A 57,241-nucleotide genomic window follows, 5' to 3' on the forward strand; every position below is an offset into this window, starting at 1 on the left:
CCGGCCCACCGCATCCGCCCGTTCGTCCACGCCCGCAGGGAGCTCTCATGTCCACGCACGCCATCGCCGCGCCCCGACGCGCGAGCGGCCACATCCGCCGCCAACGGGTCGGCTGGCTCTTCATCGCCCCGTTCCTCGTCGTCTTCGCCGCTTTCCTCGTGTTCCCGCTCATCTACGCGTTCGGGATGAGTCTGTTCAGCTCGACGCTGGCCACGGGCACGAAGTTCGTCGGCATCGACAACTACCTGAAGGCCTTCACCGATCCGCTCTTCCTCGGGGGGCTCGGACGGGTCGCGCTGTATGCGATCGTCATGATCCCGGCGCAGCTGCTGGTGGCCTTGGTGGCGGCCCTCGTTCTCGACAACCTCGCGACCTGGCTCTCCAAGCTCTCGCGACTGCTGATCTTCGCTCCGTACGCGATCCCCGTGGTCATCGGCGCGCTGATGTGGAGCTTTCTCTACAGCCCCCGCTTCGGACCGACAGGGACCATCTTCGGACTGTTCGGACTGGATGCGCCCAACTTCCTTGCGAGCGACACGATCTTCGGCAGCCTCGTGAACGTCGTCACCTGGCAGTGGTCCGGGTACTACATGATCGTCATCTACGCCGCCCTGCGCTCGATCGACCCGGCCATCTACGAGGCGGCGCGCATCGACGGCGCGAGCGGCTGGCAGATCGCGACACGCATCAAGGTGCCGATGATCTCGTCGTCGATGGTCATGGTGATCACGTTCGCGCTGATCGGCACCCTGCAGTTCTTCACCGAACCGACGGTGCTGAGATCGATCGCGTCGGGGGCGCTCCCCGCGGAGTACACCCCCAACATGTACGCCTACGCGCTGGCCTTCAGCTACAGCCAGTTCAACTACGCCTCGACCATCGCGTTCTCCCTCGCGATCGTCGTCTTCATCGGATCGTTCGGGTTCCTGTTCCTGACGCGCAAGCAGAGCGGACTGAAGTGATGGCCATTCCCACCGCCGTGACAGACCACACCCGCGCCGTCGTGACCGCAGGCGCTCCGCGACTCGATCGTGCCGCGCGCCGCGATGCCCGGCGCCACCGCATCCGGATGCAAGGTGGACGCCGCATCGGCTCGCACGTCCTGCTGCTGATCCTCGCCCTGTACTTCGTGATCCCGATCTGGTGGCTGTTCGTCGCCTCGACCAAGAGCACCGGCGGCCTCTTCTCCAGCCCCGCCTTCTGGTTCGACGACCCCGCGCAGTTCTTCACGAACCTGGCGGGCCTGTTCGAGCACCAGGGCGGCATCTACTGGAGATGGCTCGCAAACTCGTTCCTCTACGCGTTCGTGTCGGGTCTGGGAGCGACGGTGGTCGCGGTGCTCGCAGGCTACGGCTTCGCCAAATACCACTTCCGCGGGCGCGGGTTCGTCTTCGGCATGATCCTCGGCTCGGTCATGGTGCCGCTCACCGCGCTGGTCATCCCACAGTTCATGCTGCTCAGCCAGTACGGGCTCGTGAACACCGGCTGGGCCGTCATCCTGCCCTCCCTGCTGAACCCCTTCGGCGTCTACCTGATGCGTGTGTACACGCAGGACACCGTGCCAGACGAGCTGCTGGAGGCTGCGCGCATCGATGGTGCGGGGGAGTGGCGCACCTTCACGCGCATCGTGCTCCCCCTTCTGCGTCCCGCGATCGTGACGGTGCTCCTGCTGTCGATCGTCGGCACGTGGAACAACTTCTTCCTGCCGCTCGCGATGCTCACCAACCCCGACACCCTGCCGGTCACGGTGGGTCTCAACCGTTGGCTCGCCCTCTCGAACGCGGGCGCGGGCGGCGAGCAGGTGTGGAACCTCATCACCTCCGGCGCCTTCATCTCGGTGCTGCCGCTGCTGCTGTCGTTCCTGCTGCTGCAGCGCTACTGGCAAGGCGGCCTGACGCTCGGCAGCGTCAAGTGACCGCGTCCGACCGCGTACCGATCCCGACCTCCTCGACAGAAAGCACATCCATGCCCGCTGCACGCCTCACCCTCGACCCCGCGTTCGCGATCGGGCCGATCCGCCGCAAGATCTTCGGCGGGTTCGTCGAGCACCTCGGTCGGCACGTCTACGACGGCATCTACGAGCCGGGGCACCCCGCGGCCGACGCGGAGGGATTCCGCCAGGACGTCATCGAACTGGTCAAGGAGCTCGGTGTCGACACCATCCGCTACCCCGGAGGCAACTTCGTCTCGGGGTTCCGCTGGGAGGACTCGGTGGGACCCCGCGAACACCGCCCCCGGCGACTCGACCTGGCCTGGCATTCCACGGAGACCAACGAAGTGGGTCTGCACGAGTTCTCCTCCTGGCTCGAGAAGGTCGGCAGCGACCTCATGATGGCGGTCAACCTCGGCACCCGCGGCACGCTCGAAGCGCTCGATCTGCTCGAGTACTCCAACATCCGCTCCGGAACCGCGCTCAGCGAGCGGCGTATCGCCAACGGTCGCGCCGAGCCCTTCGACGTGCGGATGTGGTGCCTGGGCAACGAGATGGACGGACCCTGGCAGCTCGGCCACCGCTCGGCCGACGACTACGGCAAGATCGCGTCGCGGACCGCGAAGGGGATGCGCCAGCTCGACCCCGAGATCCAGCTCGTGGTGTGCGGTTCGTCCAGCGCGCACATGCCGACCTTCGGCGAGTGGGAGCGCGTCGTGCTGACGCACACCTATGACGACGTCGACCTCATCTCGTGCCACGCGTACTACGAGGAGCGTGGCGGCGACCTCGGCAGCTTCCTCGCCTCCGCGGTCGACATGGACGGTTTCATCGAGACGGTGGTCGCCACGGCGGACCACGTCGGCGCGGTGCGGGGATCGAGCAAGCGCATCGACATCTCGTTCGACGAATGGAACGTCTGGTACATCGACCGCTTCCACGGCGTCGACAAGATCACCGGCATCGACAACTGGCCGATCGCCCCACGCCTGCTCGAGGACATCTACTCGGTGGCGGATGCGGTCGTCTTCGGCAACCTGATGATCTCGCTCCTCAAGCACGCCGACCGGGTCGCGAGCGCTTCGCTCGCACAGCTGGTCAACGTCATCGCCCCGATCATGACGGAGCCGGGCGGCATCGCCTGGCGTCAGAGCACGTTCTACCCCTTCTCGATCACGTCCCGGCTCGCGCGGGGTGAGGCGCTGCGACTGAAGCTCGACGCCCCGACGTACGTGACGGAGGCGTACGGCGAGGTCCCGCTCGTCGACGCTGTCGCCACCCACGATGCGGAAACCGGGCGCAGTGCCGTGTTCCTCGTGAACCGCTCCACGACCGAGGCGATCGAGGTCACCGTGGACGTCTCCGCTCTCGGAGAGGTGGGGGTGCTCGAGGCGCACACGCTGTCGGACGAGGACGTGTACGCGAAGAACACGCTCGAGGACCCCGAGCGCGTCGCGCCCCGCGCGAACGACTCGGCTGTGCTCGCGGGCGGTGTGCTCACGATCTCGCTGCCGCCGGTCTCGTGGAGTGCGATCGCCCTCGGCTGATGCTTCCCGCCCGGGGGGGCGGAGAAGAGGCGGCGAGGGGAGCGACAACGTGCGCGGGCACCTCCTCCGCTCGCCGCGCTCCTCCCCTCGCCGCCGGGTGGTCAGGCGTCGATGCCCACGGCGTAGGACAACCGCTCGATCTCGTCCGCGGACAGCTCCAGATCGGCCGCCTTCGCGCTGTCGGTGATGGATGCGGCGCGCCGCGCGCCCGGGATCGGGATCACGGTGTCGGCGAGGGCGAGCTCCCAGGCGAGAACCACCTGCTGCGGGCTGACGTCGTGCGTCTCGCCGACCTCGGAGAACACGCGGAAGCGCTCGCCGACCGAACGTCCGCCGCCGCCGGTGCCGCCGAGCGGGCTCCAGGGGAGGAACGCCAGTCCCGCATCCGCGCAGTAGGTCAGCTCCTTGTAGCTGCCGGGGTGACGCGGCGAGAACTCGTTCTGCACGCTGACGAGGGCGTCGCCGAGCACATCCTGGGCGATCTGGATCTCCTCGATGCTCGCGTTCGAGATCCCGAGCGCCCGCACCTTGCCCTCGTCGTGCAGGGACTTGAGGTTCTGCATGATCTCGCCGTAGACGATCCAGCGATCGGGGCGGTGGTACTGGTAGAGGTCGATGACGTCGGTGCCGAGGCGCCGCAGCGACGACTCGACGGCGCCGCGCAGGTACGGCAGCGACCCGTCGCGGCCGAAGTCCTTCTCCTCGCTGCGCGTGATGCCGCCCTTCGTCGTGACCACGATCGACGAGCGGTCGCCGCCCCAGGAGGCGAGAGCCTCGGCGACGAGCTCCTCGTTGTGCCCCATCGCATCCCAGCTCGGGGCGTAGATGTCGGCGGTGTCGATCAGCGTCACGCCCGCATCCAGGGCGGCGTGCACGGTCGCGATCGCGCTCTGCCGGTCCGGGAGCTCGTTGTCGTTGTTCATCGAGAGAGGCATGGCTCCGAGGCCGATGGCCGAGACGGAGAAGGGTCCGAGGGTGCGCTGCTTCATGGGTCTCCTTCGACAGGGGGTGTGTGCTCCAGCCTGGCACGGCCGCACCCGCGTACGTGCTTCCGGTCCTGACTCGCCTCGTCGTGCGAGAATGTCATCCGGCGTGCCCGTGTCGCCGGCTCTCTGACAGCTCCGCCGGGCCCGAGGACAGCGTCCGCCGTGTGTCGAAGGAGCTGAATGTCCACCGCATCCGTGCCCGCATCCCGTATCGCCCAGCGCCGCAGCTACCTGATGTGCCGTCCCGAGCACTTCACGGTCAGCTACTCCATCAATCCGTGGATGCGGCCCGCCGACCCGACCGACACGGCCAAGGCCGTCGCGCAGTGGCAGACGCTGTACGACGCCTACGTCGCGCTCGGTCACGAGGTGCGCCTCATCGACGGCGTGCCCGGCCTTCCCGACATGGTCTACACGGCCAACGGCGGCTTCGTCATCGACGGCACCGCCTACGGCCCGAAGTTCCGCTTCGCCGAGCGCGCGGACGAGGCGGAGCCTTTCATGGACTGGTTCGCCGCCAACGGGTTCCGCGTCGCCCGCCCCGAGGAGGTCAACGAGGGCGAGGGCGACTTCCTGCTGGTCGGGAACACGATCCTCGCCGGCACCGGCTTCCGCTCCACCGGCGACAGCCACCGCGAGGTCGGAGAAGTGTTCGACCGTGAGGTCGTCTCGCTGACGCTCGTGGACCCGCGGTTCTACCACCTCGACACCGCGATCGCGGTGCTCGACCCTGTCGAGGGCCCCGGCGGCGTCGAGAAGGCCAACATCGCCTACCTCCCCGGCGCGTTCGACGAGCAGAGCCAGAAGGTGCTCGCCGATCGCTACCCCGACGCCATCCGGGTCTCGGATGCGGACGGCGACGTCTTCGGGCTCAACTCCGCCAGCGACGGCTACAACGTGTTCATCTCGCCCCGCGCGAAGGGGTTCGAGGCGCAGCTGCGCGAGCGCGGCTACAACCCCGTGCTGATCGACCTGTCCGAGCTGCTTCTGGGCGGCGGCGGCATCAAATGCTGCACGCTCGAACTGCGCCGGTGACGTCGATGAAGGAGACCGACATGTCTGTGCTGGACACCACCACGAGCGACATCATCACGGCAGAGGACGCGCACCTCGCCCACAACTACCACCCGCTGCCGGTCGTCATCTCCCGCGGCGAGGGATCGTGGGTCACCGACGTCGAGGGCAAGCGCTACCTCGACCTGCTGTCGGCGTACTCCGCCCTCAACTTCGGGCACCTGCATCCGGCGATCGTGGCGGTCGCGCGGGAGCAGCTCGCGCGCCTCACCCTGACGAGCCGGGCGTACCACAACGACCAGTTGGGCGTCTTCGCGGCGGCGCTCGCCGAGCTCTGCGGCAAGGACCTCGTCCTCCCCATGAACACGGGAGCCGAGGCGGTCGAGACCGCGATCAAGGTCGCCCGCGCATGGGCGTACCGCGTGAAGAAGGTGCCTGCCGGTGCGGCCGAGATCGTCGTGGCGGGCGGTAACTTCCACGGGCGGACGACGACCATCGTGGGCTTCAGCGACGATCCGGAGGCGCGCGGGGATTTCGGTCCGTTCACGCCCGGGTTCGTGGCGGCCCCGTTCGGCGACGCGGACGCGCTCGAGGCGGCCATCACCGACCACACCGCGGCCGTGCTGATCGAGCCCATCCAGGGCGAGGGCGGCGTCATCGTGCCGCCCGCGGGGTACCTCGCTGCCGTGCGGGAGATCTGCACCCGCCACAACGTGCTGTTCATCGCCGATGAGATCCAATCGGGCCTCGGGCGCACCGGCTACACGTTCGCGTGCGAGCGCGAGGGCGTCGTGCCCGACATGTACGTGCTCGGCAAGGCGCTCGGGGGCGGCATCCTTCCCGTGTCCGCCGTCGCGGCCGACGCAGCGGTGCTGGGCGTCATCCGTCCCGGCGAGCACGGCTCGACGTTCGGCGGCAACCCGCTGGCCGCAGCCGTGGGCCACCGCGTGGTCGAGATGCTCGCCACGGGCGAGTTCCAGCAGCGCGCGAAGGCCCTCGGCGAGCACCTCGAGCAGCGGCTGAACGACCTCGTCGGCCACGGCGTCACGGCAGTGCGCGTGGCGGGACTGTGGGCCGGCGTCGACATCGACCCCGCGCAGGGGACCGCGCGCGAGGTCGCCGAGCGGCTGCTCGGGCGCGGGGTGCTCGTGAAGGACACCCACGGCCAGACCATCCGCATCGCGCCGCCGCTCGTCGTGCGCGCGACGGAACTGGACTGGGCGATCGAGCAGCTGAAGCTCGTCCTCACCGCCTGACGCGCGTCGACATCGTTCACGCGCGGGTGGCCCGCCCGTCCGGTGTGCCGCCCGTGTGGCCGGTGGCCCGCCCGTGTGGCCGGTGGCCCGCATCCTCCTCCGTGTCTCACTCATGCACGTTTGGGGTGCGCTGCGCGTGCATAAGTGGGACACGGATGTGGAGGGTGGCGTGCGCTGGGGCTGCGTGTCTCACTTGTGCAGGTTTGGAGTGCGTTGGGCGTGCATAAGTGGGACACGGATGCGGGTGTAGCACCGGCACCGGCACCGGCACCGGCACCGGCACCGGAACCGGCACCAGTACCGGCGGCACCAGCGCCGGCCGGGGCGCGAGGGGCCGCGGGGCGCGGGCGGGTTCCACGCAGTGGAAGCCGGGCATAGCCAGGGCGGGACGCATCCGCGATGATGGGGGCATGGCGATGGCGCTGGAGGGTACGTCCGACGACGGTGCGCGCTCTCTCATCGACCGGGCCTTCGCCATCCTCGGCACCTTCCAGGGCGGCCGCGTGCGGCAGTCCCTTTCGGACATCTCCCGCCGCACCGGGTTGCCGATCGCGACCTGTCACCGCATCGTGAAGCGTCTCACCGAGTGGGGTGCGCTGGAGCGGGACGGCGACGGACGCTACAACATCGGCCTGCGTCTGTGGGAGACCGCGTCGCTCGCGCCGCGCTCGGTGGGGCTGCAGCGCCTCGCCCGCCCGTACCTGCTCGACCTGTATGAGACGACGGGATACGCCGCGCACCTCGCGATCCGCGAGGGGCTCGAGCTCGTCTCGATCGAACTGCTGCAGAGCCCGCGTCGGCCGGCGGCGAGACCACGCGTCGGGAACAGGTATCCGTTGCACGCGACGGCGATCGGCCTCGTGCTCCTCGCCCACGCACCCGAGGAGGTGCGGGCGGAGGTCCTCGCACGCCCGCTCACCGCCTTCACCTCGCGCACCTACACCGACCCCGTGCTGCTCGAGCGCCTGCTGGCCGACATCCGCCGCAGCGGCTACGCGGTGAGCGACCGGCAGGTGGACAACGTGCACATCAGCGTCGCCGCACCCGTCTACGCGGCCGACGGCTCCGTGGTCGCCGCATGCTCGCTCGCTCTGACCGAGCAGGACGTGGACGGCAAGAACATGATCCACCTCGTGCGGCTGACGGCGACCTCCATCTCCCGGCAGCTCGCCGCGGCGGGGTACGCGCGCCCCGAGGCCTGATCCTCAGCGGGTGAAGGCGCTCAGTCCCGTGACGGCGCGTCCCACGATCAGTGCGTTCATCTCCCGCGTGCCCTCGAACGTGTAGAGCGCCTCCGCGTCGGCGAAGAAGCGGGCGACGTCGTTGTCGACGCGGATGCCCTCGGCGCCGCAGATCTCCCGGGCGAGGGCGACCGTCTCACGGGCGCGGTCGGCGGCCCAGCCTTTCACGAGCGCCGCCTGCATCTCGTCCGCGCCGCCGATCTGGCGCGCATCGGTGATGGCGACGGCCAGCGCGAGCGTCGCGGTGGCGTTGCCCAGCATCCGCGACAGCTTCTCCTGCACGAGCTGGAAGCCGGCGATCGGCCGCCCGAACTGCCGCCGGCGCGACGCGTAGGCGAGCGCCGCCTCGTACGCCCCGATCTGAAGCCCTGCCGCGTTCCAGGCGACGACGAACCGCAGGTCGGCGAGGATCGCGGCGAGGTCGGCGAAGGAGTCGATGCGCTGCAGCCGATCGCTCTCGGGCACACGAACGTCGCGCAGCTCGATGTCGCCGTTGCGCACCATCCGCAGCGCGATCTTCCCCGTCACGTCGCGCACCGTCACGCCCTCGGCCGCACGCGGCACGAGAAACGCCTTCACACGATCGTCGGAGGTATCGCGGGCGACCACGACGATCACCTCGGACAGCGCCGCGTTGCCGATCCACCGCTTGTGACCGCGGATGCGCCACGCGTCGCCCTCACGGGTCGCGGTGGTCTCGAGGCCGCCGGCGACATCGGAGCCGTGGTCGGGCTCGGTGAGCGCAAAGCATCCGGTCAGATCGAAGGATCGGATGCGGGGATCCCACCGTTCGACCTGCTCGGGGGAACCGCCCCGGCGCACGAGCGTGCGGAACATGCCCACCTGCCCGCCGTACAGAGTGCCGATCGACATGTCGAAGCGGGCGAGCTCGAGGTGGCGGAAGCCGACGTAGAGCGAGCGAGGCTCGCCGTCCTCGCCGACGATCGCCGGATCGTCCTCGAGGTGCAGCGCCGCGATCTCCTTGCGCAGGTGCGCGGGGCAGTGTGCGTCCTCCCACCAGGTGGCCAGATGCGGTCGGGCGCGGTGCTCCAGCAGCTCCCGCAACGCGGTGAGCTTGGCCGCCTCGGCGTCCGTGAGCCGCGCGGCGTAGCCGAAGACGTCGGTGGGGGCCTCCGTCACGACAGCCCCAGCAGCCGGGCGGCGTTCTGCTTGACGATCATCTCGTGCACGTCGGCCGGCAACTCGAGCGTCTGCACGTCGTTGAGCCATCGGTCGGGGGTGAGGGCGGGCATGTCGGAGCCGAAGAGCATCTTGTGCTTCAGGTACGTGCGCGCGGCGCGCACGAGAGCGGGCGAGAAGTACTTCGGCGACCAGCCGGACAGATCGATCCACGTGTTGAGCTTGTGCGTGGCGATAGAGAGCGCCTCGTCCTGCCACGGCACACTCGGGTGCGCCATGATCACCTGAAGGTCCGGATGCCGCGCCGCGACGTCGTCGAGCAGCATCGGGTTCGACAGCGACAGCCGGAACCCCCACCCGCCCGGGGTGCCGGCGCCGGCACCCGTCTGACCCGTGTGGACGATGATCGGCACGCCGAGCTCCTCGATCGTCGACCAGAGCGGATCGAACTCGTCGGCGGACGGGTCGAAGCCCTGCACCGAGGGGTGGAACTTGAAACCTCGCACGCCCAGCTCACCGACCTGGCGGCGTGCCTCCTCGACGGCGGCCTCGCCCTGCAGTGGATCGACGCTGCCGAACGGGATGAGTACGTCGGCGTTGCGGTGGGCGCCCGCGGCGAGATCGTCGATGCTGTTGGGGGCGTGGCCCAGGTTGGTGGTCGCGTCCACGGTGAACACCACCGCGGCCATCTTGCGTTCGCGGTAGTAGTGCGCGGTCGCATCGACCGTACGCGGCGGCTCGCTGCTGCCGAAGTACGCCGCCATCGCGGCGGTCAGGGCGGGCGGCGACGCGGTGCGTCCGCTGTCGTCGATCTGCACGTGGACGTGCACGTCGATCGCGGTGACGGCGTTCAGATCGATGGTCATCGTGCTCCCTGCATCCGTTCTGCCTGTTCGGCGGCGGCGTCGGCCTTGACGCGCGCGAGTTCGATCTTGCCGGTCTGGCTGCGCGCGAGTGTCGAGCGCACGAAGACCTGGCGGGGCTTCTTGTATCCGGCGAGGCGCTCGTCGAGGTACGCCGCGAGGGCGTCGAGGTCGATGTCGGCACCGGCGACGGGAACGATCATGGCCGAGACAACCTCGCCGAAACGCGGATGCGGCAGGCCGAACACCACCGCGTCGTCGATGTCGGGGTGCGACAGCAGCTGCTCCTCGACCTCGGCCGGGAAGACCTTCTCGCCGCCCGTGTTGACCACGGCGCTGAGCCGGCCGAGGAGCTCGACCGAGCCGTCGCCGCGCGCCAGGGCCCAGTCGCCGGGCATGACGTAACGGTGCGCGCCGATCGTCGGGAAGGTGCGCGCGGTCTTCTCGGGGTCGCCGTAGTAGCCCCGGGGCAGGACCCCGCGAAAGGCGAGGATGCCGCGGGCGCCGGCGACCGGGGGGATCTCGGCGAGATCTTCGTCCAGCAGCACGGTGCCCGGGGTCAGCATGAGCTTGGCGGGCAGATCCTCGGCCGTGCGCGTGATGCCGAACGCGAACGGACCGCCTTCGCTGGAGGCGAGCAGGTCGACGATCATCACATCGCCCTGCTCGTGCAGGCGGCGCTTGATCTCGTCGCTGAAACGCATGCCGGAGCTCATGATCGAATCGACGCGTCCGAGGCCCCGGCCGTCCGCTTCGACGGCTTCGACGAAGGGCAGCGCGACGGCGTCTCCGGCGACCACGAGGCGGGTCACCCCGTGCTCGTGCACGAGGGCGAGGGCATCTGCGACGTCGAGGTGGGCGTTCTCGAGCAGCACGATCGTGCCGCCCAGAGCGAGGGTTCCCATGGTCGTGGACTGCGCGGTGCCGTGCAGCATCGGCGGCAGCGGCAGGGTCACCACACGCGGTGTCTCCGGGGCGGTCGCGATGCCCGCCGCCTCGTCGAGGTCGTCCGGGGGGTCGATCCCGATGACGCCCCATGTCGACTGGCGACGCGCCTGCAGCAGGGTGTCCATCTCCCAGACGACGGCCTTCGGCGCGCCGGTCGTGCCGCCCGTGTAGAGCCGCAGGTCCGCGCCGCGGGGCGCGGCCGGGGGCATCTCGCCCCCGCCTGCGACGATCGCGTCGTAGTCATCGGCGCCGGCGATGGATGCTGCGCCCTCCTCGTCGTCGACGGCGATCAGCCGGACGGCGGGCTCGATCCCCGTCACGGCCTCGGCGGCGACGCTCGCGAGCGAGGTCGGTGCGATCAGCACCTTCGCGTCGCAGTCCTCGAGAAGCGCCCGCACCTCGCCCGCCCGGTAGCGGTAGTTGATCGCCACAGGGGAGGCGCCGACGGCCAGGCACGCCCAGAAGAAGGTGAGGTACTCGACTCGGTTGTACAGCAGCAGTGCCGCGGCGTCGCCGAGACCCACGCCGTTCTCGCGCAGGTACCGCGCGAGCGCACCCGCCTCCGCGGCGAACCGCGCGTAGCTGAGGCGCCGCGTCGGTGTGACGATGGCGGTGCGGTCGGGAGCGGCTTGCGCGATGCGCGCCCACAGATCGCTGTAGTGGATGCCGATCACGCGTCCTCCCTCCGCGAGGGCGGTCCTGAGGGCTGAGCCTGCGCGGCGAAGCGGTCGGCCCAGGCGGCGTCGATCTCCTCCGCGCTCCACCCGCCGTCCCGGTGGTCGGTGTCGAGCACCTGCGGGTGGGCGTAGAGGGTGAGCCGGTCGCCACCGATCCCGATGGCCTGCCCCGTCACGCCCGCGGCGCGCTCCGAGGCCAGCCACACCACCAGTGGTGCCACATCGTCGGGGGTGCCCAGCGCCTTCTCGCGGCGGAGCTCCGGCGGAACCGGGAGGCCCGCGAGGTGGTCCTCCCAGGCCTGCGCGTATGCGGGGATCGTCGCCGTCATGGGCGAGAGCGCCGTCGGGACGACGGCGTTCACCGTGATGCCGGCGCGGGCGAGCTCGAGCGACCACGTGCGCGCCATCGCGACGATCCCCGCCTTCACGGCCGCGTAGTTCGTCTGGCCGAAGCTGCCGAACTGGCCCGCGGGCGAGCCGATCAGGACGATGCGGCCGCCCTCACCCTGCTCGCGCAGGAACGATGCGGCGGCGCGGGCACAGGTGAAGGTGCCGCGCAGATGCGTCTCGACGACGAGATCGAACTCCTCGTCGCTCATCTTCCAGAGCACGCGGTCGCGCAGCACGCCGGCGTTGGCGACGAGGATGTCGAGCCGACCGAACTCATCGACAGCCGCGCGGACGAGCTCCTCGGCCGCCGCCGTCGAGCCGACCGCCGCGACGGCGGCCGTGGCCGACCCGCCTGCGGCGCGGATCTCCTCGACCACAGCGCCGGCCGATGCCGCATCCACGTCGTTGACGACGACCGCGGCTCCCGCGGCCGCGAGGGCGAGCGCATAGGCCCGGCCGAGGCTGCGGCCCGCTCCCGTGACGATCGCCACTCGTCCGTCGAGTCGGATGCCGCTCACCGGAAGTGCCTCAGGATGAGCTCGGCGACCACCCCGGGTTTCGCGGAGCCCTCGACCTCGAACGTCAGCGCGAGGGTCACCTGCAGCGCATCGCCACGGTCCTCGACCTCGGCGATGCGGCCGGCGAGGCGAATGCGTCCGCCGGAGGGCGTGGGGGCGGGGAAGCGGATCCGGTCGAAACCGTAGACGATGCCGGCGCTGGCTCCGCTCACGCGGTAGATCTCGCGCAGGGGGAGCACGACCATGCTGAGGGTGAGCATGCCGTGCGCGATGCGTCCGCCGAACGGCGAAGCGGCCGCGGCGGCCTCGTCGACGTGCAGCGGATTGTCGTCGCCGGTCAGATCCGCGTAGACGTCGATGTCGTCCTGCGTGATCGGGTACCAGGACGACGGGCCCAGCTCTCTGCCGCGTGCGGCGGGAAGGTCCTCGATCGCAATGGCGTCGGTCGTCATCGGGTCTCCTCTTCTCGGATACGTCGGGGGATGATGATGGCCCGGCCGGTGATCTCGCCTCGCGCGAGCGCCGCGTAGGCGGCGTCCGCGTCCTCGAGGTCGAAACGGCGGGTCACGAGTCGGTCGGTGTCGAAGGCGCCGTCTGCGGCGAGACGCACGACGGCGGGGAGGTCTTCGCGGGTGCGTGCGCCGAACGAGCCGACGATCTGCTGCCCGCGGCGCACGAGAGGGGTGATCTCCACTTGCGCCCGGGTTCCCGCGGCCGCGATGCCGATCGCGACGAGGCGTGCACCGTCGGCGAGCATTCCGAGCCCCTGTTCCAGGGTCTCGGCGCGGCCCAGCGCCTCGAAGACGACGTCGGCCCCGCCCGACCGGGCGCGCACGGCGTCGACCGGGTCCTCGATCGACGCGTCGACGGTCGCGGTCGCACCCAGCTCGCGGGCGCTGCGCAGTTTGTCCGCGGCGATGTCGATCGCGATGACCTCTCGCGCGCCGGACGCGAGGCACAGGGGGATGAGACTCGAGCCGATGCCGCCGACGCCGATGATCGCGACGGTCGCCCCTTCAGCCACTTCGCCAGCGCGGAAGACGGCGCCGTAGGAGGTCAGACCCGCGCAGCCGAGGATGCACGAGGTCTCGGGATCGAGGCCGGGCGCGAGTGCCGCCAGCGCGGAGATTGGGACGACGCAGTACTCGGCGAGCCCGCCCATCGAGTACATCGCGAGGAACGATCCGTCCGGCATGCGCAGTCTGCTGCGTCCGTCGAAGAGGGTCCCCTCGAGACGGTTGCGGCGGAAGAACTGCTCGCACAGGTCGTCGCGGCCGCGCAGGCACGCCGCGCAGGCACGGCACGGCATGATGAACCCGGCCACGACGGTGTCGCCGATCTCGAGGGACGTGTCGCTGCCGGCGCCGATGGCCACGATCCTCCCGCTCACCTCGTGGCCCATGACCGCGGGGCGTGGGAAGGCGACCTCGCCCTTGATCACGTGCAGATCGGTGTGGCAGACGCCGCACGCGATCACCTCGAGCAGCACCTCGTCGGGGCCGGGTTCCGGGACGGGGATCGTCATCATCCGCATCGCGGCGTGCTCGTCCGCCAGCACCGCTGCCCGCATCGTCGCGGGGATGGGAGTCATCACGGATCGTCCTCGTTCCTGTGGTCTCCCAGCATCCTGTCCGCTGCCCTCCGGACGAGCACGCACTCTTCCGTGGAGTGAAAACGGGCCTCCGGTCGGGGCGAGCACGCGTGTCATCCTGACCGCCGCGCAACTGGCGCGACGAAGGGAGAGCGAGATGGCACCGCAGGAAGCGCTGCTGGATCCGACCGGGATGAGCGCGGGCGCCGACGACGGCACGCTCGCCGCTCGTCCGGTGAGCCTGCGAGGACTCCGGGTCGGGCTGCTGGACAACACGAAGCCGAACGCCACGATGCTGCTGGAGGAGATCGCTGCGATCCTCCAGCGCGATCATGCGGCGGGCGAGGCGACGCTGTACACCAAGGACTACTTCGGGACTCCCCTGTCCGAGCCTCTGCTGGAGCGCATCGCCGCGGAGAACGACATCGTGATCACGGCCGTCGGCGACTGCGGCAGCTGCTCGGCGGCGACCGTCGCCGACGGGATCATGTTCGAACGTGCGGGGGTGCCGACGGTGTCGATCACCTCGGACTCGTTCTTCATGTCGGGTCGCGCGATGGCCTCGGTGCAGGGGTTCCCGGGATTCGAGTTCACCGCCGTCGCGCATCCGATGGCGAGTCTGACGGAGACCGAGGTGCGCGAGCGCGCGGCCGCGGTGATGCCCGAGGTCCTGCGGATCCTCGGCGTGGAGGAGGGATGACGATGACGCTTCTGACGGACGAGACGCCCACGGTCGACGCCGACCGCGTGCGCGAGCTGGTCGAGTACTACTACGAGAACGACTGGACCGACGGCCTGCCCGTGGTGCCGGTCACCGAGACGCTGCTCGAGGAGTTCCTCGCCGCCACCGATCGGGCCCCGGAGGACGTGCTGTTCACGATCTCGCACCTCAACCGCTCGATGACGGTGCGACTCGCTGCGATCAACGCGGCGATGGCCGGATGCCGGGCGGACTACTTCCCGACCGTGATCGCGGCATGGGAGGCCATCGCGAAGGAGCCGCATCCGGCTCGCGGGATCTGGCAGTCGACGACCGGCACGGCGCCGATGCTCGTGGTCAACGGCCCGGTCCGCGAGAGGATCGGACTGAACGGGCGCGGCAACGTCTTCGGATCGGGCTTCCGTGCCAACGCCACGATCGGGCGTGCGATCCGGCTCGGGTGCATCAACGTGTTCGGCCTGCATCCGCACAAGCTCGACCAGGCGACGCAGGGCACTCCCGCCAAGTACTCGGCGTGCATCGCCGAGAACGAGGAGCAGAGTCCGTGGGAGCCGCTGCACGTCGAGCACGGCTTCGCCCCTGGCGACGACGTCGTCACCGCGTTCGTCATCCGCTCGGTCGTGCACATCGAGGCGCGGCATACGCAGGAGCCCGAGCAGCTGGCGCGCGACCTCATCGACACGATCGCCCGCACCGGTGCGCTCATCCACGAGTACACGAGCGCGCTGCTCGTGCTCACGCCCGAGCACGCTCAGGTCTTCGCCCAGGCGGGCTGGAGCAAGGACGATCTGCGCACGTTCGTGTTCGAGAACGCCCGTCGCGCCCGCGCCGAGCTCGCGGCCGTCGGCAAGGACGCGCTCTCGCACAAGACCCGCTGGCGGCTGCCGAGCACGCACCCCGACTCGATGCCGGACACGGCGAGCGCGAGCGACGAACCCGACACGGTCGCGTCGCTCCACAACCCCAGCTCGGTGCAGATCATGGTCGCCGGCGCCGACAACGCGGGCGTGTCGGCGGTCGTCGAGATCTTCACGCTCAATCCGCCGCGCGAGATCCCGTTCTCGCAGAGTCGGATCGGAGGCGAGCGATGAGCGCAGCGACCTCCGTCGACGAGGCGCTCGCCCCCTTCGGCGAGATGATGGGCGCCGACGGCTACCTGCTCAGCTGGGAGGCGTCGGGTGACGATCGGATCGTCGTGCGCATCGAGGCCGGCGAAGGGGCATGCGCGGACTGCCTCGTGCCGCTGAGCGTCATGGAGGCGATCATGGGGCAGGCCCTCGCGCCCACCGCCTACGAGCTGGATCACGTCGTGCTGCCCGAGGGCGCCGCGCACTGAGCGGGCCGCGATCATGCACCTCACCGACGAGGAGAAGCGCATGCGCGACGGCGTCGAGGGCGACGCCGTCGCGGTCGCGATGGACCTGCTGATCCGCTATGGCGACGCGCTCCAGGCCGAGCGCCTGGTCGCCACCCGCAACGTCGCCGGAACCATGACCCAGCCCTCGCCCGCCAAGGCGAAGCTGGTGGCCGAGGGTGGGTGGGCCAAGGCGTTCGCCGTCATGAACCTCGACAGCGACCGCGAGCTCGAGATCCCCTCGATGCGCGTGCCCACCTGTCAGCTGCAGCACGGCTTCGGCGCCGATGCCCAGGGCCTCACCCGATACCCGGTCGACAGCATCCGGCTGCAGGAGGACGCGGAGTCCTACTTCACCGACCGCGGGGTGCGGGTGCTGGGCACCTGCACGCCGTACCAGGTGGGCAACCTGCCCGTCCTCGGCGAGCACTGCGCCTGGATGGAGTCGTCGGCCGTCGTCTATGCGAACTCCGTGCTGGGCGCCCGAACGAACTGCGAGGGGGCCGCCTCCACCGGTGCCGCGTCGTTGACCGGCCGCATCCCGTACTGGGGAAATCACCTGCCCGCGAACCGTCTCGCCACCCACCTGGTGCGGGCCGAGACGCCCGTCGAGGGGTTCCGCGAGTGGGGACTGCTCGGCTACTTCGTGGGCGAGCTCGTGCAGGAGGCGCGGCCCGCGGTCGTCGGCTCGCTCGCGCCCGCATCGGATGCGGACCTCAAGCACTTCGGTGCCGCCACCGCGACCTCGGGCGGTGTGGAGCTGTATCACCTGCCCGGCGTCACGCCGGAGGCGCCGACTCTGGAAGCGGCGTTCGGACGTGCGGGGATACCGGAGGCGGTGACGTACGGCCAGCGGGAGCGGCGGGCGACGTACGAGACGCTCAACGCCCAGGGCGAGAGCACGGAGGTCGACTTCGTGCTGCTCGGCTGTCCCCACGCCTCGCTCGCCCAGGTGGAGGAGATCGCGGGGCTGCTCGAGGGGCGCCGCCTGGCCGACGGTGCGCAGCTGTGGGTCATGCTGCCGCGTGCGCTCGCCGCCGAGGCCCTGCGTCGGGGCTGGACGCGCACGATCACGCGCGCCGGCGGGCGGGTGCTGACCGAGTCGTGCCCCGCGATGTCGCGCGCCGCTCCGCCCGGCACCCGCGTCATGGCGACCGACTCTGCCAAGCAGGCGCACTACCTGCCCGCGATCCTCGGCATCGAGGCGTGGTTCGGCACGACGCGCGAGTGCGTGGATGCGGCCGTCACAGGCCGCTGGCGAGGGGAGCTGACGTGATCGAGCTGGTCGGGCGGGGGATCGTCCCCGGGCGCGTGCGCGCGCCGGCGCTCGTCACGCGCGAGCCGATCTCGGGGTTCGGAGGCATCGACGTCGCGACCGGGACCGTGATCGAGCCGCGGCACGAGCTGTTCGGGCAGTGCTTCACGGGTCGTGTGCTCGTCTTCCCGGGCGCCAAGGGCTCATCGGGGTGGTCGGGGTTCTTCCAGAGCACGCGACTCATGGGCACCGCTCCCGCAGCCCTCGTGTTCGACGTGATCACGACCAAGGCCGTGCTCGGCGCCATCGTGACGCGAGTGCCGACGGTCGTGCAGGCCGCCCCCGCGCCGCTGGAGACGATACGCACGGGTGATGTCGTGGAGGTCGACGGCGACACCGGTCGGATCGTCGTGATCCGGACCGACGGGGTGGCGGTGCATTCCGGTGAGTGAAAAGGTGGTTGGACCCCGGCGTACTGGTTCGCAGACTCGTCGTGTCGCTCGCAATGGCGTGAGCGGATCATCCCGACACAGGAGTCAGACATGATCACAGCAGTTCGTCGTACGAAGACCCGCCGTCTGTCGCTGGTCGCAGCGACGCTCGCGGCGGGCGCCCTCGCGCTCACCGGATGCGGCGGAGGCGCCGCGGAGGAGTCGGGCTCCACGCCCGGCGCGGGCGGTGACCTCGGGTCCATGACGGTCGTCACGTTCCTGCCCCTGGAGTCGTTCAGCTTCGGCCCGGAGATGTTCGCGTACTCGGGCGGATACTTCGAGAAGCACGGGCTCGATGTGACGCTCCAGCCGGTGCAGGGCACGTCTGCCGCGATCCAGTCGTTGCTCGGCGGTGCGACCACCCTGACCCGTGCGAGCACGGTGGACGTGTTCCCGCCGATGGTCGACGGACAGCCGATCCGCGCGGTGGGCACGATGGCCTACAAGTCGAACCTGCGCATGATCTCGGTCGAGGACGACCCCATCACGACCCCCGCCGACATGGAGGGCAAGGTCATCGGCATGGGCTCGATCGGCGGCACCAGCGAGAAGCTCTTGAACCTCACTCTGGACGACGCGGGGATCGCGGAGGACACCGTCACCCGCCAGGCCGTGCCCGTCACGGCGGCGACCCTCGAGGTCGTGCGCCAGGGACAGCTCGACGGCTACATCGTCAGCCTCGACACGTCGCTCGCCATCGGCCAGCAGAACCCGGACGCGGTCGTCGACGACGCGGGCCTCGGCGACGCCCCCGACATCCAGACCTGGATCACGACCGAGTCCAACCTCAAGGACGAGAAGAAGGTCGCGCAGATCGAGGCGTTCATGGCCGCCATCCGCGAGGCCGTGCAGGACATGATCGACGACGCGCCGAACAACTTCGCCAACGTGCTCAAGACACTGCGCGACAGCGGCGACTGGAACTTCCCGGCGCTCGCCGACGACGAGATCGCCGCGGCCGCGCTGGAGGTCTACACGACGCAGACCTGGGTCGATGCCGACGGCGGCGTGCCGCTGCTGGAGAACGACCTGGACGCCTGGAAGGCCACCTACGACACCTACGTCAAGGCGGGGATGCTCGAGGGCGGCCAGAACCCCGGCGACTGGATCACGAACGACTACGTGCCCGCGGGCTGAGCACGGGAAGGAACGATCATGAGCAACGACACCGTCGTCACGGCCGATCCGCCGCTGACTCAGACCGCGACGCAGCCTCGCCTGCGCATCCGGGGCGTCGGACGCGACTTCCAGACCCGGGCGGGCGTGACCCACGCCGTGTCGGGCGTCGACCTCGACATCCAGCGGGGAGAGTTCGTCGCCCTGATCGGGCGCTCGGGATGCGGTAAGACGACGCTTCTGCGCATGATCGGCGGCCTGCTCGCGCCGACCGCGGGTTCGATCGAGGTCGACGGGCGCCACCTGTGGCGTGACGGCCGGGTCGAGCCGTCCGCCGTGACCCGGCTCGGGTTCGTGTTCCAGGAGAGCAACCTGTTCCCCTGGTTCTCCGTGCTCGACAACATCGCGCTGCCGTTGAAGCTGCGCGGTGTGGGCAAGGCGGAGCGGCGAGCGCGTGCCGCCGAGCTCGCCGACCTCGTGGGGCTGAAGGGCTTCGAGCGTTCGTATCCGCGTGAGCTGTCGGGCGGGATGCGGCAGCGCGCCGCGATCGCGCGCTCGCTGAGCACCGAGCCCGACCTGCTGCTCATGGACGAGCCCTTCGGGGCGCTCGACGCGCTGACTCGTGAGCGGATGAACCTGGAGCTGCAGCGCATCGTCCTGCAGACCAATTCCACGGTCGTCTTCGTGACGCACGACATCCCGGAGGCCGTGTTCCTGGCAGACCGGGTCGTGCACATGACGCCGCGGCCGGGCCGCATCCGGCAGATCCTGACCGTTCCGGACGCCAAGCCGCGCGACATCGAGTTGCAGACGACGCCCGGATTCAACGACATCGTGCGCAGCCTTCGCCACGACCTCGACGAGGAGGAATGAGCGCATGACCACCGTGCAAGCACCCCCGGACCAGCCGACCACCACCTCGGTCGTGACCCTCGAGCGCCGGCGCGCCCGCGCGCGGACGATGAAGGTCCTGCCGTGGATCGTGACCCCGGCCCTCGTGGTCGTGATCATCGGCCTCTGGCAGCTCTACGTCAGCGCCTTCGAGGTGAACCCGTTCGTGTTCCCCCCGCCGGCCGCGGTGGGCGAGGCGTTCGTCGCACTCGTGGCCGACGGCAAGACGTGGGCGGAGGCGGGCGTCACCGTGACCGAGATCCTCGTCGGCTTCGCCGTCGCCGTCGTCCTCGGTGTGGTCGTGGGCGTCGTCCTCGGCAAGCTCCCGTGGCTCGAGGTGAGCATCCGACCGCTCATCGTCATCGCGCAGGTCGCGCCGAAGGTCGCGTTCGTGCCCCTGTTCGTCATCTGGTTCGGCTTCGGGATCACCTCCAAGATCGTCCTGGCCGCCCTCCTGGCGTTCTTCCCCGTCATGCTCAACGTGCTGCTGGGTGTGCGATCCGTCGAGCGGGGCCAGCGCGAGGTGATGCGCAGCCTCAACGCCTCCCGGGCGCAGACCTTCACGCAGCTCGAGATGCGCAGCTTGCAGCCGTACCTGTTCGCCGGGATGGAGGTCGCGATCGTGCTCGCCACGATCGGCGCCATCGTCGGCGAGTACCTCGGCGGCAGCGTCGGACTCGGCGCGATGGTCGTGAGGGCCATGAACTCCCTGGACGCGGCACGCACCTTCGCGCTGATCCTGCTGCTCTCGCTGATCGGTCTCGTGCTGTATCTGATCGTCAACGAGGCGAAGCGGTTCTTCATCCCCTGGCACGAGTCGGTCTACGGCCTGCGCGAGAACCTCTGATCCGCATCCCGACGCCGCGCCTTCCCACGGGCGCGGCGTCGGCGCGCGTCGTGGGAAGGTAGCCAGGTGACGCAGGAGGACAGATCGCGCGACCGCATCCAGAGCGTGGAGCGCGCCGTCGCGGTGCTGCGCGCCTTCGGCGGGCACGATGCGACCTCGAGCGTGAGCGAGCTGGCGGCGCGGGTGCAGCTGCCGAGGCCCGTCGTGCGCCGCATCCTGCTCACGTTCGAGCACATCGGGTACGTCCGCAGCGAGAACGGCCGCTGGGCGCTGACCGCCCGCATCCTCGAGCTCGGTGCCGGCTACTTCGCCGCCTCGTCGCTGCCCGAGATCGCGCAGCCGATCATGGCCGAGATCGTCGCGCAGACGGGGGAGACCTGCAGCATGGGCGAGCTGGACCTGCCCGACGTGATCCATGTCGCGCGCGTGGAGGAGCGTCGCCCGCTGCCGGATGCGGTGCGGGTCGGCACGCGCCTGCCCGCCCACGCGACCGCCGTCGGGCGCGTGCTGTTGGCGGATCTGCCCGAGCCGGAGCTCGATGCCTACCTGGCGCGACCGCGCGAGGCGTACACCCCTCTCACGATCGTCGAGACCGGCGCTCTCCGCGAGCGCCTGCGGCAGGTGCGCGAGGGCGGCTACGACGTGTCGATCGAGGAGCTGCATCCAGGGATGATCGCGGCAGCCGTGCCGATCGTCGTCGCCGGGCGAGCCGTGGCGGGACTGACGGTGTCGTCCACCACGCTGCGCTCGCGGGAGGCGGCGTTGCGCGACGAGATCGTGCCCGCGCTGCGGGATGCGGCCGAGCGCATCGCCGCGGCCTATCGCGCGGCGAACCCGGGCGTGTACCGCACGCCGCCCGCCGCCGGTTGACGCGCTCTCAGCGCGCCGAGACGGGCGTCGGCACTACCATGTCGGCGGTCGGCTCCTCGGTGCCGAGATAGGCGCCGTCTGCGATCAGACGCGCCTGGAGCGCCGTCACGTCCACGTCGCCCGCTGAGACGCCCGCGCCCAGCGCGAGCGCGGCTGCGGTCCCGGCCGCTTGGCCCATCGCGAAGCAGGGCCCGGTGACGCGCCCCGAGGACTGGCCGCCCTGGGTCATCGAGGCGCAGCGCCCGACGACGAGCAGGTTCGGCACGACCTGCGGCACCAGCATCCGGTACGGCAGCTGGTTGAACCCTCTGCTGTCGGCGGGGGCGAAGCGGAACTCGACGTCTCCCGCCACGTGGGCCTCGACCGGCCAGCCGTTCACCCCGATCGCATCGGTGAAGTCGGCGCAGCCGAGCACGTCCTGCTCGGAGAGCATGTAGCGGCCGCGGATGCGACGGGTCTCGCGGATGCCGATCTGCGGCGCGATGTCGACGACGTAGGAGTCCTCGAAGCCGGGCGTGCGCTCGCGGATGAAGGCGAACGTGTCGCGCACCTGACGCCGCCCCTGGAGCTCCCCGTGCGAGAGCTGTCGCACATCGGTGCCGTCGACGGCCGAGCCGTCGTCGTTGCTCAGCTGCGTGAGGTTCGACCGCCACTCCAGCGGATTGCGCTGCGGACGCACGATGGGCTTCTTACGGGGGAAGCGATGCGTGCCGGCCGCCTCCGCTTCCTCCATCAGGCGACGGATGGTGCGCCACGCCGGGCCCGCCTTGTCGTAGTCGACCCCGTTGATGCGGAACATCAGCGAGGGGTACAGCAGGTGCTCCGATCGCTCGAACGGCGCACCCGCGAAGGCCGCGATGTCGGCGTCGCCGGAACCGTCGATGAAGACGGAGCCGCGCACGGCCTGTCGGCCGGACTTCGATTCGATGACGACCGCGTCGATCGCGCCGTCGTCGGCGAGTACCGTGTCGACGGCGCTCGTGTGGAACAGCACCTCCGCGCCGGCCGAGACCAGCAGCTCGTCCGCGGCGATCTTGTAGGCCGAGATGTCGAACGCCTGCGCCATGATGCGGTCGTCGACGCTGAGGTGCGCGTCGTTGAGACCGTCGAGGGCGATGAGTCGGTCGAGCAGATCGTCGGTGATGCCGCGGATGACGCGCATGTCGACCCCGTCGACGCGGGCGTGCAGACCGCAGAAGGTGCTCAGGCCGCCCATGGTCCCCGCGCCGCCGAGGAACCCGTAGCGCTCCAGCAGCACCACCGAGCGCCCGGCGCGCGCTGCGGCCGTGGCGGCGAACAGCCCCGCGGGCCCGCCTCCGACCACGACGACGTCGTACTCCCCGATGACGGGGATGCGGGCGGCGGGCAGGGTGATCGTCGATTCGGTCATGCGTCCTCCAGGCTCGGGATCTCGGTGTCGTCTCGGTCGCAGAGCCCCGGCCGCGCGCACAGCACGGCGCCGCAACCCAGAGGCTGAACGAGCTGCTCGTACTGGTCGAGCATCCCGCCGCCGGAGTCGCGGTCGACGGGTGGGCGGTACGGTTCGCGCGCGGCGAGCTCGGAGGCCTCGACGAGCAGGTCGACGCGTCCCTCGGAGAGGTCGATGTCGATCACATCGCCGTCCTGTACCCGGCCGAGCGGCCCGTCGTCCGCGGCCTCGGGGGAAACCTCGCCGATCGAGATGCCCTGGTTGACCAGCCCGCTGAACTGCCCGTCTGTCACGAGTGCGACGTCATCGGCCAGCCCCCGTGCGTGCAGCGCGAAGATGAACGCGGAGGTCAGACCCATCCCGGGCGCCCCCCGCACGCCGATGCCGCGGATGACCGCGACGTCGCCGCGCTGGAGGCGGCCGTCGCCGATCGCCCCGATCGCCTCCTCGCGGTTCGCGAACACCCGCGCTGGTCCTCGGAAACGATGCGGACCGGGATCCGGGACGGGACGCTTCGCCACGGCGCCGCCCGGGGCGAGTGAGCCGCGCAGCACGGAGATCGCGGGATCGGTGCCGAACGGGTCCTCGAGCGAACGGATGATCACGCCGTCCGGGGCGGGAGCCGCGGCCGCGTTCTCGGCGACGGTCGTGCCGGCCGCAGTGGGCCGCTCGCCGTGCAGCAGCGGCAGCAACGCGCGCAGCAGCGTGGCACCGCCGCCGGCGTCGTCGAACTCCTCGATGAGCGCGGGGCCGTTGGGGCGCACGGATGCGAGCAAGGGGGTCTGGCGACCGAGCGTGCGGAACAAGCCCCAGACATCGACGTCCACGCCGGCCTCGATCGCGATCGCCTGCAGATGCTTGATGGTGTTCATCGATCCGCCGACGGCCAGCATTGCGCGCACCGCATCCTGGATCGCCTCTGCGGTGATGATGGAGCGCGGCCGGATGTCGCGGGCGATCAGATCGGCCATGGCGACAGCCGAGCGGCGCACGCTGTCCCACATCCGCGCGCCGTTCGCGCGCACGGGGGCGGCGCGCGGAACGGTCATGCCGAGTGCCTCGGCGACCACGTGCATGGAGTTCGCGGTGGCCATGCCCGAGCAGACCCCCGGACCCAGGATCGCGTCGTCGGCGAGGTCGACGAGGTCGTCGGTGGGAGCTCCCGTGACGGCCGCCTGCGCGGCGAGCAGGAAGACCTCCTCGACGTCGGCCTCGCGCCCCTCCGCGAGCCCCGAGTGCTGATAGCCGCACGGCACGATCACCGTGGGGACGTTCAGGCGCCCGGCGGCCATGAGGTGCGCCGGCGTCGTCTTGTCGCACGAGCTGAGGCAGATCATGCCGTCGAGCAGCGCGCCCTCGACCGCCGCCTCGATGTCGTTCACGATGAGGTCGCGGCTGGGCAGGATGTAGCGTCCGGCGCGCCCTGCGCTCGTGACGAAGTCGGACGGGGCGGCGGTGCGGATCTCGAAAGGCAGCAGGCCCTGGGCCCGGAGCTCCTTCTTGAGCACGGCGACGATGTCGTCGAGATGAGCGAAGCACGCTGCGAGATCGGACGAGGTGTTGACGATCGCGATCTTGGGGCGGTCGAGCTCCTCCGCGGGGATGCCGAGGGAGCGCCACTGCGCACGACGGGCGACCCCGAGCGCGGAGGTGGGAGGGAGATTGCTGCGCAACGCGGACATCCGTCGTCCTTCCAGTCGTCATCGACGAGATCCGAGTGTACGCATTGCGATCGACTGAACGCAATGCGTACACTCGGATCTCGTGCGAGCGGTACTCAGATGAGGGCGTCGCGGCCGCTGACCGCGGGACTCGTCGTCGTGCTCGGTCTGCTCATGACCGCCAATCCGCTCGCGGCCAGCCTCTTCCTACCGGGCCTCGGTGTGATCGTGGACGATCTCGGCACCACCGTCGCGGGCGGCCAGATGGTCTACACCGGGTTCCTCCTCGGCGTCGCGGGCGGTCAGCTGCTGATCGGACCGCTCTCGGACGCGACCGGCCGCCGCCCAGCTCTGCTGTGCGGGCTGGGGGTGCTGGCCGCATCCGCCGCCGCATCCGCTGCCGCAGGCTCGATCGAGGTGCTCGTGGCGACGCGCGTGGCGCAGGGGCTCGGGGCTGCGGCGGTGGTCGTCGTGGCCCGAGCGGTCGTGGCCGACCTCGCGACCGGGGTGGCCGCCGCCCGCGCCTACAGCATCCTCATGTCCGTGATCGCAGCGGGCCCGTTCGCGGCGCCCATCCTCGGGGCCGCCGCGCTGCAGCTCGGCGGATGGCGGGCGGGCTTCCTCGTACTCGCGGTGTTCGCCGCGCTGGCGTCGGCTGTGGCGGCCCTGTTCGTTCCCGAGAGTCTCGAGCGCGGGCGGCGCCAGGCCCTCCGCCTCGGCGTCATGGCCGCCAACTACGGGCGCCTCCTGCGCGATCGCGGATACGTTCTGCCCGCCCTGTCGATGGCGTTCGCGTTCGCGGCGCTCGCTGTGCACTCCGCCGCATCCTCCTTCGTCGCGCAGGAGATCCTGCGCACGGGGCCGTGGGGCTTCGCGCTCGTCTACGCGCTCTATGCGGGTTCCGTTCTCGCCGGCAGCACGCTCAATGCCGTGCTGGTGGGGCGCTTCGGTATCCGACGGATGATGGCGGCCGCGCAAGGGGCGGCGCTCATGGCGTCCACCGCGCTGCTGGTCTTCGCCCTGTGGGGGCCGTTCACCCTGGTGACCTTCCTCGTGCCCGTTCTCGTGAGCGGCGCAGCGGCATCCGCGGTGCTGGCCGGTGCAAGCGCCCTCGCGCTGTCGCGGGCGCGGTTCGCGGCGGGTGCGGGGGCCGCGCTCATGGGATCGGCGCAGTACGCGGTGGCCGCCGCCGCGGCGCCGGTGGGCGGTCTTCTCGGCTCGCACACCGCCGTTCCGATGGCGGCGGGCATGCTCGCCTGTCTCGTCGTCAGCGCGCTGTGCGCCGCCCGCGACCGCCCCTGACATGTGGTGCGGGGTGGGGGCGGTGCGTGTGGAACGGGGTCGCGGGGGCGGACTGGTGCGCCTGGGGCGGGCGGGCGTGTCGGGGCGGGCGTGCGTGTCGGGGCGGGCCGGTATGCGTGTCTCACAAATGCACGCGTACGGGACATCTCGCGTGCCCGTTTGAGACACGCACGCCGGCGGGGTCGTTGCGTGTCTCACTTGTGCACGTTTGCGGGGTGTGGTGCGTGCACGTTTGAGACACCGACGTCGCGCGAGCGGATGCGGGGTGCGGGGTGCGGCGTGCGGCGTGCGGAGCGGAGCGTATGCGGGACGCGGAGCGGGTGCGGGTGGACCGGGAACCGGCTGGCGCGATCCACATCGCGGCGTGCGGAGAAACATCCTGGCAATACGCGCGCGATTAGGCTCATCGCATGGGCGACTTGTTCGACGGCTACGGCTCCACTCTCGCGCCGCGCAAGACCCCGCAGGGGCTGCCCGCGTTCGACGAGATGTTCGGTCATCCCGCGCACCCCGGAGCAGCGGCGGAGTCGCGGAGCGCCTACCGCGAGCTCTACCAGGCGCTGGCGCGCATGACGCAGGAGGAGCTGCGCGGGCGCACCGAGTCGCTCGCCTCCAGCTACCTCGCTCAGGGCGTCACCTTCGACTTCGCGGGCGAGGAACGGCCGTTCCCGCTGGATGCGGTGCCCCGCATCATCGACTACGCGGAGTGGAGCGAGATCGAGGCCGGCGTCAAGCAGCGCGTCCGGGCCCTCGAAGCGTTCCTCGACGATGCCTACGGCCGCCAGAACTGCGTGCGCGACGGGGTGATCCCCGCGCGCCTGATCGCGTCGAGCCAGTACTTCTACCGCCAGGCCGCCGGCATCCACGCGGCGAACGGCGTCCGCATCCAGGTGTCCGGCATCGACCTCATCCGCGACGAGCACGGCAAGATGCGGGTGCTCGAAGACAACGTGCGCGTGCCCTCGGGCGTCAGCTACGTCATCTCCAACCGCCGCGTCATGGCGCAGACCCTGCCCGAGCTGTTCCTCTCGATGCGGGTGCGTCCGGTGGGCGACTACCCCAACAAGCTGCTCGCGGCCCTGCGCGCCTCGGCCCCGCCCGGCATCGACGACCCCAACGTCGTCGTGCTCACGCCCGGCGTCTACAACTCGGCGTACTTCGAGCACACGCTGCTCGCGCGGCTCATGGGCGTGGAGCTCGTCGAGGGGCGCGACCTGCTGTGTATGGGCGGGCGGGTCTTCATGCGCACGACGCGCGGGCCCAAGCGCGTCGACGTCATCTACCGCCGGGTCGACGACGACTTCCTCGATCCGCTGCAGTTCCGCGCCGACTCGATGCTGGGCGCGCCGGGGCTCATGCTCGCCGCGCGCATGGGCAACGTCACGATCGCCAACGCGGTGGGCAACGGCGTCGCCGACGACAAGCTGCTCTACACCTACACGCCCGACCTCATCCGCTACTACCTGTCGGAGGAGCCCATCCTTCCGATTGTGGACACGTGGCGGCTCGAGGACCCGGCGGCGCTCGAGGAGGTGCTGGACCGCCTCGACGAGCTCGTCGTGAAGCCGGTCGACGGCTCCGGCGGCAAGGGACTCGTGGTCGGTCCCGACGCCTCGCGTGCCGAGCTCGACACGCTGCGCAAGACCCTGCTGGCCGACCCGCGCGGGTGGATCGCGCAGCCGGTCGTCATGCTGTCCACGATCCCCACGCTCGTCGAAGACGGGATGCGGCCGCGCCACGCCGACCTGCGACCGTTCGCCGTGAACGACGGCGACGACATCTGGGTGCTGCCCGGCGGTCTCACGCGTGTGGCGCTCCCGGAGGGGCAGCTCGTCGTCAACTCGAGCCAGGGCGGCGGGTCGAAGGACACCTGGGTCGTCGGTGGCGCGGCCCCGGGCCACGTCGAGTACGGGCAGGGCCAGGGGCTGGCGGGGCTCGTGGCCGACCAGGCCTCGACGATCACGCAGGCCATCCCGATCATCACGGATGCGGCGCTCGAGGTCACCCCCGATGAGGTCGATCACTCACCGCAGGAGCGTCCCCGCTCGCATGTCGAGCAGCAGGAGCAACAGCAACAGGCCCGCGTCGCCGCATCCACCTCCGGGCATGTCCCACTTTCCGCAGAAGTCGCCCCCGATAATTGCGGCAACCGGGACATGGATTGCAGCAATCGGGACATGGAGGGGGGTGCGCAATGCTGCTGAGCCGGATCGCCGAGAGCCTGTTCTGGATCGGGCGCTACATCGAGCGCAGCGACGGCACCGCCCGCATCCTCGACGTGCACCTGCAGCTGCTGCTGGAGGACCCGTGGATCGACGAGGACACCGCCTGCCGCTCGCTGCTCGCGGTGATGGGATCCTCGCCGCCCGAGGGCGTCGAGACCGTCACGCGCGAACACGTGCTCGCGCGCCTCGCCGTCGACCGCATGAACCCCTCCAGCATCCTCTACTCGCTGACCTCGGCGCGCGAGAACGCCCGCCGCGCGCGCGAGATCGTCTCGACCGAGCTGTGGGAGTGCCTCAACACGACCAACGCGCGGATGCCGCGGCGACTGCAGACCGACAAGGTGCACGAGTTCTTCCAGTGGGTGCGCGAGCGCGCCGCCCTCGCGGTCGGCGTCGTCGACTCCTCGACGAGCCGTGACGAGGCCTGGCAGTTCTTCACCCTCGGCCGGTCGATCGAGCGCGCGGACATGACGGCGCGCCTGCTCGCGACCCGATCGCTGACCGAGGCGTCCGGGCCGTCATGGACCACCATCCTGCGCTCCTGCGGTGCGTACGAGGCGTACCTGCGCACGTACCGTGGCATGCCGAGCGCGCGCAACGCGGCGGAGTTCCTGCTGCTCGACCGCCTCTTCCCGCGCTCGATCATCTACTCGATCTCGCGCGCCGAGGAGTGCATCTCGGCCATCGACCCGCGCGAGGACCGCGTGGGGCAGTCGAATCAGGTGCTGCGGGCGCTCGGCCGCATCCGCAACGACCTCGAGTATCTGCCGATCGGTGACATCCTGAGCGAGCTTCCCACCCACATGCTCCGGGTGCAGACCGTCACGCGCGAGGCGTCCGACGCCATCCGCCAGCGGTTCTTCCCGACGCAGGCCGAGCCCAGCTGGATCGGAGAGACCTCATGAAGCGGCTGCGGATCGAGCACGAGACGGGCTTCCGGTACGGCGGCGACGTCTCGGCCTCCTACAACGAGGCGCGGATGCTGCCCGGCACCACCGAGAGCCAGTTCGTGCTCAGTGCGGCGCTCGAGATCGAGCCGTCGACCGCGGTCAACACCTACGTCGACTACTTCGGCACGCGGGTGAGCGCGTTCGACGTGCTCTCGCCCCACCAGGCGCTGACGATCACCGCGCGCTCGCTCGTGGAGGTGCGCCCGCGGCCCATCGAGCACACCGGCATCACCTGGGACCGTCTCGCGGCCGAGGCCGCGCGGTCGCTCGAGACGGTCGAGCAGCTGACGCAGACGCACCGCACGCGTCCGCATCCCGAGGTCGCCGAGCTCGCCGCATCCTACGCATCCCGGCACGACGACCCGGGCCGCGCGGCGCACGAGATCTGCGTCGCGATCGGGGACGCGGTGGAGTACATGCACGGGGTGACCGGGGTTCATTCGACGGCGATCGACGCGTGGGAGGCGCGCAAGGGCGTGTGCCAGGACATGGCGCACATCGCGATCGGTGCGCTGCGCTCTGTCGGCATCCCGGCGCGCTATGTGTCGGGCTACCTGCATCCGCGTCCGCAGGCCGAGGTCGGCGTCGCGGTGACGGGGGAGTCGCACGCGTGGGTGGAATGGTTCGCCGGCGAGTGGACCGGCTTCGACCCGACGAACAACATCGAGATCGGCGACCGCCACGTGCTCGTGGGGCGCGGGCGCGACTACAACGACGTGCCCCCGCTGCGCGGCGTGTACGCGGGGCCGTTCAAGAGCAACCTGCACGTGAAGGTCACGATCACCCGCGAGGCCTGACCCCGCGCTGTGCCGCGGCCCCGGTCGGAGAATCGGCCGAATGTCGGAGGATGCGGCCGGAAACCTCCGACATCGGGTCGCATCTCCGACGCGCGTGCGCGGCGCGCCGGCGTGGGGCCGCGCGTCAGGGGCGCGGGGCGCGGGCGGTGCCCGGCGAGCGGCGCCGGATGCGGCGGCGCGTCGCCGCATCCGGGAGGGTGATGGGGGCGGTGGCGGCGGCGACCTCGTCGCTGAAATCCTCCGGCGCGACGACGCGGACGGGCCGGGTCTCGTCGATCTCGAACCGCAGGCGCGCCCCGGGATCGCGGCGCACCCGACCGGATGCGAGCAGCCAGGTGACGCCGATCGCGCAGCCGATGAGGCCCGCGACGGCGCCGACGTCGATCGCGGTGCGCGGTCCCCACGCGTCGGCGACCCAGCCGGCGATCGGAGCGCCGATGGGTGTGGCGCCCATGATGACCGCCATGTACAGCGCGAGCACGCGGCCGCGCAGGGCCGGATCCGTCGTGGTCTGCACGTAGCCGTTCGCGGTCGTGAGGATCGTGACGGTGCTGAAGCCGACGAACACGAGGCTCACGGCGTAGAGCGGGTAGGTCGGCATCGCCGCGGAGATGAGGGAGAAGACGCCGAAGGCCCCGAGAGCTGCGATCACGACCCGCATCCGGGCGCGATCGCGTCGTGCGGCCAGCAGTGCCCCCGCGAGGGAGCCGATGGCCAGCACGGAACTCAGCAGCCCGTACCCGTCGGCCTGCTGCCCGAACTGCACCGCCATGGTGGAGGCGAAGATCGGGAAGTTCATGCCGAAGGCCGCGATCAGGAACACCATCGCGAAGATCACCTTCAGATCCGGCCGCCCCGCGACGTAGCGGAAGCCGTCGGCCAGTCGCGCGCCGCCCGGCGCACGCGTGCGCGGCACGAGTTCGCGCACCCGTACGAGCATGAGCGCGACGAGCATCGCGAGGAAGGTGCCCGCGTTGACGATGAAGACCCACCCGGTGCCCACCAGCACGATCAGCACGCCGCCGATCGCCGGTCCGAGCAGACGCGCGGCGTTGAAGGATGCGGAGTTGAGCGCGACGGCGTTGGAGGCGTCGTCGCGCGACACGATGTCGGTCACGAACGCCTGACGCGCCGGCGCGTCGAACGCGTTCGCGACGCCGAACGCCGCCGCGAAGCACCACATGAGCGGCAGCGTCATGACGTTCGTCAGCAGCAGGATGCCGACGGCCACGGCCAGCAGCATCAGCGTGGACTGGGTGACCAGCAGCATCCGTCGGCGATCGAAGCGGTCGGCCGCCCAGCCGGTGATGCTCACGAGTACGAGGGGAGGTCCGAACTGCAGCGCCATCGTGACGCCCATGGCGGTGGCGTCGTTGTCGGTGAGCTGCGTCAGCACCACCCAGTCCTGGGCGGTCGCCTGCATCCAGCCGCCGATGTTGGAGACGAGTGCGCCCAGGAACCAGACGCGGTAGTTGAACAGCCGCATCGAGCGGAACATGGCGCTCATCGCTCCGCCACCCGGCGCAGGATCTCGGATGCGGCGTGCAGCGTCGCGCGCTCGTCGGCATCCAGCTCGTCGAGTGCCTCCTCGAGCCACGCGTTGCGACGCCGCACGGTCTCTTCGACGACGGCGCGGCCCGCATCCGTGAGCACGATGTTGACCTTGCGGCGGTCGGCGTCGTCGCTCCGGCGCTCGAGGTAACCGGACTCTTCGAGGCAGTTGACGGTGCGGTTCATCGACGGCGCGGTCACCCGCTCGCGGGCGGCGAGCTCACCGAGGGTGCGCGTGCCATTGACCTTCAGCGCCATGAGCACCGAGAACTGTCCGTCGCTCATCGAGTCGACCGCGCGCTGAGCACGCAGACGCCGGGCGAGGCGGAAGACCGACATGCGCAGCTCGGCCGCTTCAGCGGCGCGGGGGGATTCGTCGGTCATCTCGATCCTTAGCATAGCTCATTAGTCTTGCTAAGGATCTATGGGTTACCCGGTTTCGACCTCCGCCCGGCGGCGGCCGCCGAGGGTGACGGTTGCCACCAGGCCCACGGCGATGAACCCCGCCGCGGTGAAGGCGGCGTAGCGGGTGCCGTCGGAGAAGGCGGTCTCTGCGGCGGTCGCGATCTCGGTGGTCTGCGGGTTCGCAGCGAGACCCGCGATGGCGCCGCCCGCGGAGTCCACGACGCTGGCGACGATCTCGTCGCGCTGGGAGGCGGGCACGCCCGCGTCGTCGAGCGAGCTCGCCAGCAGGCCGCCGGTCGAGGTGAACAGCACCGTGCCGAGGATCGCGACGCCCAGTGCCGAACCGACCTGACGGGAGGTGGACTGCGTGCCGGAGCCCTGTCCGGAGAGCTCGACCGGGACGTCCTGCAGGATGACACCGGTGAGCTGCGCGGTCGCGAGTCCCACGCCGAACCCGTAGACGAACAGTGCCGGCAGCAGCCAGCCCCACGCCGCATCCGGGGCGACGACGAGACCGACCCAGACGACGCCGATGATCTCGGCGAGAAGCCCGACCCGCACGATCGCCACCGGCGTCACGCGGCCGGACGCGGCGCCGGCGAAGCCGCTCGCGACGAAGGAGCCGACCGCGAGGGCCAGAAGAACCAGGCCCGTCTGCAGTGCGTCGAAGCCGAGCACGAACTGCAGCCACAGGGGCAGCGACAGGATGATGCCGAACTCGCCGAGGGCGACCGTCAGCGCGACGAGATTGCCGTCGCGGAAGGTGCTGATCCGGAACAGCGAGAGATCGAGGAGGGCGGCGCGACCGCGGTGGACCCGGTGCGCGCTCCACGCGATGAAGGCGATGAGCGCGACCACGGCGATCGCGAACGCCACGGGCACGGGCGAGATCGAGAACGGCCACGTGACCGAGCCGAGCGAGAACGTGGTGTCGGTGTTCTGCCACCAGCCGTACGTGCGTCCCTCGATGAGCCCGAACACGAGGGACCCGAAGAGGACGACCGACAGGAATGCGCCCACCCCGTCGATGCCGCGCCGGGTCGACTCGCGCGACTCCGGGACGGTCATCAGGACGCCGATCACGATGATGACGGCGAGAGGCAGGTTGATGCCGAACGCCCAGCGCCACGAGAAGGCGGTGGTGAGCCAGCCTCCGAGCAGGGGCCCGACGGCCGCCATGCCGCCGATCGTCGAGCCCCACACGGCGAAGGCGATGCCGCGCTCCTTGCCGCGGAAGGTCGCGTTGATGAGGGAGAGGGTTGTCGGCAGGATCATCGCGCCGCCCACGCCCTGCACGAGACGCGCGAGGATCAGCAGGCGCCCGTCCGGGGCGAGGGCTGCGCCGATGGAGGCGAGGGCGAACAGGACGACGCCGATGAGCATGAGCCGCCGCCGGCCGATCCTGTCGGCGATCGAACCGAACAACAGGAGGAACGCGGCGAAGACGAGCGTGTACGCCTCCTGGATCCACTGCACCTCGGTCGAGGAGACGCCGAGCTCGTCGACGATCGACGGCACGGCGACGTTGACGATCGTCGAGTCGACGATGATCAGCGACACGGCGACGCTGATGAAGACCAGACCCGCCCAGCGACGGGATGACGGAGCGTTCATAATTTGTCTCGCTTTTCTAGCTTTCTCGACCAGAGGTTACACCCGTCACCGCGACGTGGAACACATAAAATCGGGACCATGCCGGAGTTCACCGACGCGCACGGCGTCGCGATCGTCTATGACGTCCATCCCGCCCTGGGCCGCGCGCGCGGTGTCGTGCAACTCCTCCACGGCGTGGGCGAGCACGCCGGCCGCTATCCCGTGCTGATCTCCGCCCTCACCGAGGCGGGCTTCACGGTCTACGCGGACGACCACCGGGGGCACGGACGCACCGGTCTGAAGCAGTGGGGGGATCCCGCGCGTCTCGGACGACTCGGTCGCGGTGGACACCGCGCGGCGGTGGATGCCGTGTGGCAGCTGACCAGCCGCATCCGCGACGAGAACCCCGACCTGCCGCTCGTGCTGCTGGGCCACTCCTGGGGATCGTTCCTCGCCCAGATCCTGGTCAACCGGCATCCGGAGGCCTACGACGCCGTCGTGCTGTCGGGATCGGCGCTGCGCCTGCCGGGCACGCTCAACGCGGGCAACCTCAACGCGCCGTGGCGGCGAGAGGACGCCACGGGAACGGCGTGGCTGTCGAGCGACCTCTCGGTCGGGCGCGCCTTCGTCGACGACCCGCTCACCACGGGCACGCCCCTGCTGAAGCTCTTCGGGCCCGTCGACGCCGCGCGGCTGTTCGGACGTCCGCGCCGGAATCTGGGCCGCGACATCCCGATCCTGCTCATGGTCGGGCGCGACGACACCGTCGGCGGCCCCCGCAGCGTCCACAAGCTCGCCGCTGAGTACCGCGAGCGCTCCGGGCTCACCGACGTCACGACCCTCGTCTACCCCGGGGCGCGCCACGAGATCTTCAACGAGGTCATGCAGGCGGACGTGCGCGCCGATCTGCTCGCCTGGCTCGACGCCCGCATCCCTTCCCGCGTCTGAGGCGCTCTTTCCCCCGCGCTCTCGCGCCCTCTTTCCCCCGCGCTGTCACCCCCTCTCCCGCGAGACTGCATTTCGAGCACGAGATCACGGGTAAACACAGTGATCTCGTGATGGAAATGCAGTCTCGGTAATCGATAAGACCGCGTCGGCGACGCGGGGGAGCGGGCGACCTAGGCTGAGAGCATGCACGGTGAGTACAAGGTCCCCGGGGGCAAGCTCGTTGTCGTCGATCTCGAGGTGCGGGAGGGGCGCATCGCCGACGTGCACCTCGCGGGCGACTTCTTCCTCGAGCCCGACGAGGCGCTGATCGACATCAACCGCGCGGTCGAGGGACTTTCGGTCGAGACGGATGCGGCCACGATCGCCGCCGCTGTGCGCGCCGCGCTTCCCGACGGTGCGCAGCTGCTCGGCTTCTCGCCCGAGGCGGTCGGCACGGTCGTGCGGCGGGCGCTGGTCACCGCTCCCGGATGGAAGCACTTCTCCTGGGAGGTCGTGCACGACGCACCCGTCTCGCCGCGGATGAACCTCGCGCTCGACGAGGTGCTCACCGCCCGCGTCGGCGACGGTCGACGCAACCCCACGCTCCGGCTCTGGGAATGGAACGAGTCCGCGGTGGTCATCGGCTCGTTCCAGTCGCTGCGCAACGAGGTCGACCCGGATGGTGCGGCTCGCCACGGCTACGACGTCGTGCGGCGCATCTCGGGTGGCGGCGCGATGATGATGGGCGCCAACGCGATCATCACCTACTCGCTGTACGTGCCGGCATCCCTCGTAGCCGGCATGACCTTCGCCGACTCGTACGCGTTCCTGGACGATTGGGCGCTGCAGGCGCTGCGATCGCTCGGTGTCGAGGCGACGTATCAGCCGCTCAACGACATCTCCTCGCCGCAGGGCAAGATCGGCGGTGCCGCGCAGAAGCGCCTCGCCAACGGCGGCGTCCTGCACCACGCGACCCTCAGCTACGACCTCGACGGCGAGGTCATGACCGAGGTGCTGCGCATCGGGCGCGAGAAGCTGAGCGACAAGGGCACGGTGTCGGCTGCCAAGCGGGTCGACCCGCTGCGGCGCCAGACGGGGCTGCCGCGAGAGCAGATCATCGACCGCTTCATCAGCACGTTCACCACGATGTACGGCGCGACGACCGGGCATATCACCGAAGAGGAATACGCCGAGGCGGAGGCGCTCGTTGAGAGCAAGTTCGCCACGGATGCGTGGTTGCAGCGCGTGCCGTGAGCGAGCCCACCCCCGGCACCGTCGCCATCCACCACGGCGACAACCTGGCGATCGCGAAGGAGCTCCCCTCCGGAGCATTCACGCTCGTCTACCTCGACCCGCCGTTCAACACGGGGCGCTCCCGCATCCGCGCGATCGAGACGGCGACCGCGCCCGCCCCGGATGCGGTCTCGCAGCCTGGCTTCCGCGGGCAGGAGTACGCGCGGCTGCGGGGTGACCTCCGCGCGTACGACGACCGGTTCGACGACTACTGGGGCTTTCTCGAGCCGCGGTTGCTCGAGGCCTGGCGCCTGCTGGCGGACGACGGGACGCTGTACCTGCATCTCGACTACCGCGAGGTGCACTACGCGAAGGTGATGCTCGACGCGCTCTTCGGTCGCGATCGGTTCCTGAACGAGATCGTGTGGGCGTACGACTACGGTGCCAAGAGCCGGCGCCGATGGCCGACGAAGCACGAGACGATCCTCGTGTACGTGAAGGATCCGGCGCGGTACTTCTTCGACGCGGATGCGGTGGATCGCGAACCGTACATGGCACCGGGGCTCGTCACGGCCGAGAAGGCCGCGCGCGGCAAGCTGCCCACGGATGTGTGGTGGCACACGATCGTGCCGACCTCAGGTGGCGAGAAGACCGGATACCCGACGCAGAAGCCCGAGGGGGTGCTGCGCCGCATCGTGCAGGCATCCAGTCGCCCCGGAGACGCGGTGCTGGACCTCTTCGCGGGTAGCGGAACGACCGGCGCCGTCGCCGCTCCTCTCGGCCGGCACGCCGTGCTCGCCGATGACAACGCGGATGCGGTCGCCGTCATGCGTCAGCGGATGCCGCGCGCCGTCCTCATCCCGCCGCTGCCTCGCGACGCCTGACCCGCGGGCGGGTAAGACCGACGTCAGAGCAGGGCGGCGGCGCCGGCGTAGCCGTCTGCGACGACGGGGGAGTCGAGGTCGAAGACTTGGGTGGTGCCGGGCGCCTCGCCCCACGGCGTCCACGCCGCGGTGTGGTCGCGGATGAACGCCACGGCCGTCGCGTGCATTCGTTCGGCGAGGGATGCGGGCGGATTCGTCCCCGCGATGCGGGCGACACCGTCCGCCTCCAGGCGTCCGAACCAGAACGGCACGTCGAGGCAGTGGCAGGCCCACCCGATCGTGGGCGAGGGCCAGGTGAAGCGGTACGCCCACGTGCGCGCGGCCGACCCGCGCGCGTCCGCGACACGCGGCACAAGCGTGCCGAACACGCGGTCGGTCACGTAGCGACCGAGCACGGCTGCGGTCCCCTTGGCGCGGGGGCCTGGATTGTCGCGCAGATACCCCCGGCGCCGGCGTCGGTCGACCCCGAGCGCCGCCAGCGCCAGCCAGGCCGGGACGAGGCGCAGCTTGTCGGCGGAGGAGTCGGTGACCATCGTGAACTCGTCGGCCGTGGAGCCGAGAAGGAGGGGCTTGTCGGCGCCGACACCGGAGGCGATCGAGGTCGGGGTGTCGGTGCGGAGCAGATCGTCGTCGATCGCGGGACCCCACGCGCGCTCGGCGATCATCTCCCGCAGCGGGGCGAGCCGTCCGCGGTGCGGGGCGAGCTCGATCGTGCTCTGCAGGGCGTGCAGTCTCTCCTCGGGTACCGAGGCGAAGCCGTCGCGGTCGGCGCTCACGCCCGCCGCGGCCGCCAGTCGCGAGGCGCGGGCGCGCGCCTCGTCGAGCGGAACGTCCCCGAGCGCGCCCGAGATCGACCAGGCCGCTGAGAAGAGGTGCTGTGCCGACGGCATCCCGAGCAGCGTCAACACCGCGCCGCCGCCGGCGGACTGCCCGCCGATCGTCACACGTGCGGGGTCGCCGCCGAACGCGGCGATGTTCTGCTGCACCCACTCGAGGGCCGCGATCCAGTCCCGTACACCGCGATTGCTGACGGCGCCCTCGATGGCCCCGAACCCGTCGAAGCCGAGCCGGTACGAGAGGGTGACCACCACGATCCCCTCGCGGGCGAACGTGTCGCCGTCGTACCAGGGGCTCGCGGGCGAGCCGGAGATGTAGCCGCCGCCGTGAATCCACACGAGCACGGGGGAGGGGACTGCCGCATCCGTGTCCGGTGTGAAGACGTTCACGTTGAGCGTCGCGTCGCCGGGCACCGACGGCTCGGGGATGAGGGTGATCCCGGTGTCGCCGCGCTGCGGGGTCGGGCCGTAGGCGGTTGCATCGCGCACGCCGTCCCAGGGCGTCACAGGCTGCGGCGCGGCGAAGCGGTGCTCGCCGATCGGAGCGGCGGCGAAGGGGACGCCGAGGAACGCGAGGGAGCCCGGACGGCGGAGGCCGCGGAGGGTGCCGGTCGAGATGGTGACGAGCGGATCGGTCATCGCAGCTGCGCCTGGCGTCCGGTCAGCGCGCTCTGGAACGCGGCGCGGACGATCGCGGCCATGTCGACCGAGGGGTCCAGCAGCCACTGCAGCTGCGCGCCGTCCCACGCCGCCTGCACGAGCCTGCTGGCGGTCGCGGGCGAGATCTCGGGTGCCATCCGTCCGGCGTCTGCCGCCTCCCGGAACCAGTCGCGGAGACCGTCCAGGAATCCGGACGTGCGCTCGGCGAAGTACGCGTGCGCCGGATGCGCGGGATCGCTCGCCTCGACCGACATCCGCGCGAAGAGGTGCACGAGCCCGGGCACCTGGGCGTTGTGGGCGATCATCCGCTCGTAGGCGGAGGGCAGGTCCTCGGCGCCCTCGGGGTGGTAGGTACGCAGGTCGAGCTCGTCGCGCTTGCGGAGGATCTCGACGAACAGATGCTCCTTGCTGTCGAAGTAGTGCAGGAGTCCCGCCTGGCTGAGTCCCACGGCGTCCGCGATCTCGCGCACGGATGCGGCGCGGTAGCCCTCGCGGGCGATCACCGTGAGTGCGGCCTCGAGGATCTGTTCACGCCGGGCGACGCCCTTGGCGTAGGACCCCCGTTGCGTCATGTTCCCGAGGATATGCCGAAACCGCTTGTGCGACGAAAACCGAGCGACATAAGCTTTTCGCGTCGGCGCGGAGCAGCGCCGTGATCACGAAGGAGCACCATGACGGATGTGTCCCCCGCCGAGCTGACGCTCGAGGAGAAGGCTTCGCTCACCAGCGGCCGCGATTTCTGGACCACCAAGCCGATCGACCGGGTCGGGGTGCCCTCGATCATGATGACCGACGGTCCCCACGGGCTGCGCAAGCAGTCGGCGGCCAGCGATCACCTCGGTCTCGCGCAGAGCGTTCCCGCCACGTGCTTCCCGCCCGCGGTGGGCCTGGGCTCGTCGTTCGACCCCGAGCTTGCCGAGCGGGTCGGCGTTGCGCTGGGCACGGAATCCGCGCTCGAGGACGTCGCCGTGATCCTCGGCCCCGGCGTGAACATCAAGCGCTCCCCGCTGTGCGGCCGCAACTTCGAGTACTTCTCCGAGGACCCGATCGTCTCCGGCGTCATGGGTGCCGGTCTCGTGCGCGGCATCCAGTCGCGGGGCGTGGGAGCGTCGCTCAAGCACTTCGCCGCGAACAACCAGGAGACCGACCGGCTGCGCGTCTCGAGCGACGTCGACCCCCGTCCCCTGCGCGAGATCTACCTGCGTGGCTTCCAGCGTGTCGTCGAAGATGCCCAGCCGTGGACGGTCATGTGCTCGTACAACCGCATCAACGGCGTCTACGCCTCCGAGGACCCCTGGCTGCTCACCTCCGTGCTCCGCGGCGAGTGGGGCTTCGAAGGACTCGTCGTCTCCGACTGGGGCGCGGTCAACGACCGGGTCGCCGGTGTCGTCGCGGGGCTCGATCTCGAGATGCCCTCGAGCGGCGGACGCACCGACGCACAGCTCGTCGCCGCCGTGAAGGACGGCTCGCTGGACGAGGCCGCCGTCGACCTCGCCGCCGGCCGGGTGCTCGATCTCGTGCGCAAGGCCGGAGACCGGCCCGCCGCATCCGGATCGCTGGACGTCGACGCCCACCACGCGCTCGCCCGCGAGGCCGCGGGCCGCTCGATCGTGCTGCTGAAGAACGACGGGGGCATCCTGCCTCTCGAACGCTCGCAGCGCATCGCCGTCATCGGAGCCTTCGCCGCCGAGCCGCGCTTCCAGGGCGCCGGGTCCTCGCTCATCAACCCGACGCGGGTGGATGCGGCCCTCGGCGCGATCCGCGAGGCGGCCGACGGCGCGGTCGCGTACGCTGCAGGCTTCACCTTCGACGGCAGCGGCGACACGGACGCGCTGCGCGCCGAGGCGGTCGCCGCGGCAGCATCCGCCGAACGCGTCGTGCTGTTCCTCGGCCTTCCCGCCGCGGAGGAGTCCGAGGGCTTCGACCGCACGCACATCGATCTGCCCGCCGTGCAGCTCGCGCTCGTCGACGAGGTCGTGAAGGCCAACCCGAACGTGGTCGTCGTGCTCTCCAACGGCGGCGTGGTGGCCCTGCCGTTCGCCGAGCGCGTGCCGGCGATCCTCGAGGGATGGCTGCTCGGCCAGGCCGGCGGCTCGGCCACGGCCGACGTGCTCTTCGGCGACGTCAACCCGTCGGCCAAGCTCACCGAGACGATTCCGCTGCGGTTGGAGGACACCCCCTCCTACGGCAGCTTCCCGGGCGAGTTCGGCCACGTGCGCTACGGAGAGGGACTTCTGGTCGGCTACCGCGGCTTCGACGCGAACGGGAAGGACGTCGCCTTCCCGTTCGGCCACGGCCTGTCCTACACGCGCTTCTCCTACGGGGATGCGGTCGCCGAGGTCACCGAGACGGGTGACGTACGCGTGCGGGTCGACGTCACCAACACGGGCGGTCTCGCCGGCCGCGAGATCGTGCAGGTCTACTCCTCGCTCCCCGAGTCCGCCGTGCAGCGGGCACCGCGTGAGCTGAAGTCGTTCCTGTCGGTCGCGCTGGATGCCGGCGAGACCCGCACGGCCGAGCTCATCGTGCGCCGGAGCGACCTCGCCTACTGGGACATCCGCATCGACGGCTGGGTCGTGGAGCCCGGCGAGTACGTCTTCGATGTGGCGGCGTCGAGCCGCGACGTCCGCTCGTCCGTCGCACTGCGGCTGGACGGCGACGCGGTGCGTCCGCCGCTGTCGCGCGAGTCCTCCATCGGCGAGCTGCTGGACAACCCCGCAACGGCCCCGATCATCGGGCCGGCCATCACCGCGATGTTCGGCGACGACGCGGGGATGATCAAGATGATGGCGTCGTTCCCGATCGGCCGCCTCGCCGCGTTCCCGAACGCGCCCGTCAGTGAGCAGCAGGTCGACGAGCTGATCGCGGTCGGCAACGCCTGACGCGCAGGACGCGGTGAGCGGAGGGGATCCGGTGAGCGGAGCGCGTGCATCCCTCGAGGCGCGCTCCGCTCACCGCATCCCCTCCACGGCCCGGGTCAGCCCAGGCGTCGCACGTCGAAGAGCATCGCCTGCTGCGGATCGAGTGTCGGCAGCGGAACGCCTGCGGTCGCCAGGACGGCCCCGGGCAGGACGACCTCTTCCGCGAGGGCGCGGCTGATCCACTCCGGCGGCGTGACGTCGCGACGCTTCGCCTCCCCCGCCTCGGTGCGGATGCGGATGCCGTACCGTGCTGACGCATCGAGCCCGGGGAACGGGATGCGGCCGACCTGGCCGTCGGCGGAGCTCGCCAGCCGAACCCAGGTGAACAGAGCGCGCGACCCGTCCTGCGCGACGATCCCGGTGAGCTGGGTCGCGTCGTCGACGAGGTCGGCGTTGACGACGCGGCCGCTGTGCACGAGGGGGCGCAGCTCCCGGTAGAGGTCTGCCCAGGCGAGCGTCGCCGCCAGCTGCGCGTCGTCCTGGCGCGTCAGGTCCGCCTCGATCCCGGCGTGCGCGGTGAGTGCCGTGACGAAGCGGAACGACAGGTCGGTGACCCGCGACGTCGTGTGCGCCTCGGCGTCGCCCAGGTGCGAGCCGATCAGCTCGGGCGGCACGATCAGCCGGGTCCAGCGTTCGATCTGCGAGCGCTCGACGGGATCGTTGCAGTCGGACGCCCACACCCGGTCGGTGCGCTCCAGGATGCCGAGGTCCACCCGGCCGCCGCCCGCGGAGCACGTCTCTATCTCGAGCGCCGGATGCCGGCGGCGCAGCTCGTCGAGCAGGCGGTACAGGGCGAGGGTCTGCGCATGGACCGCGGGCCGGTCGCCGTCGCCGCGGTGCGCGACGGCCTCGAGCAGATCGCGGTTGTGATCCCACTTCAGGTAGTCGATGTCGTACGCCGCGACCAGTGAGCTGATGCGCTCCAGCAGGTGGTTCCACGCCTCGGGGCGCGCGATGTCGAGCACCTGCTGGTGTCGTGACGTGCCGCCGAGGCCTTCGGCGGGTGCGAGGATCCAGTCCGGATGCTCGCGCGCGAGGTCCGAGTCCGGGCTGATCATCTCCGGCTCGAACCAGAGACCGAACTGCATGCCCGCGGCGCGCACCTGCCTCACCAGGGGCTCGAGGCCCTCGGGCCAGACGCTCTCGTCGACGTACCAGTCGCCGAGGCCGGCGCGGTCGGATCGGCGGTGACGGAACCAGCCGTCGTCGAGCACGAGGCGTTCGACGCCGACCTCAGCGGCGCGCTCGACGAGCGCAGACAGGCGCGTGAGGTCGTGGTCGAAGTAGACCGCCTCCCAGGTGTTGAGCGTCAGAGGCCGCGGCGAGGAGGGATGCGACGGACGTGAGCGCAGCCGCCGGTGCAGGCGATCCGAGAGACCGTCGAGACCCGCATCCGACCAGGTGAAAATCGCGACCGGAGCGTCGTAGCGCTCGCCCGGTGCCAGACGCGCCTCGCCGGCACGGAGCAGTTCGCCGACGCCGATGACCGAACGGAGCGCGCCCGCACTCTCCGGCAGCCTCTCGGCGAGATACTCGGCGTCGCCCGAGAAGGCGAGGTGCGCGCTCCAGAGTTCGCCGTGCCCGAAACCGAAGCCCGGCGTTCCCAGCACGAGCAGGAACGGTGAGTCGTGCCCCGGCTTGCCGCGCCTCGCGCGCCGCACGTGGCTGCCGTCGCGCAGGGCCCCGTGCTGCGGCGAGCGTTCGCGCACCCATTTGCCGGAGAAGTCGAGCACCTCGCTCGCGCGGGCGGGAACCGGCAGGAGAGCGCGCAGCGCCTCCAGGTCGTAGGGTGCGTCCGTGCCGCTCCCGGCCGGACGCGTGAGGGAGAGCGCGACGCTCAGCACGCCGAAGCGGTCGAGGGCGTAGGTCGCCTCACCGTCCAGGCCGGTCACCTCGTCGTGCAGCAGGATGCGGATCAGGCCGCCCCCCGCCTCCTCGTGCGACACCTGCGCATCGACGAGGCGGGGGCGAGGTGTCGTGGCCGCACCGGCCGCGTGGCCCGCCTGTGCGGGGCTCCCCGACCACCCGTCGCGCTCGCTCGGCCAGATCGTGAACGTGCGGGCCGCATCCGGCGCGTTGTTCAGCACGGCGGGAGCGCCCGTGAGGCGCATGCCCGCGCCGAGGTCGGTGGCGTCGCCGAGATCCGCTCCCCAGTGCAGGATGCGGGGGACCGGGTCGGAGAGCTCGATCAGCAGGCTCACACCCGCGGCGCGCAGGTGTGCCGTGGTGTCGTCGTCGCGGTGCATCGATGCTCCTTCGCGCGGGTGGTGGATCGTCGGGTCCGGTCTCAGGCGTCGCGGTGCGCGCCGGCCGACGGAGTCACGGTGAAGATCGTCGGCGCGGCGAACCCGGCATCGGCGAAGGCGCGGCGCACCGCATCCGACACCGCCTCGATCCGGCCCGCATCGACGAGGGCGATCGCCGCGCCGCCGAAGCCGCCGCCGGTCATGCGTGCGCCGACCGCACCCGCCGCCATGGCCGCCTCGACCGCGGTGTCGAGCTCGGGCACCGAGATCTCGAAGTCGTCGCGCATGGAGGCGTGCGAGGCGAGCAGCAGCTCGCCGATGGCGCGCGGGCCCTGCTCGCGGAGCGTCCGGACGGTGTCGAGCACGCGCTGGTCCTCGGTCACGACGTGCCGCATCCGGCGGAAGGTCACATCGTCGGTCTTCGTCCGGGCGTCGTCGAGGTCTTCGACGCGCACGTCGCGCAGCGCCGGAACGCCCATGATCGAGGCGCCGAGCTCGCACGACGCGCGACGCTCGCGGTAGCCGCCGGTCGAGTGCGAGTGCTTCACGTTCGTGTCCATGACCAGCAGCTCGAGACCCGCGGCCGCGAAGCCGAGGTCGACGACCGTGGTGTCGAGGGTGCGGCAGTCGAGGAAGATCGCCGCATCCTGCTCGCCGAGCATCGAGGCCATCTGGTCCATGATGCCCGTGGGGGCGCCCACCGCCTCGTTCTCGGCGACGCGGCCGACCTTGGCGAGGGCGACGCGATCCAGGCCCAGCTCCCACACGTCGTTGAGGGCGGATGCGGTCGCGCCCTCGATCGCGGCGGAGGAGGACAGCCCCGCCCCGACCGGCACGTCGGAGGCTATCGCGATGTCGACGCCCGTGACGCCGGCGGCCTCCCGGCCCGACGCCGCCAGCAGTGCCCACGCGACACCGAGCGGGTACGTGGACCACTCGGGCACGTCGTCGCGTCCCTCGGGGAAGAGGGCGTCGAGCTGGTCGAGTGCGACCTCGACCGGCACCGGGTCGAACGTCGACACGACGCGCACGCGGCCGTCCTGGCGAAGGCCCAGCTGGACGTGCGTGCGGTGCTCGATCGCGAACGGCAGCACGAAGCCGTCGTTGTAGTCGGTGTGCTCGCCGATCAGGTTCACCCGGCCCGGCGCCGACCAGTGGCCGACGGGCTCGTGGCCGGTCAGCTCGACGAACAGGTCACGGGCGGCGGCGGCCGCATCCATCTGGGTCACAGAGATACTCCTTCTACGGCCTCGCGCAGGCGGGCGGCGGCGGTCTCGGGCGGGACGTCACCGATCCAGGCGCCCATGGCCGCCTCGCTCCCGGCGAGGTACTTCAGCTTGTCTGCCGCGCGGCGCGGCGAGGTCAGTTCGAGGTGCAGGCGAGCGCCCGCGCGTCCGGTGTGCACGGGGGCCTGGTGCCAGGCCGCGATGTAGGGCGTCGGCGTGTCGTAGAGCGCGTCGACGCCGCGCAGCAGCCGGAGGTACAGCGGTGCCAGCTCGTCGCGCTCGGCCTCGTTCGTCTCGGCGAAGTCGGCGACGTGGCGGTGGGGCACGAGGTGCACTTCCAGCGGCCACCGTGCGGCGAACGGCACGAACGCGCTCCAGTGCTCGCCGACGAGGATCATGCGTTCGCTCTTCGACTCCATCTCGAGGACGCGGTCGAACAGGTCGTCGCCCGTGCGCTCGAGCGCGCTCAGCAGGCGTTGCGTGCGCGGTGTGACGTAGGGGTAGGCGTAGATCTGCCCGTGCGGATGCGGGAGGGTCACACCGATCTCCTGCCCGCGGTTCTCGAACGGGAAGACCTGCTGGATGCCGGGCAGTGCCGACAGCGCAGCGGTGCGATCGGCCCAGGCCTCGATCACCGTGCGTGCGCGAGTGACGGTCTGGGTGCCGAACGAGCCGGCGTGCTCGGGGCTGAAGCACACGACCTCCGTGCGCCCGACGGACGTGCGGGTACGGCCGAGCCCGTATTCGGCCAGGTCGGCGAGGCTCCGCGGCGGGTCGATCGCCGCCGGGACATCGTCGGTCGCCACGGCGAGGGCGGGTCCGAACGACGGGGACTTGTTCTCGAAGACGGCCACGTCGTAGCGCGACGGGATCTCCGAGGGGTTCGTGGGCGTCTGCGGGGCCAGTGGATCGAGCTCGGCCGGGGGCAGGAACGCACGGTTCTGACGGTTGGCGGCGATGGAGATCCAGTCGCCGGTCAGCACATCGAGACGCATCGTGGCCGTCTCCGGACGCGGCGCCAGCTCGCGCGCATCGATGCTGCGCTCGGGTGGGAGGGTCGTGTCGGGGTCGTCGTAGTAGATGAGTTCGCGGCCGTCGGCGAGGCGTGTGGGGCGCTTCACGACGCCCGCACCGAGGAGTGCGACATCCTGCTGAGGTGTGTTCACGATAACACGCTACATTTCGGGCGTGATATCGTCAACATGACGACGGGGGTGCGATGGCTCGGGTATCGATGGCGGATGTCGCCGCGCACGCGGGCGTGTCCGCTCAGACCGTGTCCCGCGTGGTGAATCAGAGCCCGCGTGTCGACCCTGCGACCCGTGCCAGGGTCGAGGCGGCCATGAGCGCGCTGGGCTACCGGATGCACCGCGCGGCACGCGCCCTCCGCACGGGGCAGACCCGCACGATCGGCCTCGTCGTGTCCACCCTCGCGTCGGTCGGCAACTCGCGGATGCTGCAGGCGATCGCGGAGGCCGCCGCCGAACGCGACTACGCGCTCGCGATCGTCACGGTCGCGGGCACCCGTGACATCGCCGAGGCCTTCTCGCAGCTGCGCGATCAGGGTGTGGACGGCGCCGTCGTCCTGAACGAGGCGACGCGGCTCGCCCGCGGTGCCGAGCCCCCCGCGGGGCTTCGCCTGGTCGTCGTCGACTCGCCGCCCGACGATCGCTTCACCATCGTGCAGACGGATCACGCGGGAGGCGCCCGGCTCGCGACGCGGCACCTGCTGGACGCCGGTCACCGCACGGTGCATCACCTCGCGGGTCCGGTGACCTCCTTCGCGTCGTCGGAGCGCGAGCGCGGGTGGCGACAGGAGCTCGCCGCGGCGGGCATCGATGCGCCCGAGCCGGAGCGCGGCGACTGGACCTCCCGATCGGGATACGAGCGGGGAGTCGCCTTCGCCGCCGCATCCGCCGTCTTCGTCGCGAACGACCAGATGGCGCTCGGCCTGCTGCGTGCCCTGGCTGACGCCGGTCGACGCGTGCCCGAGGACGTCGCGGTCGTGGGCTTCGACGACATCGTGGATGCGAGCGAGTACCGCCCGCCGTTGACGACCGTGCGGCAGGACTTCGACGTGCTGGGCGCCCGCGCCGTCGAGGTGCTCGTGCGCATGATCGAGACGGACGAGGCCGCATCCGCGCAGACGATCGGCGCGAGCCTCGTCGTCCGCGACAGCGCCTGAGACGGTCCCGAGACGCGTGATGCCCCGGGATGCGGTGGCATCCCGGGGCATCACGGTCGGTGTTACTTCTGGACCGGGATCGACTGCGACTCGAGCGTCTTGATGGTCGAGTCTTGACCCTTCTGCAGTGCGTCGGCGAGCGTTCCCGACCCCGAGACGGCGGCCTTGAAGCCGTCGGAGACGTCGGCGTAGGTCTGCGTCATCGTCGGGCCCCACACGAAGTCGGGGGTGACCTCGGTGGCCGCCTGCGCGAACACGTCGTAGATCTTCTGTCCGCCGTAGAAGTCGACGCCCTCCGCCAGCGAGGGGAGCTTCAGGCCCTCGGTGGTCGCCGGGTAGATGTTGGCGGCCTTGTTGAGTGCCGTCAGCGCCTCATCCGACGTGTTCAGCCACAGCGCGAACTTCGACGCCTCGTACGGGTGCTTGCTGCCCTTGAGCACGGCGATCGAGGAGCCGCCCCAGTTGCCGGAGACGGCCTCGCCGGCCTTCCACTGCGGCATCTGCGCGACCGACCACTTGCCGGACGTGTCCGGTGCGCCGCTGGAGATCGAGTTGGCGCCCCAGACCGCCGAGTTCCAGGTCCAGACCTGGCTTGAGTTGTACGCGTTGTTCCACTCGTCGGTCCACGCCGGATAGGTGCTGACGAGGTCCTCGGAGATGAGGTCCTGCCAGTAGTCGGCGACCTTGGTCGAGGCGTCGTCCGTCAGCGAGACCTTCCAGCCGTCCGAGCCGTTGTCGAACCACTGCCCGCCGGCCTGCCAGACGAAGCCCGCGAACTGGTTGATGTCGGACTGCGAGAAGTTCGTGATGTAGCCGCCGAGAGCGCGGATCTTCTTCGCGGCATCCTTGTACTCGTCCCAGGTCGTCGGCACGGGGATGTCGTTGGCCGCGAACAGGTCGGAGCGGTAGAACAGCCCCATCGGCCCGATGTCCTGCGGGATGCCGTAGACGCCGCCGTCGAGGGCGACCTGGCTCCAGGCCCAGCCGACGAACTGATCCTTGGCGGAGCTGACGTCGCCGCAGTTCGCGATGTTCTCGACGCCGTCCTGCACGAGGAAGTTGGGGAGCGCGTCGTACTCGATCTGGCCGAGGTCGGGTGCGTTGCCGGCCGCGATCTGGTTGAAGAAGTTCTGGTAGGTGCCGCTGTTGCCGTTGGGGCCCGTCTGCACCTTGACCTGGATGTCGGGGTTCTCGTCGTTCCAGATCTTCACGACATCCTCGATGCCGGGGATCCACGAGGTGAACTCGAGCGTGACCGGACCGTCGGCCGGTGCGCAGTCGCCGGCAGCGGCGTCGCTGCCCTGGTCACCGCCCGCGGCGCAGCCGGCGAGCAGGAACGCCGACAGCGCGAGAGCTGCGACGGCCTTCTTTCTGGGGTGCTGCATTTCCATCCCTTTCTTGGTGGTGCGTCCTTCGGGCCTTTCCGACGGACGAGGGCCGGGCGGGTCCTTCCGCCCGGAGTCTGGGGTCACTTGATGGCGCCCGCGCCGAGCCCGCCGCGCCAGAAGCGCTGCAGCAGCAGGAACGTGACGATCAGGGGGATCACCGACAGCAGAGCGCCGATGAGGACGAGCCCGCGCAGCTCGGGCAGCTGGTTCAGCTGGTTGTTCCAGCCGAACAGGCCGTAGACGACCGGGAAGAGCTCCTCGCTTCGCAGCATGATCAGCGGCAGGAAGAAGTTGTTCCAGATGGCCACGAACTGGAAGAGGAACATCGTCACGAGCGCGGGCGTCATCAGCCGCATGCTGACGGTGAAGAAGGTGCGGATCTCGCCCGAGCCGTCGAGCCGCGCGGCTTCCAGCAGCTCGTCGGGCACGGAGGATGCGGCGAAGATACGAGCGAGGTAGACCCCGAACGGACTCACGAGCGAGGGCAGGAACACCGCCCAGAACGTGTTCGTCAACTGCACCTGGCTGAAGATCAGGAACAGGGGAAGAGCGAGTGCCGTCGCCGGGACCAGCACGCCGCCGAGCACGACGTTGAAGAGGAACTCGCGCCCCGGAAAGCGGTACTTCGCGAGGGCGTACCCCGCCATCGCGGCGAGCAGTGTCGCGATCGCGCCGCCGAGGCCGGCGTAGAGCAGCGAGTTGCCGAGCCAGCGCAGGTAGATGCCGTCGCGGTAGGCGAACAGGTCGCCGATGTTCGCGAACAGCCGGAAGTCGGCGAACCACAGCGGGTTCGTCGTGAGGATGTCGCCGGTGTCCTTGCTGGACGCCACGAGCAGCCACCACAGCGGCAGCAGGAAGTAGACCGTGAACACGGCCATGATGAGCATCGCCGAGCCGCGCGAGACCAGGGGCTCGCGTACGCGACGGGTGGCGCCGGAGCTCCGGCGGGTGGCGACGGTGGCGCTCATGCGTTGCCCTTCCGCTGCATGTACTTCATGAATCCGAACGAGAGCACGAACGTGGTCACGGCCAGCACGACCGAGAATGCGGCCGCGAGGTTCGGGTTGGGGATGGATGCGGTCGCGTAGACCGTCATGTTCGGGGTGTAGGTGCTGGTGACGGCCGAGCTGAAGGAGCGGAACACCTGCGGCTCCGCCAGCAGCTGCAGCGTGCCGATGATCGAGAAGATCGCGGTCATCACGATCGCCGGCCGCACGAGCGGGATCTTGATCGACCAGGCGATGCGGAACTGCCCTGCCCCGTCGAGGCGCGCCGCCTCGTAGATCTCCGTCGGGATGGACAGCAGCGACGAGTAGATGATCAGCATGTTGTAGCCGACATAGACCCAGGTCACGACGTTCGCGATCGACCACAGCACGAGATCGGCGCCGAGGAAGTCCACGCTCTTGGTCAGGGCGGTGAACGGCGACAGGTTCGGCGAGAACAGCGAGCCCCACATGATCGCCGCGATGACACCGGGCACGGCGTACGGCACGAAGAACGCGAGGCGGAAGAAGCGCTTGCCCTTGACCAGCGGCGAGTCCAGCAGCAGCGCGAACAGCAGCGCGAGACCGAGCATGACGGGCACCTGCACGACGCCGAACAGCAGCATCCGCCCGACCGAGCTCCAGAACGCCTCGTTCTGGAAGACGAGCACGTACTGTGCGAACCCGCCGAAGACCTGCTCGGCCTTGCCGAAGGTGCCCTCACGGCGCACCACGAGTGTCGACTGCACGATCGCGAAGAGGATCGGCGCGATGTAGAACAGGGTGAACAGGATGCCGAACGGCACCAGCAGGAACGCGATCGCCGCTTTGTGCGGCACCCGCGTCCGGCGTCGCGCGGGCGCTTCGGTGATGGTCACTGGGACTCCTCGATGATCCGGACGGCGCCCGCGGCGACGACCGCGGTGCCGTCGACCGGCTGGTCGGTGAGCAGGTCGCGGCCGCGGGCGTCGACGGCGACCTCGTTCTCTGAGTGGTTGATGACGAACAGATACGAGCCCTGCTCGCCCTGCCGGCGCACGACCTCGACGTTCGGGATGCGCGAGGCGTCGGGCTCGAGCCCCGCCTCTGCCGCGATCCGTGAGATGAGCTCGGCGTAGGAAGACGCGTCCGGCTGGGTGGCGAGGTACCACGCGGAGCCCGCGCCGACGGTGCGACGGGTGAGGGCGGGCATGCCGCCGGCGGGGCCGTCGACGAAGGTGTCGAGGACCTCCGCGTCGATCGCCCGCATCCGTTCGGTCCAGACGCTCCCGGCGGCGCCGGATCCGAGGCGTACCGTGCGTCCTGGCTCGAGCGGGGCGAACTCCTCCGCGGCGACGCCGACCAGGTCGCGGAACGCTCCGGGGTAGCCGCCCAGGCGAACGGCGTCTCGCTCGTCGACCGTGCCGCTGAAGAAGGTGACGAGCACTGCGGCGCCGGATGCGGCACTCTCGGCGACGACGGCCGCATCCGCATCCCGCACGAGGTGCAGGGCAGGGACGACGACGAGGCGATAGTCGTCGAGGGATGCTCCCGGGCGGATGATGTCGACCGTGAGGCCCGCCGCCGTGAGTGCGGCGTGCGCGGCGTGCACCTGCCCGAGGTAGGTGAGCGCTTCGCTGGGGCGCCCCTCGCCTTCCGCGGCCCACCAGCTCTCCCAGCTGAAGAGGAGGGCGGCCTGCGCGTGGACTCGCGTGCCGACGACGGGGGCGATCGCGCGCAGCGTGCGGCCGAGTTCGAGCACCTGCTGCCATGCCTTCGTGTCGGTGCCGGCGTGCGGGACGAGGGCGGAGTGGTACTTCTCCGCGCCCTGGGCCGAGGCGCGCCACTGGAAGAAGCAGATGCCGTCGGCGCCGCGTGCGACGTGCGCGACCACGTTGCGCAGCAGCTCGCCGTCGCTCTTGGCGAGGTTGTACGGCTGCCAGTTGACCGCGCCGGTCGAGGTCTCCATGAGCAGCCACGGCGCGCCCTGGGCGAGCCCGCGGGTCAGATCCGCCGCGAACGACAGCTCCGCGCGGGGGAGCGGAAGACGGTTGTCGAGATAGTGGTCGTTGGCGATGACGTCCATCTCGCCCGCCCACGACCAGTAGTCGAGGTTGCGGATGTGGGCGGTCACCATGAAGTTCGTCGTCACCGGGACGGCGCTCGCCGCGCGGATGATCGCCGTCTCGGCGCGGTAGAGGCCGAGCTGCTCGTCGGAGCTGAAGCGGTGGAAGTCGAGCATCTGGCCGGGGTTGCGCAGCGACAGGGCGCGGCGCGGAGGCAGGACGTCGTCCCAGCTGCCGTAGCGCTGGCTCCAGAAGGCGGTGCCCCAGGCGTCGTTGAGCGCCTCAACCGTTTCGTAGCGGCGCTGCAGCCAGGCGCGGAAGGCCTCGGCGCTCGCATCGCAGTAGCACAGCGCGTTGTGGCAGCCGAGCTCGTTCGACACGTGCCAGAGGGCGACGGCCGGATGGCTTCCGTAGCGCTCGGCGACCCGGGCGACGACCTCCGCGGCGTAGGAACGGAAGACGGGGGAGCTGGGGCAATAGGCCTGGCGACCGCCCGGCCAGGCGCGTACGCCGTCTTCGGAGACCGGCAGGATCTCGGGGTGGATGCGGCTCAGCCATGGTGGCGGCGACGCGGTGCCGGTGCCGAGGTTGACGCGGATGCCGTGCGCGTGCAGCAGCTCGATGATGTCGTCGAGGGCGGTGAAGTCCCACTCGTTCGGAGCGGGGTTGATGTCCGACCAGCCGAACACGTTGATGGCCACGAGGCTGACGCCGGCCTCGTTCATCAGGCGGACGTCCTCTTCCCACACCGACCGGTCCCACTGCTCGGGGTTGTAGTCGCTGCCGAAGACGATGCCGTCTGCGGCGAGGGTGGCGAGATGGGCGGCGTCGGGCATCCCGTGGCGCTCCTTTGCGTAGCTGTGAACGTGCACACATTCGCGTGCGAAGAATCTCGGACGAGAATCTGTGAACGTGCACAGATTGCCACGGTTCACCGCATCCGTCAAGCGGAGCGACGCCGATAGGCTGGCGCCCATGGCCGCATCCCCATCCGGACCCCGCCGCTCCACGGTGCACGACGTGGCGCGCGCCGCAGGGGTGTCGCGGGGCACGGTCAGCCGCGTGCTCAACGGCGGGTACGTGTCGGAGCAGGCGCGCGAGGCGATCCACCGCGCCATCAGCGAGGTCGGCTACGTGCCCAACACCGCGGCGCGCAACCTCGTGCGCCAGCGCACGCAGGCGGTCGGGTTCATCGTGCACGAGCCGCACTCGCTGTTCCTCGAAGACCCCAACATCGGCGGCATCATGCTCGGTGCCAACACGACGCTGTCGCAGGCGGACTATCAGATGGTGTGCGTCGTCGTGGACACCGCGCGCGACACCGACCGGGTCGCCCGGTACCTCTCGGGCGGTTTCGTCGACGGCGCCGTCATCGTCTCCGCCCGACATCAGGACCCCATCTCCGACGTGGTCGAGCGGCTACGGCTCCCCGTCGCCTTCGTCGGCCACCCGCCCGGCATCAGCGGCGCCTGGGTCGGCATCGACAACCGCGGCGCGGCCGAGGCCGTCGTCACGCGACTTCGCGAGACGGGCCGCCGCCGGATCGGCATGATCGCCGCCGCCCTCGATCGCGACTCCGGCAGCGACCGTCTCGCCGGGTTCCGTGCGGCGTTGGGCGACGCCTTCGACCCCGCACTGGTGGAACCCGTCGACCTGTACGCCTTCGCCGATGGTGCCGCCGGCATGACGCGGCTGCTCGAGCGCGCCCCCGACCTCGACGGCGTGTTCGCCGCATCCGACGCCGTCGCGGCCGGCGCCATGCAGGCCTTGCGCGCGGCGGGGCGGAGAGTGCCCGAGGATGTCGGGGTCGTCGGCTTCGACGACAGCGCCTGGGCGACCCGCACCTCGCCGCAACTGTCCACCGTGCACCAGCCTGCCGAGGGGCTGGGGGCCGCGGCCGCGGCAGCCGTGCTCGCGCAGCTCGACGGCGATCAGAGCGTGCGCACCGGCATCCTCCTCGACGCCCCCGTCGTCTGGCGCGACTCCGCCTGACGCGCGGGGCGCCGCACGGTGCGCGTGCCCGAACTCCTGCAGAATCGTCCGGCGGGGCCGGATGAGGGGGCTGTCCGCCGGTTGTGCAGGAGTTTGGGTCCACAGTTCAGCCGGAACCGGCCTGCCGGGACAGCACAGCCCCGGCAGGCGGGTCTGGCTGAGTTGTGCCGGCTGGCGCGGCGAGTCGGCTGCCTGGCCGAGACGCCGGGGTGGTCGCCGCCATTGCCGTGCCCGAACTCCTGCAGAATCGTCCGTCGGGACAGGATGCGGGGGCTGTCCGCCGGTTGTGCAGGAGTTTCGGCGCGCAGCTCCGTCAGCACCTGCTGGCACCAGGCCAACGCGCACCGAAGCGGCACCCACACCGAACCGGAACCGAAAGCGGGCGCCCGCGGCCGCGATCGGGAGGGATGCGGCGGCGAACGCCCGCTCGACGTGCAGTGATCAGGCCCGGCGGCGGGCCTCCCAGCCCGAACGCACCATCTCGTCGACCGAGTACCGGTTCGCCCACTCGAGGTCGCGCGCGGCGAGCTCGCCCGTGGCGACGATGCGGTCGGGGTCGCCTGCGCGGCGCGGGCCGACGACGGGCGTGAAGTCGATGCCGGTCACGCGTGCCATCGCGTCCATGATCTGGCGCACCGACAGGCCGTTCTGCGACCCGAGGTTGTACGCGGCCTCGAGCGGCTCGCCCGCGGCGAGGCGGCGGGCCGCGACGGCGTGAGCGGCGGCGATGTCGGCGACGTGCACGTAGTCGCGCACGTTGGTGCCGTCCTCCGTGTCGTAGTCGTCGCCGTTGATCTGCGGGGTCTCGCCCGCGATCAGCTTCTCGAACACGATCGGGAAGAGGTTGTGCGGGCTGGTGTCGTAGACCTCGGGGTCGCCCGAGCCGACGACGTTGAAGTACCGCAGCGAGGTGTGTCGCAGCGGCGCATCCTCGTTTGCCGTCGCGACGGCCTGGTCGCGGATGAGCCACTCGCCGATCAGCTTCGACTCGCCGTACGGCGACGCCGGGCGCTTCGGCAGATCCTCCACGACCAGCGGCACGTCGGGAGTGCCGTACACGGCGGCGCTCGAGGAGAACACGAGCTTGTCGACGCCTGCCGCCGCCATCGCGGCGAGCACGACGCGCGTGCCCTCGACGTTCTGCTCGTACGTGTGCAGCGGACGCTTCACCGAGACACCGGCGTACTTGTACCCGGCGACGTGGATGACACCGGCCACCTGGTACTGGCGCAAGGTCTGCTCCACGAGGTCGCGCTGAAGGATCGAGCCCCGGACGAACGGGACACCCTCGGGCACGAACGCGGCGTGCCCGCTGGAGAGGTCGTCGAGCACGACGGGGGTCAAGCCCGCCGCGGTGAGCGCGCGCACCACGTGCGCGCCGATGTATCCGGCGCCGCCGGTCACAAGCCAGGTCGTCATGTCATCCATCCTGCCGGAGTCGGGCACTCACTCTTCACGGTGGCCGAGATCGGGTTCGGCCACGAACGCCGCCACAGCCTTGGCCACCTGCTCGAGCTCGAGCACCACGATCTCGTTCTCGCCCGCGCGGGTCGCCGGAGCCGGCACGTAGAGCGTGCGCTGCGGGCCGTTGACCCAGTAGCGACCGAGGAAGAAGCCGTTCACGAAAGCGAAGCCCTTGCCCCAGGATGCCGTGTCCAGATACAGGTCGGCGGGAGCCTCGAGAGTGAACGCGCCGCGCAGCGCCGTGCGCCCGGCGATGGATCCGGATGCGGCGGCGCCGATCCCCGCGGCGATGCTCTCCACGTCGACGAGCGTTCCGGTCCACCCGGTCAGCGCGCTGCCGCCGAGGGTCACCGGCCCGATGAGTCCCTTGGTCTCGCCGAGGCGGTGGTCGTAGTTGACGCGGCCCTGGTCTTCCACGAGGACGGTGAGGTGCGCACCGCGGGGGATCGTCAGAGTGCGCTCGTGCAGCGCCCGCGAGAGCCGCCCGACGGCGACGCCGTCGACCGAGACCCAGGCGAGGTCGCGCACCTCGGCGAACGCGAGCACAGCCGCATCGTCGTCTCCGAAGGCCGCCGCGGGAAGCTCGACGTCGTAGCGGACCAGCGGTCCGAGCTGGCCGAGGTCCTCGAACGTGCAGGGCTCGGCGCTGGTGGGACCGGCGGATGCGGGGAGCCAGTCCCCGGCTGCCGTGAGCGCGACGCACAGCTCGGGAGCGGCCGGACGCGAGGGCACCGTCTCGGTCGGGACGTCGGTGTACTTGGCGAGCACCTCGCGGAACGCGTGGAACTTCTCGGTCGCGTAGCCGGACTCGTCCAGCGGGGCGTCGTAGTCGTACGAGGTGACGATCGGCGCGTAGCGGCCCTTGTCGTTGGCGCCGTTCGTGGTGCCGAAGTTGGTGCCGCCGTGCAGCATGTAGATGTTCACGGAGGCGCCCGCGGCCAGCAGCGCATCGAGTTCGGCGGCGGATGCGGCGGCGCTGGTGGTGTGGTGCACTCCGCCCCACCAGTCGAACCAGCCGTCCCAGAACTCGGAGCACATGAGCGGGCCCGTCGCCTGGTGCTCGCGCAGGGTCGCCAGGCGCTCCGTGGCGCGCGAGCCGAACGAGCCGGTGAGGTGCAGCTCCGGGAGGCTGCCGTTGGTCAGCATCCACGGCTCGGGCTGGTCGACGGTGGTCAGCGGCACCGTGACGCCTGCATCGCGCGTGAGATCGGTGAGGATGCGCAGGTATTCCTTGTCAGAGCCGTACGCGCCGTACTCGTTCTCGATCTGCACGAGCACGACGTTGCCGCCGCGGTCGATCTGACGCGGCACGACGATCTCGTACACGCGCCGCAGGTACTCGCTGACGGCCTCGATGTACTGCGGCTCTGAGCGCCGCAGACCGATGCCCGGCGTCCGGGTGAGCCAGACGGGCAGTCCGCCGTTGTGCCACTCGGCGCAGATGTACGGGCCCGGACGCACGATCGCGTGCATGCCCTCGGCGGCGACGAGGTCGAGGAAGCGTCCGAGGTCGTTCCAGCCCGTCGCATCCCATTGCCCGCGCACAGGCTCGTGGGCGTTCCACGCGACGTACGTCTCGATCGTGTTCAGGCCCATCAGACGCGCCTTGCGGATGCGGTCGGCCCAGTGGTCGGGGTGGATGCGGAAGTAGTGGAGCGCGCCGGAGAGGATGCGGTGCGGCTCGCCGTCCAGGAGGAAGTCGGTCTCGCCGACGGTGAAGGTGCTCACGGTCTCTTTCGTTTCGTTCAGCGGGCCGCGCGCAGCGTGATGCGCGCCCAGGACAGCGGGGGAAGGGTGAGGCGCACGCGCGCGCCGTCGACGACCGCCGCGAGGGATGCAGGTGCCACGGGCTGCGCCGCGGCGGAGTTGACCGTGTGGCGGTCGCCGCCTTCGGGCACGGTGACCACCAGTGCGTCGGCTGCGGCGATCTCGCGGTCCAGATCGATCACGACCTCCGTGGCCTCGTCCAGGTCGCGGTGCGCGGCGAAGACGACGATCTCGTCGCCGTTCACGGTGGCCACCGCATCCACGGCCGCGACGGCGCCGTGCTTGGCGGTCTCGATCGACGCGCTCTCGACGGTCGGGACGATCACGGTGCCGTGCGCCGCGGTCGCCGTCAGCTGGAACGGGAAGAAGGTCGTCTGCCGCCAAGCCGGGCCGCCGGGCTCGGTGCGGATGGGGGCGATGACGTTCACGAGCTGGGCGAGGTTGGCCATCGAGACCCGGTCCGCGTGGCGCAGCAGGGTGATGAGCAGAGAACCCACGACGACCGCATCCGTGACGGTGTAGTCGTCCTCGATGAGGCGGGGGGCGATGGGCCAGTCGCCGGTGAAGACGCGGGGCTTGTCGACCTCGTTCCAGCGGGTCTGGTTCCAGACGTTCCATTCGTCGACACTGATGCCGATCTCGCGGGTCGAGCCGGTCTCGGCGCGCACCTCGTCGATGATGGCCGCGATGTCGTCGAGGTAGCGGCTGAGGGCGGCGCCCGAGGCGAGGAAGCTGGCCGGGTCGCCCGGCGTCTCCTCGTAGTAGGCGTGCACGGAGATGTGGTCGATGAGATCCGCGGTGTGGCGCAGCACGGTGCGCTCCCACTCGCCGAACGTCGGCATCTCGTGGTTGGAGCTGCCGGCGGCGACCAGTTCGATGTCGGGGTCGATGAAGCGCATGAGGCGCGCGCTCTCGGCGGCGA

The 57,241-nt window shown here is 70.5% G+C and carries 49 protein-coding genes (1 of these 49 running past the window's edge); 25 read left to right on the forward strand and 24 right to left on the reverse strand.

Annotated features, from left to right (window positions below; genetic code table 11):
- Positions 1–47: 47 nt before the first annotated feature.
- From SK224_RS12505 to SK224_RS12515, 3 genes are read left to right on the forward strand one after another with little or no spacing between them, the layout of a single operon-like run.
- On the forward strand, positions 48–962 hold the full coding sequence (locus SK224_RS12505; protein WP_320435006.1) for a sugar ABC transporter permease: 915 nt from the start codon (positions 48–50) through the stop codon (positions 960–962).
- Positions 962–1,915: a carbohydrate ABC transporter permease gene (locus SK224_RS12510; protein WP_320435007.1), complete on the forward strand. Its 954-nt coding sequence runs from the start codon at positions 962–964 to the stop codon at positions 1,913–1,915. The genes SK224_RS12505 and SK224_RS12510 overlap by 1 nt, the downstream gene beginning before the upstream one ends.
- Positions 1,916–1,965: 50 nt before the next feature.
- Entirely contained in the window at positions 1,966–3,477 is a 1,512-nt protein-coding gene (locus SK224_RS12515; protein ID WP_320435008.1) for an alpha-N-arabinofuranosidase, read from the forward strand.
- 101 nt (positions 3,478–3,578) lie between these two features.
- Here SK224_RS12515 and SK224_RS12520 read toward each other — a convergent pair whose 3' ends face one another.
- Positions 3,579–4,466 (reverse strand): aldo/keto reductase, encoded by an 888-nt coding sequence (locus tag SK224_RS12520; RefSeq protein ID WP_320435009.1) that lies wholly within the window; start codon positions 4,464–4,466, stop codon positions 3,579–3,581.
- A gap of 177 nt (positions 4,467–4,643) precedes the next feature.
- On the opposite strand from SK224_RS12520, the gene ddaH reads away from it, so the two are divergent.
- From ddaH to SK224_RS12535, 3 genes are all read left to right on the forward strand, one after another.
- Positions 4,644–5,498 carry a dimethylargininase gene (gene ddaH, locus SK224_RS12525; protein WP_320435010.1) on the forward strand — a complete coding sequence of 285 codons (855 nt, stop codon included), beginning with the start codon at positions 4,644–4,646 and terminating at the stop codon, positions 5,496–5,498.
- Positions 5,499–5,518: 20 nt separating this feature from the next.
- Positions 5,519–6,733: an ornithine--oxo-acid transaminase gene (rocD, locus tag SK224_RS12530; RefSeq protein WP_320435011.1), complete on the forward strand. Its 1,215-nt coding sequence runs from the start codon at positions 5,519–5,521 to the stop codon at positions 6,731–6,733.
- Between the two features lie 410 nt (positions 6,734–7,143).
- Complete coding sequence (locus tag SK224_RS12535; protein ID WP_320435012.1) at positions 7,144–7,935, forward strand: IclR family transcriptional regulator; 792 nt, start codon at positions 7,144–7,146, stop codon at positions 7,933–7,935.
- 3 nt (positions 7,936–7,938) lie between these two features.
- On the opposite strand, the gene SK224_RS12540 is transcribed toward SK224_RS12535, so the two are convergent.
- The 6 genes from SK224_RS12540 to SK224_RS12565 are packed head-to-tail and all read right to left on the reverse strand — an operon-like array spanning position 7,939 to position 14,101.
- On the reverse strand, positions 7,939–9,114 hold the full coding sequence (locus tag SK224_RS12540) for an acyl-CoA dehydrogenase family protein (protein ID WP_320435013.1): 1,176 nt from the start codon (positions 9,112–9,114) through the stop codon (positions 7,939–7,941).
- Positions 9,111–9,980, reverse strand: a complete 870-nt coding sequence (locus SK224_RS12545; RefSeq protein WP_320435014.1) for an amidohydrolase family protein — start codon at positions 9,978–9,980, stop codon at positions 9,111–9,113. The genes SK224_RS12540 and SK224_RS12545 overlap by 4 nt, the downstream gene beginning before the upstream one ends.
- Positions 9,977–11,599: an AMP-binding protein gene (locus SK224_RS12550; RefSeq protein WP_320435015.1), complete on the reverse strand. Its 1,623-nt coding sequence runs from the start codon at positions 11,597–11,599 to the stop codon at positions 9,977–9,979. Before SK224_RS12550 ends, SK224_RS12545 begins: the two co-directional genes overlap by 4 nt.
- The gene (locus tag SK224_RS12555; protein WP_413816801.1) at positions 11,596–12,501 is read right to left on the reverse strand and encodes an SDR family oxidoreductase; all 906 of its coding nucleotides are present in this window, start codon (positions 12,499–12,501) and stop codon (positions 11,596–11,598) included. Before SK224_RS12555 ends, SK224_RS12550 begins: the two co-directional genes overlap by 4 nt.
- A gap of 5 nt (positions 12,502–12,506) precedes the next feature.
- On the reverse strand, positions 12,507–12,962 hold the full coding sequence (locus tag SK224_RS12560; RefSeq protein WP_234073749.1) for a MaoC family dehydratase: 456 nt from the start codon (positions 12,960–12,962) through the stop codon (positions 12,507–12,509).
- Entirely contained in the window at positions 12,959–14,101 is a 1,143-nt protein-coding gene (locus SK224_RS12565; RefSeq protein ID WP_320435635.1) for a zinc-binding dehydrogenase, read from the reverse strand. Before SK224_RS12565 ends, SK224_RS12560 begins: the two co-directional genes overlap by 4 nt.
- A 157-nt stretch (positions 14,102–14,258) precedes the next feature.
- Between SK224_RS12565 and SK224_RS12570 the strand changes: the two genes are divergently transcribed.
- From SK224_RS12570 to SK224_RS12610, 9 genes are all read left to right on the forward strand, one after another.
- A complete protein-coding gene (locus tag SK224_RS12570; protein ID WP_307320239.1) occupies positions 14,259–14,801 on the forward strand; it encodes a UGSC family (seleno)protein in 543 nt (180 codons plus the stop codon).
- Complete coding sequence (locus SK224_RS12575; RefSeq protein ID WP_320435017.1) at positions 14,798–15,913, forward strand: hypothetical protein; 1,116 nt, start codon at positions 14,798–14,800, stop codon at positions 15,911–15,913. The genes SK224_RS12570 and SK224_RS12575 overlap by 4 nt, the downstream gene beginning before the upstream one ends.
- Complete coding sequence (locus SK224_RS12580) at positions 15,910–16,158, forward strand: hypothetical protein (protein WP_320435018.1); 249 nt, start codon at positions 15,910–15,912, stop codon at positions 16,156–16,158. Before SK224_RS12575 ends, SK224_RS12580 begins: the two co-directional genes overlap by 4 nt.
- 13 nt (positions 16,159–16,171) lie before the next feature.
- Positions 16,172–17,452: an aconitase X catalytic domain-containing protein gene (locus tag SK224_RS12585; protein WP_320435019.1), complete on the forward strand. Its 1,281-nt coding sequence runs from the start codon at positions 16,172–16,174 to the stop codon at positions 17,450–17,452.
- Complete coding sequence (locus SK224_RS12590) at positions 17,449–17,883, forward strand: aconitase X swivel domain-containing protein (RefSeq protein WP_234073743.1); 435 nt, start codon at positions 17,449–17,451, stop codon at positions 17,881–17,883. The genes SK224_RS12585 and SK224_RS12590 overlap by 4 nt, the downstream gene beginning before the upstream one ends.
- A 90-nt stretch (positions 17,884–17,973) precedes the next feature.
- On the forward strand, positions 17,974–19,059 hold the full coding sequence (locus tag SK224_RS12595) for an ABC transporter substrate-binding protein (RefSeq protein ID WP_320435020.1): 1,086 nt from the start codon (positions 17,974–17,976) through the stop codon (positions 19,057–19,059).
- 18 nt (positions 19,060–19,077) lie between these two features.
- Positions 19,078–19,911, forward strand: coding sequence for an ABC transporter ATP-binding protein (locus SK224_RS12600; RefSeq protein WP_309733401.1), 834 nt, complete (start codon positions 19,078–19,080; stop codon positions 19,909–19,911).
- Positions 19,912–19,915: 4 nt separating this feature from the next.
- A complete protein-coding gene (locus SK224_RS12605; protein WP_320435021.1) occupies positions 19,916–20,776 on the forward strand; it encodes an ABC transporter permease in 861 nt (286 codons plus the stop codon).
- 66 nt (positions 20,777–20,842) lie between these two features.
- On the forward strand, positions 20,843–21,646 hold the full coding sequence (locus tag SK224_RS12610; RefSeq protein ID WP_320435022.1) for an IclR family transcriptional regulator C-terminal domain-containing protein: 804 nt from the start codon (positions 20,843–20,845) through the stop codon (positions 21,644–21,646).
- Positions 21,647–21,653: 7 nt separating this feature from the next.
- Here the strand turns inward: SK224_RS12610 and SK224_RS12615 are convergent, their stop codons facing one another.
- Positions 21,654–23,036 (reverse strand): FAD-dependent oxidoreductase, encoded by a 1,383-nt coding sequence (locus SK224_RS12615; RefSeq protein ID WP_320435023.1) that lies wholly within the window; start codon positions 23,034–23,036, stop codon positions 21,654–21,656.
- Positions 23,033–24,757, reverse strand: a complete 1,725-nt coding sequence (locus SK224_RS12620; protein ID WP_320435024.1) for a dihydroxy-acid dehydratase — start codon at positions 24,755–24,757, stop codon at positions 23,033–23,035. The genes SK224_RS12615 and SK224_RS12620 overlap by 4 nt, the downstream gene beginning before the upstream one ends.
- A 99-nt stretch (positions 24,758–24,856) precedes the next feature.
- On the opposite strand from SK224_RS12620, the gene SK224_RS12625 reads away from it, so the two are divergent.
- From SK224_RS12625 to SK224_RS12640, 4 genes are all read left to right on the forward strand, one after another.
- On the forward strand, positions 24,857–26,038 hold the full coding sequence (locus tag SK224_RS12625; protein WP_320435025.1) for a Bcr/CflA family efflux MFS transporter: 1,182 nt from the start codon (positions 24,857–24,859) through the stop codon (positions 26,036–26,038).
- 410 nt (positions 26,039–26,448) lie between these two features.
- Positions 26,449–28,242, forward strand: coding sequence for a circularly permuted type 2 ATP-grasp protein (locus tag SK224_RS12630; RefSeq protein ID WP_320435026.1), 1,794 nt, complete (start codon positions 26,449–26,451; stop codon positions 28,240–28,242).
- A complete protein-coding gene (locus tag SK224_RS12635) occupies positions 28,236–29,168 on the forward strand; it encodes an alpha-E domain-containing protein (protein ID WP_320435636.1) in 933 nt (310 codons plus the stop codon). Before SK224_RS12630 ends, SK224_RS12635 begins: the two co-directional genes overlap by 7 nt.
- The gene (locus tag SK224_RS12640; protein WP_234073734.1) at positions 29,165–30,010 is read left to right on the forward strand and encodes a transglutaminase family protein; all 846 of its coding nucleotides are present in this window, start codon (positions 29,165–29,167) and stop codon (positions 30,008–30,010) included. The genes SK224_RS12635 and SK224_RS12640 overlap by 4 nt, the downstream gene beginning before the upstream one ends.
- A gap of 124 nt (positions 30,011–30,134) precedes the next feature.
- Here the strand turns inward: SK224_RS12640 and SK224_RS12645 are convergent, their stop codons facing one another.
- The 3 genes from SK224_RS12645 to SK224_RS12655 are packed head-to-tail and all read right to left on the reverse strand — an operon-like array spanning position 30,135 to position 33,580.
- Positions 30,135–31,508 carry an MFS transporter gene (locus SK224_RS12645; RefSeq protein WP_320435637.1) on the reverse strand — a complete coding sequence of 458 codons (1,374 nt, stop codon included), beginning with the start codon at positions 31,506–31,508 and terminating at the stop codon, positions 30,135–30,137.
- 5 nt (positions 31,509–31,513) lie between these two features.
- Positions 31,514–31,945 (reverse strand): MarR family transcriptional regulator, encoded by a 432-nt coding sequence (locus SK224_RS12650; RefSeq protein WP_320435027.1) that lies wholly within the window; start codon positions 31,943–31,945, stop codon positions 31,514–31,516.
- Between the two features lie 45 nt (positions 31,946–31,990).
- Complete coding sequence (locus SK224_RS12655) at positions 31,991–33,580, reverse strand: DHA2 family efflux MFS transporter permease subunit (protein WP_320435028.1); 1,590 nt, start codon at positions 33,578–33,580, stop codon at positions 31,991–31,993.
- A 78-nt stretch (positions 33,581–33,658) separates the two neighbouring features.
- On the opposite strand from SK224_RS12655, the gene SK224_RS12660 reads away from it, so the two are divergent.
- From SK224_RS12660 to SK224_RS12670, 3 genes are all read left to right on the forward strand, one after another.
- Complete coding sequence (locus SK224_RS12660) at positions 33,659–34,507, forward strand: alpha/beta hydrolase (protein WP_320435029.1); 849 nt, start codon at positions 33,659–33,661, stop codon at positions 34,505–34,507.
- Between the two features lie 183 nt (positions 34,508–34,690).
- The gene (locus SK224_RS12665) at positions 34,691–35,740 is read left to right on the forward strand and encodes a biotin/lipoate A/B protein ligase family protein (RefSeq protein ID WP_320435030.1); all 1,050 of its coding nucleotides are present in this window, start codon (positions 34,691–34,693) and stop codon (positions 35,738–35,740) included.
- Entirely contained in the window at positions 35,719–36,603 is an 885-nt protein-coding gene (locus SK224_RS12670; protein WP_413816789.1) for a DNA-methyltransferase, read from the forward strand. Before SK224_RS12665 ends, SK224_RS12670 begins: the two co-directional genes overlap by 22 nt.
- A 23-nt stretch (positions 36,604–36,626) precedes the next feature.
- On the opposite strand, the gene SK224_RS12675 is transcribed toward SK224_RS12670, so the two are convergent.
- Both SK224_RS12675 and SK224_RS12680 read right to left on the reverse strand, forming a co-directional pair.
- Positions 36,627–38,078, reverse strand: coding sequence for a carboxylesterase/lipase family protein (locus SK224_RS12675; protein WP_320435032.1), 1,452 nt, complete (start codon positions 38,076–38,078; stop codon positions 36,627–36,629).
- Entirely contained in the window at positions 38,075–38,671 is a 597-nt protein-coding gene (locus SK224_RS12680; RefSeq protein ID WP_320435033.1) for a helix-turn-helix domain-containing protein, read from the reverse strand. Before SK224_RS12680 ends, SK224_RS12675 begins: the two co-directional genes overlap by 4 nt.
- A gap of 99 nt (positions 38,672–38,770) precedes the next feature.
- Between SK224_RS12680 and SK224_RS12685 the strand changes: the two genes are divergently transcribed.
- Positions 38,771–40,981, forward strand: coding sequence for a glycoside hydrolase family 3 C-terminal domain-containing protein (locus SK224_RS12685; protein ID WP_320435034.1), 2,211 nt, complete (start codon positions 38,771–38,773; stop codon positions 40,979–40,981).
- A 95-nt stretch (positions 40,982–41,076) separates the two neighbouring features.
- Here the strand turns inward: SK224_RS12685 and SK224_RS12690 are convergent, their stop codons facing one another.
- Genes SK224_RS12690 through galT form a run of 3 tightly spaced genes read right to left on the reverse strand, consistent with a single transcriptional unit; the run spans position 41,077 to position 45,658 of the window.
- The gene (locus SK224_RS12690; RefSeq protein ID WP_320435035.1) at positions 41,077–43,266 is read right to left on the reverse strand and encodes an alpha-galactosidase; all 2,190 of its coding nucleotides are present in this window, start codon (positions 43,264–43,266) and stop codon (positions 41,077–41,079) included.
- Between the two features lie 41 nt (positions 43,267–43,307).
- A complete protein-coding gene (gene galK / locus SK224_RS12695) occupies positions 43,308–44,486 on the reverse strand; it encodes a galactokinase (protein ID WP_320435638.1) in 1,179 nt (392 codons plus the stop codon).
- 5 nt (positions 44,487–44,491) lie between these two features.
- Positions 44,492–45,658 (reverse strand): galactose-1-phosphate uridylyltransferase, encoded by a 1,167-nt coding sequence (gene galT / locus SK224_RS12700; protein ID WP_320435036.1) that lies wholly within the window; start codon positions 45,656–45,658, stop codon positions 44,492–44,494.
- Positions 45,659–45,711: 53 nt separating this feature from the next.
- Between galT and SK224_RS12705 the strand changes: the two genes are divergently transcribed.
- Positions 45,712–46,677: a LacI family DNA-binding transcriptional regulator gene (locus tag SK224_RS12705; RefSeq protein WP_320435037.1), complete on the forward strand. Its 966-nt coding sequence runs from the start codon at positions 45,712–45,714 to the stop codon at positions 46,675–46,677.
- A gap of 62 nt (positions 46,678–46,739) precedes the next feature.
- On the opposite strand, the gene SK224_RS12710 is transcribed toward SK224_RS12705, so the two are convergent.
- From SK224_RS12710 to SK224_RS12725, 4 genes are all read right to left on the reverse strand, one after another.
- A complete protein-coding gene (locus SK224_RS12710) occupies positions 46,740–48,062 on the reverse strand; it encodes a sugar ABC transporter substrate-binding protein (protein ID WP_320435038.1) in 1,323 nt (440 codons plus the stop codon).
- Positions 48,063–48,145: 83 nt separating this feature from the next.
- On the reverse strand, positions 48,146–49,033 hold the full coding sequence (locus tag SK224_RS12715; RefSeq protein WP_320435039.1) for a carbohydrate ABC transporter permease: 888 nt from the start codon (positions 49,031–49,033) through the stop codon (positions 48,146–48,148).
- The gene (locus tag SK224_RS12720) at positions 49,030–49,929 is read right to left on the reverse strand and encodes a sugar ABC transporter permease (RefSeq protein WP_320435040.1); all 900 of its coding nucleotides are present in this window, start codon (positions 49,927–49,929) and stop codon (positions 49,030–49,032) included. The genes SK224_RS12715 and SK224_RS12720 overlap by 4 nt, the downstream gene beginning before the upstream one ends.
- Positions 49,926–51,932 carry a beta-galactosidase gene (locus SK224_RS12725; RefSeq protein ID WP_320435041.1) on the reverse strand — a complete coding sequence of 669 codons (2,007 nt, stop codon included), beginning with the start codon at positions 51,930–51,932 and terminating at the stop codon, positions 49,926–49,928. The genes SK224_RS12720 and SK224_RS12725 overlap by 4 nt, the downstream gene beginning before the upstream one ends.
- Before the next feature lie 139 nt (positions 51,933–52,071).
- On the opposite strand from SK224_RS12725, the gene SK224_RS12730 reads away from it, so the two are divergent.
- Positions 52,072–53,088 (forward strand): LacI family DNA-binding transcriptional regulator, encoded by a 1,017-nt coding sequence (locus SK224_RS12730; RefSeq protein WP_137419276.1) that lies wholly within the window; start codon positions 52,072–52,074, stop codon positions 53,086–53,088.
- A gap of 441 nt (positions 53,089–53,529) precedes the next feature.
- On the opposite strand, the gene galE is transcribed toward SK224_RS12730, so the two are convergent.
- The 3 genes in view from galE to SK224_RS12745 are tightly spaced (at most 27 nt apart) and all read right to left on the reverse strand, a layout consistent with a single transcriptional unit that may run on beyond the window.
- Positions 53,530–54,507, reverse strand: a complete 978-nt coding sequence (gene galE / locus SK224_RS12735) for a UDP-glucose 4-epimerase GalE (RefSeq protein ID WP_413816790.1) — start codon at positions 54,505–54,507, stop codon at positions 53,530–53,532.
- Positions 54,508–54,534: 27 nt separating this feature from the next.
- Positions 54,535–56,280 carry a beta-galactosidase family protein gene (locus tag SK224_RS12740; protein WP_320435043.1) on the reverse strand — a complete coding sequence of 582 codons (1,746 nt, stop codon included), beginning with the start codon at positions 56,278–56,280 and terminating at the stop codon, positions 54,535–54,537.
- Between the two features lie 17 nt (positions 56,281–56,297).
- Positions 56,298–57,241, reverse strand: partial view of an alpha-N-arabinofuranosidase gene (locus tag SK224_RS12745; RefSeq protein ID WP_320435044.1) — the 3' portion only. It continues 574 nt past the right edge of the window; only the last 944 of its 1,518 coding nucleotides appear in the window; its start codon lies beyond the right edge, outside the window; the stop codon is at positions 56,298–56,300.

The organism is Microbacterium sp. BG28, from assembly GCF_034044005.1.
Taxonomy (GTDB): domain Bacteria; phylum Actinomycetota; class Actinomycetes; order Actinomycetales; family Microbacteriaceae; genus Microbacterium.

Coding starts and splice junctions, on each gene's coding strand:
- SK224_RS12505 (WP_320435006.1), top strand. CDS start 48: ATGTCCACGCACGCCATCGCCGCGCCCCGACGCGCGAGCGGCCACATC.
- SK224_RS12510 (WP_320435007.1), top strand. CDS start 962: ATGGCCATTCCCACCGCCGTGACAGACCACACCCGCGCCGTCGTGACC.
- SK224_RS12515 (WP_320435008.1), top strand. CDS start 1,966: ATGCCCGCTGCACGCCTCACCCTCGACCCCGCGTTCGCGATCGGGCCG.
- SK224_RS12520 (WP_320435009.1), bottom strand. CDS start 4,466: ATGAAGCAGCGCACCCTCGGACCCTTCTCCGTCTCGGCCATCGGCCTC.
- ddaH (WP_320435010.1), top strand. CDS start 4,644: ATGTCCACCGCATCCGTGCCCGCATCCCGTATCGCCCAGCGCCGCAGC.
- rocD (WP_320435011.1), top strand. CDS start 5,519: ATGTCTGTGCTGGACACCACCACGAGCGACATCATCACGGCAGAGGAC.
- SK224_RS12535 (WP_320435012.1), top strand. CDS start 7,144: ATGGCGATGGCGCTGGAGGGTACGTCCGACGACGGTGCGCGCTCTCTC.
- SK224_RS12545 (WP_320435014.1), bottom strand. CDS start 9,980: ATGACCATCGATCTGAACGCCGTCACCGCGATCGACGTGCACGTCCAC.
- SK224_RS12560 (WP_234073749.1), bottom strand. CDS start 12,962: ATGACGACCGACGCCATTGCGATCGAGGACCTTCCCGCCGCACGCGGC.
- SK224_RS12565 (WP_320435635.1), bottom strand. CDS start 14,101: ATGACTCCCATCCCCGCGACGATGCGGGCAGCGGTGCTGGCGGACGAG.
- SK224_RS12570 (WP_307320239.1), top strand. CDS start 14,259: ATGGCACCGCAGGAAGCGCTGCTGGATCCGACCGGGATGAGCGCGGGC.
- SK224_RS12575 (WP_320435017.1), top strand. CDS start 14,798: ATGACGATGACGCTTCTGACGGACGAGACGCCCACGGTCGACGCCGAC.
- SK224_RS12580 (WP_320435018.1), top strand. CDS start 15,910: ATGAGCGCAGCGACCTCCGTCGACGAGGCGCTCGCCCCCTTCGGCGAG.
- SK224_RS12585 (WP_320435019.1), top strand. CDS start 16,172: ATGCACCTCACCGACGAGGAGAAGCGCATGCGCGACGGCGTCGAGGGC.
- SK224_RS12595 (WP_320435020.1), top strand. CDS start 17,974: ATGATCACAGCAGTTCGTCGTACGAAGACCCGCCGTCTGTCGCTGGTC.
- SK224_RS12600 (WP_309733401.1), top strand. CDS start 19,078: ATGAGCAACGACACCGTCGTCACGGCCGATCCGCCGCTGACTCAGACC.
- SK224_RS12605 (WP_320435021.1), top strand. CDS start 19,916: ATGACCACCGTGCAAGCACCCCCGGACCAGCCGACCACCACCTCGGTC.
- SK224_RS12615 (WP_320435023.1), bottom strand. CDS start 23,036: ATGACCGAATCGACGATCACCCTGCCCGCCGCCCGCATCCCCGTCATC.
- SK224_RS12620 (WP_320435024.1), bottom strand. CDS start 24,757: ATGTCCGCGTTGCGCAGCAATCTCCCTCCCACCTCCGCGCTCGGGGTC.
- SK224_RS12625 (WP_320435025.1), top strand. CDS start 24,857: ATGAGGGCGTCGCGGCCGCTGACCGCGGGACTCGTCGTCGTGCTCGGT.
- SK224_RS12630 (WP_320435026.1), top strand. CDS start 26,449: ATGGGCGACTTGTTCGACGGCTACGGCTCCACTCTCGCGCCGCGCAAG.
- SK224_RS12640 (WP_234073734.1), top strand. CDS start 29,165: ATGAAGCGGCTGCGGATCGAGCACGAGACGGGCTTCCGGTACGGCGGC.
- SK224_RS12645 (WP_320435637.1), bottom strand. CDS start 31,508: ATGTTCCGCTCGATGCGGCTGTTCAACTACCGCGTCTGGTTCCTGGGC.
- SK224_RS12650 (WP_320435027.1), bottom strand. CDS start 31,945: ATGACCGACGAATCCCCCCGCGCCGCTGAAGCGGCCGAGCTGCGCATG.
- SK224_RS12655 (WP_320435028.1), bottom strand. CDS start 33,580: ATGAACGCTCCGTCATCCCGTCGCTGGGCGGGTCTGGTCTTCATCAGC.
- SK224_RS12660 (WP_320435029.1), top strand. CDS start 33,659: ATGCCGGAGTTCACCGACGCGCACGGCGTCGCGATCGTCTATGACGTC.
- SK224_RS12665 (WP_320435030.1), top strand. CDS start 34,691: ATGCACGGTGAGTACAAGGTCCCCGGGGGCAAGCTCGTTGTCGTCGAT.
- SK224_RS12675 (WP_320435032.1), bottom strand. CDS start 38,078: ATGACCGATCCGCTCGTCACCATCTCGACCGGCACCCTCCGCGGCCTC.
- SK224_RS12680 (WP_320435033.1), bottom strand. CDS start 38,671: ATGACGCAACGGGGGTCCTACGCCAAGGGCGTCGCCCGGCGTGAACAG.
- SK224_RS12685 (WP_320435034.1), top strand. CDS start 38,771: ATGACGGATGTGTCCCCCGCCGAGCTGACGCTCGAGGAGAAGGCTTCG.
- SK224_RS12690 (WP_320435035.1), bottom strand. CDS start 43,266: ATGCACCGCGACGACGACACCACGGCACACCTGCGCGCCGCGGGTGTG.
- galK (WP_320435638.1), bottom strand. CDS start 44,486: ATGGATGCGGCCGCCGCCGCCCGTGACCTGTTCGTCGAGCTGACCGGC.
- SK224_RS12705 (WP_320435037.1), top strand. CDS start 45,712: ATGGCTCGGGTATCGATGGCGGATGTCGCCGCGCACGCGGGCGTGTCC.
- SK224_RS12710 (WP_320435038.1), bottom strand. CDS start 48,062: ATGCAGCACCCCAGAAAGAAGGCCGTCGCAGCTCTCGCGCTGTCGGCG.
- SK224_RS12715 (WP_320435039.1), bottom strand. CDS start 49,033: ATGAGCGCCACCGTCGCCACCCGCCGGAGCTCCGGCGCCACCCGTCGC.
- SK224_RS12725 (WP_320435041.1), bottom strand. CDS start 51,932: ATGCCCGACGCCGCCCATCTCGCCACCCTCGCCGCAGACGGCATCGTC.
- SK224_RS12730 (WP_137419276.1), top strand. CDS start 52,072: ATGGCCGCATCCCCATCCGGACCCCGCCGCTCCACGGTGCACGACGTG.
- galE (WP_413816790.1), bottom strand. CDS start 54,507: ATGACGACCTGGCTTGTGACCGGCGGCGCCGGATACATCGGCGCGCAC.